The organism is Nostoc sp. JL23 (assembly GCF_017115065.1).
Taxonomy (GTDB): domain Bacteria; phylum Cyanobacteriota; class Cyanobacteriia; order Cyanobacteriales; family Nostocaceae; genus Nostoc; species Nostoc punctiforme_A.
This window is the reverse complement of record NZ_JABXKN010000047.1, coordinates 1-41,120: the sequence shown is the minus strand read 5'-3', so window position 1 is coordinate 41,120 and position 41,120 is coordinate 1. Positions and strand designations below refer to the sequence as shown.

Annotated in this window: 36 protein-coding genes, 1 tRNA gene and 1 CRISPR repeat array; of the genes, 21 read left to right on the top strand and 16 right to left on the bottom strand. The window is 41.0% G+C overall.

Annotated elements, in window-relative coordinates:
- Window positions 1-37 precede the first annotated feature (37 nt).
- The 3 genes from HWQ42_RS09575 to HWQ42_RS09565 form a co-directional block, all read right to left on the bottom strand.
- Window positions 38-310, bottom strand: a complete 273-nt coding sequence (locus tag HWQ42_RS09575) for a hypothetical protein (protein ID WP_292811320.1) — start codon at window positions 308-310, stop codon at window positions 38-40.
- Between the two features lie 738 nt (window positions 311-1,048).
- On the bottom strand, window positions 1,049-1,759 hold the full coding sequence (locus HWQ42_RS09570; protein ID WP_292735503.1) for a GDYXXLXY domain-containing protein: 711 nt from the start codon (window positions 1,757-1,759) through the stop codon (window positions 1,049-1,051).
- Between the two features lie 222 nt (window positions 1,760-1,981).
- Complete coding sequence (locus tag HWQ42_RS09565) at window positions 1,982-3,400, bottom strand: DUF2157 domain-containing protein (protein WP_292811318.1); 1,419 nt, start codon at window positions 3,398-3,400, stop codon at window positions 1,982-1,984.
- 163 nt (window positions 3,401-3,563) lie between these two features.
- Between HWQ42_RS09565 and HWQ42_RS09560 the strand changes: the two genes are divergently transcribed.
- Window positions 3,564-4,529: an RsmB/NOP family class I SAM-dependent RNA methyltransferase gene (locus tag HWQ42_RS09560; protein ID WP_292811316.1), complete on the top strand. Its 966-nt coding sequence runs from the start codon at window positions 3,564-3,566 to the stop codon at window positions 4,527-4,529.
- Between the two features lie 319 nt (window positions 4,530-4,848).
- Here the strand turns inward: HWQ42_RS09560 and HWQ42_RS09555 are convergent, their stop codons facing one another.
- On the bottom strand, window positions 4,849-5,094 hold the full coding sequence (locus HWQ42_RS09555) for a hypothetical protein (RefSeq protein ID WP_094352372.1): 246 nt from the start codon (window positions 5,092-5,094) through the stop codon (window positions 4,849-4,851).
- Window positions 5,095-5,324: 230 nt separating this feature from the next.
- Between HWQ42_RS09555 and HWQ42_RS09550 the strand changes: the two genes are divergently transcribed.
- Together HWQ42_RS09550 and HWQ42_RS09545 are read left to right on the top strand one after the other, a co-directional pair.
- Window positions 5,325-7,301, top strand: a complete 1,977-nt coding sequence (locus HWQ42_RS09550) for a long-chain fatty acid--CoA ligase (RefSeq protein WP_292811312.1) — start codon at window positions 5,325-5,327, stop codon at window positions 7,299-7,301.
- A gap of 42 nt (window positions 7,302-7,343) precedes the next feature.
- Window positions 7,344-7,793: a YlqD family protein gene (locus tag HWQ42_RS09545; RefSeq protein ID WP_012412623.1), complete on the top strand. Its 450-nt coding sequence runs from the start codon at window positions 7,344-7,346 to the stop codon at window positions 7,791-7,793.
- Between the two features lie 48 nt (window positions 7,794-7,841).
- Here HWQ42_RS09545 and HWQ42_RS09540 read toward each other — a convergent pair whose 3' ends face one another.
- Window positions 7,842-8,363, bottom strand: a complete 522-nt coding sequence (locus tag HWQ42_RS09540) for a hypothetical protein (protein ID WP_292811310.1) — start codon at window positions 8,361-8,363, stop codon at window positions 7,842-7,844.
- A 507-nt stretch (window positions 8,364-8,870) separates the two neighbouring features.
- On the opposite strand from HWQ42_RS09540, the gene HWQ42_RS09535 reads away from it, so the two are divergent.
- Window positions 8,871-10,172: a dihydrolipoamide acetyltransferase family protein gene (locus tag HWQ42_RS09535; protein ID WP_292811308.1), complete on the top strand. Its 1,302-nt coding sequence runs from the start codon at window positions 8,871-8,873 to the stop codon at window positions 10,170-10,172.
- 162 nt (window positions 10,173-10,334) lie between these two features.
- Entirely contained in the window at window positions 10,335-11,237 is a 903-nt protein-coding gene (locus HWQ42_RS09530) for an Rpn family recombination-promoting nuclease/putative transposase (RefSeq protein ID WP_292811322.1), read from the top strand.
- Between the two features lie 8 nt (window positions 11,238-11,245).
- On the opposite strand, the gene HWQ42_RS09525 is transcribed toward HWQ42_RS09530, so the two are convergent.
- From HWQ42_RS09525 to HWQ42_RS09515, 3 genes are all read right to left on the bottom strand, one after another.
- Complete coding sequence (locus HWQ42_RS09525; protein ID WP_292811306.1) at window positions 11,246-12,058, bottom strand: class I SAM-dependent methyltransferase; 813 nt, start codon at window positions 12,056-12,058, stop codon at window positions 11,246-11,248.
- 106 nt (window positions 12,059-12,164) lie between these two features.
- Complete coding sequence (locus HWQ42_RS09520; protein WP_292811304.1) at window positions 12,165-13,064, bottom strand: helix-turn-helix domain-containing protein; 900 nt, start codon at window positions 13,062-13,064, stop codon at window positions 12,165-12,167.
- Window positions 13,065-13,283: 219 nt separating this feature from the next.
- Window positions 13,284-14,465, bottom strand: coding sequence for an RtcB family protein (locus HWQ42_RS09515; protein ID WP_292811301.1), 1,182 nt, complete (start codon window positions 14,463-14,465; stop codon window positions 13,284-13,286).
- 311 nt (window positions 14,466-14,776) lie between these two features.
- Between HWQ42_RS09515 and HWQ42_RS09510 the strand changes: the two genes are divergently transcribed.
- The 13 genes from HWQ42_RS09510 to HWQ42_RS09450 all read left to right on the top strand — a co-directional run bounded on the left by HWQ42_RS09510 (window position 14,777) and on the right by HWQ42_RS09450 (window position 26,668).
- A complete protein-coding gene (locus HWQ42_RS09510) occupies window positions 14,777-15,664 on the top strand; it encodes a class I SAM-dependent methyltransferase (protein WP_292811299.1) in 888 nt (295 codons plus the stop codon).
- Window positions 15,661-16,389 carry an HAD family phosphatase gene (locus tag HWQ42_RS09505; protein ID WP_292811297.1) on the top strand — a complete coding sequence of 243 codons (729 nt, stop codon included), beginning with the start codon at window positions 15,661-15,663 and terminating at the stop codon, window positions 16,387-16,389. Before HWQ42_RS09510 ends, HWQ42_RS09505 begins: the two co-directional genes overlap by 4 nt.
- 65 nt (window positions 16,390-16,454) lie before the next feature.
- Window positions 16,455-16,527 (top strand) — tRNA-Ala (locus HWQ42_RS09500).
- 428 nt (window positions 16,528-16,955) lie between these two features.
- Window positions 16,956-17,287: direct repeats of the CRISPR family, unit length 37 nt; unit sequence CTTTCAACCCACCACCTAACGGGAGGGCTGTGGAAAC.
- A 52-nt stretch (window positions 17,288-17,339) separates the two neighbouring features.
- A complete protein-coding gene (locus HWQ42_RS09495) occupies window positions 17,340-17,894 on the top strand; it encodes a hypothetical protein (RefSeq protein ID WP_292811295.1) in 555 nt (184 codons plus the stop codon).
- Window positions 17,888-19,237 (top strand): restriction endonuclease subunit S, encoded by a 1,350-nt coding sequence (locus HWQ42_RS09490; RefSeq protein WP_292811293.1) that lies wholly within the window; start codon window positions 17,888-17,890, stop codon window positions 19,235-19,237. The genes HWQ42_RS09495 and HWQ42_RS09490 overlap by 7 nt, the downstream gene beginning before the upstream one ends.
- A 209-nt stretch (window positions 19,238-19,446) precedes the next feature.
- Window positions 19,447-19,728, top strand: coding sequence for a hypothetical protein (locus HWQ42_RS09485; RefSeq protein WP_292811291.1), 282 nt, complete (start codon window positions 19,447-19,449; stop codon window positions 19,726-19,728).
- Window positions 19,715-19,930 (top strand): hypothetical protein, encoded by a 216-nt coding sequence (locus tag HWQ42_RS09480; protein WP_292811289.1) that lies wholly within the window; start codon window positions 19,715-19,717, stop codon window positions 19,928-19,930. The genes HWQ42_RS09485 and HWQ42_RS09480 overlap by 14 nt, the downstream gene beginning before the upstream one ends.
- On the top strand, window positions 19,930-20,115 hold the full coding sequence (locus HWQ42_RS09475; RefSeq protein ID WP_292811287.1) for a type II toxin-antitoxin system Phd/YefM family antitoxin: 186 nt from the start codon (window positions 19,930-19,932) through the stop codon (window positions 20,113-20,115). Before HWQ42_RS09480 ends, HWQ42_RS09475 begins: the two co-directional genes overlap by 1 nt.
- 140 nt (window positions 20,116-20,255) lie before the next feature.
- On the top strand, window positions 20,256-23,306 hold the full coding sequence (locus tag HWQ42_RS09470; protein ID WP_292811284.1) for a type I restriction endonuclease subunit R: 3,051 nt from the start codon (window positions 20,256-20,258) through the stop codon (window positions 23,304-23,306).
- Window position 23,307: 1 nt separating this feature from the next.
- Window positions 23,308-24,012, top strand: a complete 705-nt coding sequence (locus HWQ42_RS09465; protein ID WP_292811282.1) for a M48 family metallopeptidase — start codon at window positions 23,308-23,310, stop codon at window positions 24,010-24,012.
- Window positions 24,013-24,279: 267 nt separating this feature from the next.
- The gene (locus tag HWQ42_RS09460) at window positions 24,280-24,765 is read left to right on the top strand and encodes a hypothetical protein (RefSeq protein ID WP_292811280.1); all 486 of its coding nucleotides are present in this window, start codon (window positions 24,280-24,282) and stop codon (window positions 24,763-24,765) included.
- A gap of 24 nt (window positions 24,766-24,789) precedes the next feature.
- Complete coding sequence (locus HWQ42_RS09455) at window positions 24,790-25,233, top strand: hypothetical protein (RefSeq protein WP_292811278.1); 444 nt, start codon at window positions 24,790-24,792, stop codon at window positions 25,231-25,233.
- 70 nt (window positions 25,234-25,303) lie between these two features.
- The gene (locus tag HWQ42_RS09450; protein WP_292811277.1) at window positions 25,304-26,668 is read left to right on the top strand and encodes a hypothetical protein; all 1,365 of its coding nucleotides are present in this window, start codon (window positions 25,304-25,306) and stop codon (window positions 26,666-26,668) included.
- A gap of 336 nt (window positions 26,669-27,004) precedes the next feature.
- On the opposite strand, the gene HWQ42_RS09445 is transcribed toward HWQ42_RS09450, so the two are convergent.
- Window positions 27,005-27,517: a TniQ family protein gene (locus HWQ42_RS09445; RefSeq protein WP_292811275.1), complete on the bottom strand. Its 513-nt coding sequence runs from the start codon at window positions 27,515-27,517 to the stop codon at window positions 27,005-27,007.
- A 540-nt stretch (window positions 27,518-28,057) separates the two neighbouring features.
- Between HWQ42_RS09445 and HWQ42_RS09440 the strand changes: the two genes are divergently transcribed.
- The gene (locus HWQ42_RS09440) at window positions 28,058-28,351 is read left to right on the top strand and encodes a helix-turn-helix transcriptional regulator (RefSeq protein ID WP_221706541.1); all 294 of its coding nucleotides are present in this window, start codon (window positions 28,058-28,060) and stop codon (window positions 28,349-28,351) included.
- Window positions 28,352-28,481: 130 nt separating this feature from the next.
- The gene (locus tag HWQ42_RS09435; RefSeq protein WP_292811272.1) at window positions 28,482-28,784 is read left to right on the top strand and encodes a hypothetical protein; all 303 of its coding nucleotides are present in this window, start codon (window positions 28,482-28,484) and stop codon (window positions 28,782-28,784) included.
- A 280-nt stretch (window positions 28,785-29,064) separates the two neighbouring features.
- Here the strand turns inward: HWQ42_RS09435 and HWQ42_RS09430 are convergent, their stop codons facing one another.
- From HWQ42_RS09430 to metH, 7 genes are all read right to left on the bottom strand, one after another.
- Window positions 29,065-29,985: an ATP-binding protein gene (locus HWQ42_RS09430; protein ID WP_292811269.1), complete on the bottom strand. Its 921-nt coding sequence runs from the start codon at window positions 29,983-29,985 to the stop codon at window positions 29,065-29,067.
- Window positions 29,986-29,990: 5 nt separating this feature from the next.
- Complete coding sequence (locus tag HWQ42_RS09425; protein WP_292811267.1) at window positions 29,991-31,892, bottom strand: Mu transposase C-terminal domain-containing protein; 1,902 nt, start codon at window positions 31,890-31,892, stop codon at window positions 29,991-29,993.
- 198 nt (window positions 31,893-32,090) lie between these two features.
- On the bottom strand, window positions 32,091-32,642 hold the full coding sequence (locus tag HWQ42_RS09420) for a hypothetical protein (RefSeq protein WP_292811265.1): 552 nt from the start codon (window positions 32,640-32,642) through the stop codon (window positions 32,091-32,093).
- Between the two features lie 102 nt (window positions 32,643-32,744).
- Window positions 32,745-32,981: a 50S ribosomal protein L28 gene (gene rpmB / locus HWQ42_RS09415; protein WP_094350731.1), complete on the bottom strand. Its 237-nt coding sequence runs from the start codon at window positions 32,979-32,981 to the stop codon at window positions 32,745-32,747.
- 174 nt (window positions 32,982-33,155) lie between these two features.
- A complete protein-coding gene (gene htpG / locus HWQ42_RS09410) occupies window positions 33,156-35,141 on the bottom strand; it encodes a molecular chaperone HtpG (protein WP_292811263.1) in 1,986 nt (661 codons plus the stop codon).
- Window positions 35,142-35,363: 222 nt separating this feature from the next.
- On the bottom strand, window positions 35,364-36,005 hold the full coding sequence (locus HWQ42_RS09405) for a methyltransferase domain-containing protein (RefSeq protein ID WP_094350733.1): 642 nt from the start codon (window positions 36,003-36,005) through the stop codon (window positions 35,364-35,366).
- Window positions 36,006-36,355: 350 nt separating this feature from the next.
- A complete protein-coding gene (gene metH / locus HWQ42_RS09400; RefSeq protein WP_292811260.1) occupies window positions 36,356-39,883 on the bottom strand; it encodes a methionine synthase in 3,528 nt (1,175 codons plus the stop codon).
- Between the two features lie 641 nt (window positions 39,884-40,524).
- Here metH and HWQ42_RS09395 point away from each other — a divergent pair.
- Window positions 40,525-41,082 carry a DUF4126 domain-containing protein gene (locus HWQ42_RS09395; protein WP_292811258.1) on the top strand — a complete coding sequence of 186 codons (558 nt, stop codon included), beginning with the start codon at window positions 40,525-40,527 and terminating at the stop codon, window positions 41,080-41,082.
- Window positions 41,083-41,120: the final 38 nt, after the last annotated feature.

Below are 41,120 nucleotides of genomic sequence, written 5' to 3'. Positions count from 1 at the left end.
CTGGCTTAGTTATGTACGGGCTGATTACCGTGATTCACTAAGCAACGAATCGCACATCTCCTTTCCCTGCATCGATGATGCCACTGTTAGCAATGCCTGTGCCAGTGCCTGCGCCCTCACTGCTGGAGAAATCTTCGTCGCCACCAGTGGCACTACCCTTGATAGTGTCATTACCTCCTCTAGTATCGATGACTCCGTTTTTTAGAACCTCAATTCCAATTGCTGGGAATGCATTATCCTCTTGACCCACCACTAGATCCAAAGCAGAGGTGCCTATGATCGGGGGAAAAGAAACAATTAGTCTGGGCATAATATAACTTTCCTCAATTGAGTGTGATAGAGTTTTAACCCCTGACAGTCTTGCTCTTTCAATAAAAATTCTTTAAGTCAGAATTCACAGACAACTCTGAGATCAAGCTTTCTTCGATCAGAAGTTCATAGAGTCAGAACTAGAAAGTTTCAGACTTGACAAGTATTGATTAACGAATTCTTTGTCGTGATTCCAACAACCTCTATGGATGTTAATGACCGAAGCCGTGAAGCAAAGCGGAACATGGGTACAAGCCCCTCCTTCGGTGGTCGCTTGACTGGGGCAGAGTACAAGCTCCGTCTCAGTCCCTCCCCCTTGCTCCCTGCTAAGAGCTCCCCTGCTTCTTTTGACAAAAAATAATGTGTTATTCGACGCTTGAAAAGAGTAAGCAGCTTATAAGCTGATAGTACTTACATAGCGGAAATTTACTTAGATTTATATAATCTCATACCAATCTTTGCATAATCTTCATGTTTTTTGCTGAAAAATGTATACAAGAGTACTGTTTTTTTATCTATCCTTTATATTTTCATCTCACCGTTCGCGTAATCTAGGAATCCGCACCTTAGTACAATTACCTTAACCTCTCACAAATGGTGCTAGATAATGGCATCAACATTCACTAGTCTGTTTGTCATTTATAAATAAAAATGACAAACAGAAAATTCTGAGCGCCGGAAGTCAGCGCTCAGAACTTTAGAGACAAAGCTTGCATATTTACACGCTTTACCTAACAGCTTAAAAGCGATAGTTGCGATCGCGCACCCACATACTAAGTGGGACTGCCTTTCCTTGTGGATCTACTTTCGCCTTGACCACAATAGGTGGTACTTGTCCTCTGCGGGCGCGTTGGGCTTGTAAGTCGTTCCGAATCTGCTGCCGTTGGTTTTCTGGGATGTAATATGTTTCCAAACCGTAGTTAACGGAACCATCCTGATAAACACCTTTTAAGGCTACTTGGTTAGCTCTTAGAGTTGTGGGGCGATCGCTACTTACTCGTAACGGTCTCCAAGCTCTAGGAACACCGCGACCAGAAGATAATTGCTCTTGCAAAGTCACGTAAATATTGGTTCCTTCAGGCAATCTTCTGCCACTTCCACGACCTCTGCTGACTAATGTTTGCCAGCCAGGTAGTCTGCTCAAATTTGAGGTACGGGATATGTTGTAATCTAAGGCTAAGGTGTTACCTTCAATCGCATTGTTAGGGTCTACAGGTACGGTTTGCAAAATCACCGTCTTACCTGTTACGTCTGTATAAACTGCTTGGGCTGGTACTGCCATAATTAGCCCTGTTTGCAGCGCCAGGGGAGCAAGTAACCGCCAAAAAGGTAAGGACTTATTCGATTTTTGTTCAGTAGCAATCAAGTAATCCCGAAAAGTCACCTTACTGGAAAATTCGGCTTCAGGAGACAAGGGTTTATTCTTAGATTCAGAAGAAGTATTAGTCATGAGCGTAGTCCTAAAAAGCAGAGGTCTTGAGGAGGTTAAAAGTAACGAGATTAGGACTAACGCAGAGAAACTTTAAAAACTTTGACGCACAGAGATTTTTAGTTAGGAGTTAAGAGTTAGGAGTTAGGAATCATTCAATTTTAGATTTAGTGAACTTTTCCTGAATTCTGACCGGAGGCGGAGCGTCTCCGGCTCTGCTCCTGAATTCTTTCATCTTTTGCACTACTTCTTACTTGTAGAGCTACCACCAGGTAGGCGGCGTTCAAACCAGAGTCCAGCGCTAATTAAAGCAGAACCACACAGGACATAGACTAGCGACTTAAAAAGTAAATCGGTGTCGTACTCCTGCACGCGACTGATAATTTGCAGTGTTACTAACAGCATACCGCCCCAAAAGGAACTTCTGTTGCTTAATTTCAATCCTTCTTGAATTAGTCCCCAGGCTAATGTTGCAAGAAGTACATTGAAAATAAAAATGCCAAGTTCATCAATCCGGCTGATAGTTTGATGCCAAAAAGGTACTATTGCAATAAAGACAAGAAATGTACTAATGACAGCAGTTGTGAAAATCACTTCGCGGCGCGGAGGATTATTTCTTTGGCGCAGTAGAAACAACCATTGTAAAACCGCCAAGCCACTGAGAATCCCCAAATCAATGATCGGCAGAGACTCAAATAAGTTTGTCAAATTCGTTGGCTGATTATAACTATAATCTGGAGATTCCCAGACCCAACGAAAAGACAAAACGTAAAAGACGATGCCAAAGCTTAACAACGCTAAATTACGGGCTAGAGATTGAAACAATCTGTAATTTATGGTTGGAAAGAGTAAATCATCATAACTCCAGAATAATGCAGGTGGCAGTGTAAAAGCAAAAGATGCCACCCAAGGGGCTATATCAGCATAATTTAGCAGTGGCAGTGGATTAAGGTTAGCTTGTAAGGAACTAGCAAAAACAAAGGCTGCTAGACCAAAAATCCAACGCGATCGACAGAAGTAGGCTAAGGGTACAAATACCAGCCATGCCAACAAAGGCATATGCTGCACTACTAGCCGCGACCAAGTTAACTCACCTGAAGCGTACCATAAGTCTTCTAGTCCAGTCCAGTAGCCGATTTCCACGAGGACAATTGACAGAATTCCTAAAGAATTTAAGGACAAACTGAAGGCCATGACTACAACACCGAATCCCCAGGCGAGAAACAGTTGGGAAGCCGAACCGATGATATTGAACATCTGGGCCATCAGCAGTAAGTTTGCACCGAAGATGAAGGCGCTTAAAATTAGCAACCCCTCTCCTAGTTGGCGTTTGCTTCGTTCTGGCTTCTTTCCTTCTGGTGGTCTCCAGGTGTAAAATCCAGTGATGGCGATCGCAAAAAACAAACTCATCATCAGAATAATTTTGATTTCTCGCGATCCTCCCTGCCAGTTTCCTGATACAAAGGTAATTATGCCTAAGCATAAAAGTATGCTACCGATAGCGATTGCGATCGCTTTATTGCGATCGCGTGCAGCAGCTTCCAGGTTTTTAAATTGATAACGTTCTGCTATCTGCTCATACTGCGAAGAACTAATTAATCCTTCATCCCTCCATAATTGTGCTTGTTTGCGTAATTTGTCCTGAAAACTATCTAAAAACATGACCTTCTCCGGTGCAGTGGGGTAGCTTGGCCATTGCGTTCCCAATGGCGGTCATTATATTTTGAGTATGAAGCCAAAAGCCTTAATTACATTGTTCTTGTGTAACAGTTTTATTTTGATTCAGATACAACGTACTTCTATTAATTCATAATTCATAATCTTGATGGAAAAACCTTCTAATTTATTACTTAAAGTCTCGCGGCGTTTGTTCGCTAATCTAGATGAGCAAGAAAAATTTATTGAGGCTTTAATGAATCCTCAGCCTTTTTCACCTAGTATTCTTTGGTGTCAAGAGAAGCCAGATATTGCACCTTTAGCAGTGGAAACACCAACCTCTTGGCAACCACAATTTATAGACCGCTTATCTCTGGGAGAAAAACCTGGTAAGCATCCCTTGCATGAAAAAGGATATTTCTATTGTTTAGATTTTTCTTCGGTGTTTGCAGCTACTACTTTGTTAGCTATTCCTGAGTCAGTGCGTTTAGTTTTTGATATGTGTGCCGCACCGGGAGGTAAAAGCATCTTCGCTTGGAGAGCTTTAAAACCTGAATTACTCATCAGTAATGAAGTAATTGGCAAACGTCTGAGAATGCTAATTTCTAATTTTAAGCGTTGTCAGGTTAGCCCTAGCGCAGTGGTTAATCGAGATTCGAGCATATTTGCCGAAATGTTCCCCGGCTCTAGCAATCTAGTCATAGTAGACGCTCCGTGTACTGGACAATCTTTACTTGCCAAAGGTGAAAAAGCACCCGGATGTTTTCACCCAACTGCTATTAACAAGAGTGCAAATCGGCAAAAGCGTATTATAGCTAACTCTGCTAAAATTGTTTCACCGCAAGGCTATCTTGCTTATATGACTTGCACATATTCGCCCGAAGAAAATGAGCAAGTTTGTGAATGGTTTTTGGAACGCTTTCCCCAGTTTAAAGCGATAGAAATTAGTAATTTAGCCAAATATCAATCGCATTTAACTACGATGCCTTGTTATCGGATATTTCCTCAAGATAGATTAGGTGCTGGTGCATTTACAGTCCTATTTAAAAATACTAATGCGGATGAAGATGAGCCTAAAGAAGTAGATTTAAATACAATTTCTTCGCTGTATATCTACCAAAATTTGAAAAATTAAAATTATATGACGTGCGTATAATTAGTTATGACTTAGTTGGGGGACTATATTTGATTAATCGTAACCCTTCGGCTAGTGTTTGATGCTGAAGCAGATCGTCGCTATGAGTTTCCTAAAGAGTATACTACAGAGATAAATTTAACTATGAATCTGGACGAAGTTTAGGAATCCTTTCAGGAGTTACGAACAAAAATATCCCCGACTTTTTCAAGAAGTCGGGGATTTCAAGCTGTCAAAATGAGAATGAATATGTGTTGCAAAATTAATTGAATTGCTGGTTTTCGGAAGTACCGAGGAATTTTTCCTGGCCAATAGTCCATCAATTTGGAGAACAATTGGCACAAAAATCAGGACTAAATTTACAGTATTGGCTACCTGTCAATTGGTAAGCTGTACAATAAGGAAAACTTGTAAGTTCAATTTTGGCTGCTTGTAATTTGGAACCATTCGCCAATGTTTCAGTAAGTTTGGTTTTATCAGCCAAAAGGATAGCTAAAATCTTCGGTAACGCTATGCAAGCAGCAATATTGAGCAACGTTAGCATTATGCCGTCGATAAAATTCATAGGTAATCATCTCCTGTGAAACATAGGCGATTGCTGTTCTTAGATGCAAACACAATCCATTGCTTGCACTCTATGTAAATTAACTTTAACATAAATTTTTGTAAATATAAACGTGGAATTCCTGGAATGATCGTACACAGAAGGGTATGTGGATAATAAGGATGGTTATTGTAGCGGAATAACAAAATAAGCTGGAAAATAATCAGTTTAAAATCTTTAAGTCAGGTGTTATGTCAACAACCCAAACCGCATCTTCTTTTTTATCTAACATCAGCGAGCGAGAACGGCAGGCATTAAAGCGGTTGGTAGATTACACAAATGTGGAATCGCTACCAGAAATTTGGCCTTTGGCAGCTCAACGATTTGGTGATATTGTCGCTCTCCGTAATCCTCATGCTAAACCAGAAGTAGTGATTACTTATACCCAGTTGGCAGAGCAAATGCAACTATTTGCTGCTGGGTTACAAGCGTTGGGAGTAAAAGTAGGCGATCGCATTTCCCTAATTGCTGACAATAGTCCTCGGTGGTTTATTGCCGATCAAGGCATCATGACTGCTGGAGGCGTTGATGCGGTGCGTAGTTCCCAAGCCGAAAAAGAAGAACTGCTGTTTATTATCACTAATAGCGGCAGTACAGCGATCGTCGTTGAAGATTTAAAAACACTTAAAAAACTACAAGACCGTCTCAAAGATTTACCTATTCAAGTAGTCATCTTACTTTCCGATGAAGCACCACCAACAGACGAAACCCTAAAGGTACTCAACTTTTCGCAGTTGCTCGAAATCGGTAAAAATCATAATTTTGTGCCAGTTAAGCAAAATCGCGACGCTCTGGCAACTCTAATTTATACCTCTGGCACTACGGGTAAACCCAAGGGTGTAATGCTGTCTTATAGCAATTTGATGCACCAAGTGATCAGTTTTGGGACAGTATTGCAACCAAACCCCGGCGATATCGTTCTCAGTATCCTACCTTCCTGGCACAGCTATGAACGAACTGTTGAATACTACCTACTATCTCAAGGTTGTACACAAGTTTATACCAACTTGCGCTCTGTAAAAGGGGATTTGAGACAATTTAAACCCAATTACATGGTCGGTGTACCCCGCCTGTGGGAATCGATTTATGAAGGAGTGCAAAAGCAGTTCCGCGAACAACCAGCCAACAAGCAACGCCTAATTAAATTTTTATTGGGCATTAGCGACAAATATATCAAAGCCCAGCGAACTGCTCAAGGATTGGATTTAAATAATCTTCATGCTTCAGCCGTCGAACGATTAGCAGCTAAGATCCAAGCATCAGCTTTATTACCCCTCCATGCCTTGGGAGAACGACTGGTTTACGCCAAAGTTCGGGAAGCTACAGGCGGACAAGTTAAGCAGATGATTAGCGGCGGCGGTGCGCTTCCCAGACACATAGATAATTTCTTTGAAATTATTGGCGTGCAGATTTTGCAAGGCTACGGCTTGACAGAAACTTCTCCTGTCACCCATGTACGGCGTCCTTGGCGGAATTTGATTGGCGCATCAGGGCTACCACTCCCGGCTACAGAAGCTAAAATCGTCGATCCTGAGACAAAAGCGCCTTTACCAATAGAGAAGCGAGGCTTAGTATTGTTGAGAGGCCCGCAGATTATGCAAGGCTATTACCAAAATCCGGAAGCGACAGCGAAAGCAATTGACGCTGAAGGTTGGTTTGATAGCGGCGATTTGGGTTGGCTGACACCACAAGACGACTTAGTGCTGACTGGCAGGGTTAAGGATACGATTGTATTGACTAACGGGGAAAACATCGAGCCACAGCCGATCGAAGATGCGTGCTTGCGATCGCCATACATCGATCAAATTATGCTCATCGGCCAAGATCAGCGCAGCCTGGGAGCCTTAATTGTCCCCAATGTCGAAGCCTTAGAAAAATGGGCAGCAAGTCAGAATCTAACGCTGGATACGCTGGGCGATGGAGTGACTTCCTCAGATAGTCAAAAAATTGACTTCGAGAGTAGAATGATCCAGGATTTATTTCGCCAAGAATTGAATCGGGAAGTCCAAAATCGTCCAGGCTATCGACCGGATGACCGCATCGGAACGTTTAAACTCATCCTGGAACCGTTTTCCATCGAAAATGGCTTGATGACACAAACACTAAAAGTTCGTCGACATGTCGTCACAGAACGCTATCGCGATATTATTGACGGCATGTTTGCCTGATCATTCCACCTGCTAACTGTAAAGAGTGAACGTGAAATATTTATGGATGTCTCCAAATCTAATTTGCTTCTGAAACGCGTCGTTAACGTCAAAGTTATTGTGACTCCCCTCTGGAAAGAGGAAGTACAACAGCAGCTGCAAACCCAAATCAATCAACTCGATCAGCAACTGCAACAGCTAGACGTTGAAGGACAAAGAGCGATCGCGGCAATTCAAAAGCAGAGTCTGCAACCACCTGGCCCCCAGACCCTCCAACAAATTGACAATATCCAACTCCAAGTCAATCAAAAGAAAAGTGAATTTTTAGAGCAGAAAAATCAGTTGCTGCAAAACCTCCAGCAAGTGCAGTTTCTCCAGCAAGATCAGGAAGTCAACCAATTCCAAATGGAAGGCTTTTTCCGGGTAGAAATCGGTGATAACCTGATTAGCAAAATGCAAGTCGAAATCGTTCTGCGCGATGGCGTTGTAGAAGAAATTCGCGGCGACATTTAAATTTGTCATTTGTCATTTGTCCGTTGTCATTTGTTTTGTGACCAATGACTAATGACAGATGTGATTTAACTTAGTTTGAGAGCGGCTCCCAGCCCAACATTCTACCTGGGAGCCAGCCCAAACAATTTGCCACACTGGAGGTGAGCTAATAAAAAGCGATCGCCCAAAGGTTGTCATCTCCGCTCGATATTTAACCGTCCCAACTGAATTATTACCCCGCTTGATTTGCGTAATCGTCACTAATGCCTGATTTGGTTGCGGATAAACTACCTCGATCTTTCGCGATCCTCCCACTGCTATCTCCTCAAAGGCATTCAGGGCAAGGGTAGTAGGATTACTGCCTTGGAGAGATGAGTTAAGTTTTTCTAAAGGTATAGTTTGATAATCGGAACGCTCTGAGAATGCTGCAACTTCCTGAGACTGATGTATTGCTCCCATCTGCTGGGTTTGCTCATCACTAGTCTCAACAATCGGTGCAGATTGCTGGTGCTGAATAATATAAACTCCAGTACCAGCCGTGGCAGAGATACTTAATATCACAATCAAAAAGAATTTCAGCTTTGCCGACATAAAAGTAAACAGGAATTTCAAATAGGTTTATTACCAATTTTGAATTCTAGATTGAACTACATCCCATATCCTCTATCCGTAAGAAGCTCTTGTATCTTAAGTAGTGGTTATGAGAAATATTAAATAGCAATCCCATTTAATCTGTGAGAAACTCGTGGTGGTTTTTGCAAGTCAATGACTAAAACTAGATTGAGATATTGGCTAACCCATAGAGGATAGCTCTGTATTATAGACCTCTAAGCTATATTTAGGTTCCTAGAGCCATTAGTCATTAGTGAATAACTAATGCCAATTCCCAATTCCCAATACTTCGACTTCTCTTCGAGACGCTACGCGTTAGCGGAGCTTTCGCTTTAGCGATACGGTCAGTACAAGTGCCCCATGCTCAATTCTCAATTCCCAATGCCCAACCTAAAATATAAACAGTCTAAAACTCTCCCATCAAGATACAATTCGATCTGATAAAAACTGTTAAAGTCCATAAACCATTGATTTCCAAACCACCCTATGAGCATTCACGAAGTATTTATGCCGGCGCTGAGTTCCACCATGACGGAAGGCAAAATCGTCTCTTGGGTGAAATCGCCTGGGGACAAAGTGGAAAAAGGCGAAACAGTGGTGGTTGTAGAGTCAGATAAGGCAGATATGGATGTAGAAACCTTTTATGAGGGATTTCTTGCCCATATCATAGTTGAAGCTGGTGAAACTGCCCCAGTAGGATCTGCGATCGCCTTCATCGCCGAAACAGAAGCTGAAATTGAACAGGCGAAATCCCTTGCCAATTCTGGCGGTGCGGCTGCTACTCCTACCTCTTCCCCTGAACCAGTTGCCGCCACAGCCTCAGCCGCAACACCTGCCTTAGTGTCTCAAAACGGGTCTAACCACAAAGAAGGAAGGCTTGTAGCTTCACCCCGTGCCCGCAAGTTAGCCAAAGAACTCAAAGTTGATTTAACTACACTCCAAGGTAGTGGCCCCCACGGTCGTATTGTCGCCGAAGATGTAGAAGCATTGTCTAACAAGGGCAAGCAACCTGCACCTACCCCAGTTGCTCCACCCGCACCTGTACCAACCAGCACACCCCCAGCACCCCCAGCACCTCGCACACCAGCACCTACACCCGTGGCAGCGGCTGTTCCTGGTCAAACCGTACCTTTAACTACCTTCCAAAATGCCGTAGTGCGGAACATGGTAGCTACCATATCCGTGCCCGTCTTCCGTGTCGGTTATACAATTACCACCGATGGATTAGACAAACTTTATAAACAAATTAAATCCAAAGGCGTGACAATGACAGCGCTACTGGCGAAAGCTGTAGCAGTGACATTGCAAAAACACCCATTGTTAAATGCTAGCTACTCAGACCAGGGTATTGTTTATCATTCTGATATCAACATTTCCGTAGCAGTAGCGATGGATGATGGCGGATTAATTACACCTGTGCTGCAAAATGCAGACGCAGTAGATATATATTCTCTATCGCGTACTTGGAAGTCTTTGGTAGAACGTGCGAGAGCAAAACAACTACAGCCTCAAGAATACAACAGTGGTACTTTTACCCTGTCCAATTTGGGGATGTTTGGCGTAGATAAATTTGATGCGATTTTACCGCCTGGACAAGGTTCAATTTTAGCGATCGGGGCATCCCGTCCGCAAGTAGTAGCAACACCCGACGGTTTATTTGGCGTGCGTCAACAAATGCAAGTCAATATTACTTCTGACCACCGGATTATTTATGGTGCCCATGCTGCGGCGTTCTTGCAAGATTTAGCAAAATTGATTGAGACAAATCCTCAATCTTTGACACTGTAGTTTTGAAAAAACACCAAATTTAAATGTTAGCGCTATCAGCGAACATTACTTTTTCGTAGAGTAGCGCTAACAACAAATAATACTTAAACTTAAATTTTTGATGGACAAAGTATGTAGCGATATCACGTCTCTACATGAGTTTATGTGCAAACTGATATCAAAGTGACATACGACAACACCCTGAAATATCTGGTTGAGCAGTATCCAGAAGATTTTATCCGCTACTTACTTGCATCTCAGGCAACGGATATCCAGATTCTCAAAACAGAATTAAATCAAGAACCAATCCGTGCCGATTCTGTAACCTTTTTGCAAACTGCTAATCAAATACTGCATTTAGAGTTTCAAACCTTACCAGCATCGACTCCACCCTTACCACTGCGGATGTTGGACTATTGGGTGCGGCTATATCGACAATACAATTGTGATATCGAGCAGGTAGTGATTTTTCTTAAACCGACAACTTCAGAAGCTGTCTTTGTAGATCAATTTACTGCCAGCAATACTACTCACCATTACCGTGTCATCCGAATTTGGGAACAAGATCCAGAATCTTTATTGTTATCTCCTGGTTTATTACCTCTGGCAACTTTGGCGCGAACAGATTCTCCTCAAAACTTACTTCAACAGGTAGCAGTTCAGGTGAGTATGATTGAAGAAGAAGCCACCAAGCAAAGTATCTCGGTATGTACCCAACTTCTCGCAGGGTTGGTATTCGAGCCAGAACTAATTCGTCAGTTTTTGAGGAGAGAAGATATGAGAGAATCTGCCATTTATCAAGAAATTCTTGAAGAAGGACTGCAAGAAGGGAGACAACGAGGTATTGAACAAGGTATTGAACAAGGTATTGAACAAGGTATTGAACAAGGTATTGAACAAGGAAGACAATCAGAACTAAGGCTAGTGATACGTCTATTAACTCGTCGGCTTGGTTCAATTAATTCTCAGTTACAATCTCGGTTGCAAGAGTTGTCCTTGGCTCAGTTAGAGGACTTGGGTGAAGTATTACTAGATTTCGCCAGTGAGGCTGATTTGATGAATTGGCTTAATACAATAGAAAGTTAGAGTTTGCTTTAAACCTTTCGACCACTTACAAAAAAAGTCAGATTTTCATACCAAGCTCCTTGCTCGGTAGTTTCTACTTCAATTTTTTGACGAAATTCTGCTTTTAATTCTGCCATTTGCTCTGATGAAAGTTCTAACAAGGGATTTTCTCTAGGATGAAACCATCCACCATTCCATTCTTTAGCTTGCTCTAGATTGCGGTATAAACCTAGTTGTTGGGTCTTCACTTCAATATTTTGAAACCTAGCTTCTGCAAGCAGATGATGACATTTTTCGGGTGTGCCTGTTGGCTCATTGATACTTGTCAGCGAAATGCCATGTTTGTTACATATTTCGATTATAAGTGGCGCTCCACAAGATTCCTCAGAGCAACAAGAAAAACCGATGACTCCCCCTGGTTTGAGAAAACGATACCATTTACGTAGAGCAGCAGGAATATCTTTAAAATAGACTATTGCTGTAGAGCAAAAAATAACATCAAAACTCTCATCATTAAAGTCGATATACTCAGCATCGGCTTCAATAAGTTCGATATTTTGTAAGCCTAATTCTTCAATTTTCTGTTGTGCTTGAGTTAGCATCCCTGAAGAAAAATCTACTCCAGTGACTTTTCCTTCGGAACCAATAATTTGTGAAACAGCGATGGCAATGATACCTGTGCCAGTTGCCAAATCCAATACTTTTTGTCCCTTTTTTAGTTGAACTAAATCTAGTAGAGGGAGAGCGCGATGAATTGTATAATCGTTGTCATAACTAGTTCTGCTATCGAAGAAATCAAGAACTTTTTTCTTATATTGTTGTTCGTATTGACTATTTTGCATGATATTCTCGATTTCACTGGTCAATTATGAGCATAAATTGTGAGTGAAACTTCTGTCTTCTGAAAACTTGCTTTCAAAATGTTTAAATCTTGCAAAATCCCAAAATTTATATCATCTCTCTATATGCTTTGGGTGTGATTCCTATATGCTTCCGAAAAAGGGTAGTAAAGTTGCTTTGGCTAGAACAGCCAACTTGAAGTGCAATTTCGATAATAGGTAATTGAGTATAAGCAAGTAAAAATTTAGCTCGCTCAATCCGACATTGAATAACGTATTGATGTGGAGAAAGACCCATTAAACGTTTAAACCAACGACAGAATGAATAAGAACTCATATTCACTAGACTAGCCAGTTCTGCCACCGTTAATTCTAGCGCTAAGTTGTCATAAATATAATCAATTACCTGCCGTAATTGACGCTTAGAAAGATGAACCTCAAACTCTGAGTTTAGTTGCCGTGTTCCAGAATAAGTTTTGAGGAGATGGGCTGCTAGAGCGATCGCAACTGATTCACCATATAGTTTACCAGATGGACATCCGGCTTCAAGCTCTGCTTTGAGTGCCATTCCCAGATGAAGAATTTGGCGATCGCAGACTCCGCGCTGTGGGATAATTTCAATAGTGCGATAGCTTCCAATGATTAGTTCATCTGCTACTCTCTTAAATAGACTCGAATCAAAAGAGACTAAGAGAAATTTTATTTCCTGGTGCCAACGCGCTTGAGTCGGAATCCCCTTTGGAGTGACATTAACCAAACCTCTCCTCATCTGCGTACTGTGTAACCTTCCACCTGCTAGCCGCCAGTCTATTTGACATGAATTACCAAGCCAAATATTAATACTGTGCTGCTGTAAACAAAGCTCTGGACATTCAAAGGCGGGTAAATAATGCTGTTCAAGCACAATCCCGTTCCAGTGATTAGTGCTGGATAAAATAGGAGGTTTGCTGCTCATCGGCACAAGATTTCCGCTTACCACATGAATGGCTGAGAGTTGTTCAGATTTCACGTTGCTACTCATTTATGAGCTACTACAAAAAAGATAGTAAGCTAATGCGTGACAAAGTTACACTATTAACTTCTTTTCGCTAGCCCTAGCAGATGGCTCTATTTGTTCAGTCGATTCACTTAAAACAATCATTTCTTCCTCAGCGTACCTCTGCGCTTACCTCAGCGTGCCTCTGCGTTTAAAAAAATAAAAAAGGTGGGCATTACCCACCCTACAAACTTATCCCTTAACACAAAGAACTTGCTTAAGCGCCGCTACAACTTCAACCAAATCCGCTTGATTTGCCATAACTTGTTCTATCGGCTTATAAGCACCAGGAATTTCATCTAACACACCCTCATCTTTGCGGCATTCTACGCCATTTGTTTGCTCTATCAAATCATCAAGCGTATAGACATTTTTTGCCTTATTTCTAGACATCAAACGTCCTGCACCGTGAGAGCAAGAACAAAAGCTATGAGCATTACCTTTACCCTTAACGATGAAAGACTTCGCCCCCATCGAACCAGGAATAATCCCATAATCTTCAGTCTGGGCGCGGACTGCACCCTTACGAGTAACGTACACATCCTCATCAAAATGCACTTCTTTTTCGGCGTAATTGTGATGACAATTAACCTGCAATAAAGGTTTAGTTGCCTTCCCACCTGCCAGATGCTTCTCAACTATGTGCTTAAAACGCGCCATCATCACATCGCGGTTGACACGCGCATAGTTTTGTGACCATTGCAAATCGTGCCAATATGCCTGGAATTCTGGCGTACCAGCGACAAAGTGAGCCAAATCTGGGTCAGGCAATTTATTACCTGTCATTTTTGCTAATTCTCTGGCTGTGTGAATATGACACTGGGCGAGTTTATTGCCAATGTTACGCGAACCAGAATGCAGCATTAGCCAAACTTGATTCTCTGTATCAAGGCACACTTCAATAAAGTGATTTCCTCCACCGAGAGAACCCATCTGTTTCATTGCTTTACTTTGTAAGTCTTGCACACCGCGATGCAAGTCTTTAAAATCATCCCAGTGTTGCCAATTGCTGACGGATTTTTCAACGTCTTTATTTTCGTTGAATCCAGTCGGAATTGCTGCTTCAATATCCAAGCGGATTTTCTTTAGTTTACCTTCTAGTTGTTCGGCGGTAAATGCTGTTTTGATAGCGCTCATACCGCAACCAATATCCACACCGACAGCCGCTGGGATAATTGCCTCTTTGGTTGCAATTACAGAACCCACTAAAGCACCTTTTCCTAAGTGAACATCTGGCATTAATGCCACGTGCTTAAATACAAATGGTAATGATGCCACATTCTTAGCCATCTTGGTTTCTTCTGGGCCCAAAGAGTGATTTGCCCAAGATAAGACGGGTGCTGGTGTGGTAATTTCTAACCTTTCGTAGGGCATAATTTTTTCTATTTTGGATTTTAGATTTTGGATTTGGTATAGGGCAGTGACACTTATCGGTATGACATATAACCCATTACCTAGTTAGTTGTAGCAATTTATATGTTGTACTGTCTTTCATTTGACTCCCTGAATTTTCGTGAAGCTGAAGAACTACTTTTAGGAATTACATTTTTGTATTACAAATGTAACAAAGTTGATTACAAGCGTCAATCTATCACCACAGGGAGAAAGCAAATGTTTTCCCAATGTATTAAAATTTGTAAAGAAAATCACTGTGTTTAAATAGCTCCTTAAAGTTCCGACACAATATGGCAGTGCGTCAAGATACAATCTGGGAACGTTTTTTATCCCCTGTAGTGCGTCTTTTGATTGATGAAGATGGGTTACGGCGTTACGCTGATAGTATTGACTGGGAGAAAGAGAGCGATCTCTATCGGCGAGATGATGTCATAATTCCGTCGTACTACAGTAATCAAAACTTTCACGGTATTGCTGGCGGATATCTCAATTCCGATGCAGCAGTTACTTACGATCCGGTTACTCAATACGTTCTACCGCCTAATGAAAGTATTGTACGTCAAGCTTTAGTTGATGCTGTCCAGGTGAAACCACGACGCATACTCGATTTAGGCTGCGGCACTGGTTCCACTACCTTAATGTTAAAACAAGCTTTCCCGGATGCGGAAGTTATTGGTTTGGACTTATCACCCTATATGTTGGTAAGGGCGGAAGATAAAGCTAGAAATGCTGGCTTGGAGATAGTCTGGCGACACGGAAATGCTGAAAAAACTGGTTTGAGTGACGCAACATTTGACTTAGTAACAGCTTCTTTACTATTCCACGAAACACCAGATGCAGTGTCTCTAGCAATTCTGCGAGAAAGCTTCCGCTTGCTGGTAACTGGAGGACAAGTATTAATTCTCGATGGGAATCAGAAGACTCTGCGTCAGTTAGAATGGCTCAATGATGTTTTTGAGGAGCCATATATTCGTGAGTATGCTGCTAGTAGTACAGAAGCGAATATGCGTGCAGCCGGATTTGAAGCGGTGCGATCGCAGGATGTATGGTGGATAAATCAGGTAACTAGCGGCATTAAACCAATAGCAACCGAAAATGTCCGTCAGTATACTCCCACATCAGTAGATAATAATGATTTGGAGGGACTTGGTTCTCCAGCGTTTGGCATAATGGCATGAGTTTAAAGGCAGTTCTCTTTGATTTTAATGGTGTCATCATTAACGATGAGCCAATCCACCTGCAACTGATCGATGAGATTCTCGTTGAAGAAAATCTCCAACCCCAAAAGGTGAGCGAGCGTCAAGCTTCTTTAGGACGCAGCGATCGCGCTTGTTTTCAGCAACTACTCGCTAATCGTGGTAGAGTAGCCAATGAAAACTATTTAACTCAGTTGCTGTACCGCAAAGCCCAAGCTTATACGGTGGAACTAGAAAAAATAAAGAAACTGCCTTTATATCCAGGTGTAGAAGACTTAATATTTCAGGTGCGATCGCGCAATCTAAAACTAGGATTAGTTAGTGGCGCGATTCGCAAAGAAATAGAATTGGTACTGAATCGCGCTAAACTAACTGAATATTTTAAAATTATCGTCGCGGGTGATGACATCACCACCAGTAAACCAGAACCCGATGGTTATTTACTGGCAGTAAAACGCTTGAATAAAGAATATCCCGAATTCAATCTCCAACCACAAGAGTGTCTGGCAATTGAAGATACTCCAGCAGGTATCGAAGCAGCGAAGCGATCGCAAATGCAAGTTGTTGGTGTAGCGAATACTTACCCATTCCACATGCTTCAGCGCTGCTGTAACTGGACTGTTGATTATCTCAGTGATTTGGAACTCGAACGGGTGCAAAAAGTTTATTCCCAAAAACAGCCTCAACCATCGGTAACTGAATGTTAGAATAATTTATGGTGGTAATGTTTTGAGTTAATGAGTAATAGTACTCTTAACTTAGTACCGATTAAGGGGAATTAGCTCAGTTGGTAGAGTGCTGCGATCGCACCGCAGAGGCCATCGGTTCGAATCCGTTATTCTCCATTAGTACATTAAATAATTATTGTCAGTTTTAAAGAATTAATGTCCATTTTTTCCAAATTCAGGGGCATAAGTTACGTATTTTAGCGGCTTTCAGCAATTAAATCGTTTTAAAGAATTATTGTCCAGAGTTGAAACCAGTTTTAAAGAATTATTGTCCAAAATCCGCCTGTAGAAGTCGGCTAAATATATGTTTTCTGATTTAATTTATTACAGCAAGCCCAAGGCTCTTTAAATTACAAGAATAGCTTTAAAGAACTTTATTTGCAGTCTAATTACAAAAATATATAACCTCTTCTTTTGCTGTTTTCACCCAAGCAGAGGCTCCATTACTATAAAATAGCTGCGTTTCTACGTGCGATCGCAGCACTCCTTTCAAACCACCCTAATACAAAATTATATCGCTAAAGTGGTGTCTTCAATCATAAGAATTTTCAACCCACCACCTAACGGGAGGGCTGTGGAAACAGATAACTTCCAAAACGCCCGAATTACTCATGCTGTTGCTTTCAACCCACCACCTAACGGGAGGGCTGTGGAAACTTGCTCGTGGTCGTTCACGAAAAAATCACCAGGGCACTTTCAACCCACCACCTAACGGGAGGGCTGTGGAAACATTTGGCGTTGTACAAAAATATATTTATCCAGATTTCCTTTCAACCCACCACCTAACGGGAGGGCTGTGGAAACAATTTTGTCCCAGAACCGTTGTTCTATGTCTGATTGCTTTCAACCCACCACCTAACGGGAGGGCTGTGATGAATAAGAAAGGTGCAGTAACAGATTATGTCTGCGAACTGATTCCCAAGGAGTTGATGATTAACCGCTATTTTCAAACTGAACAGGCGGCGATTGAAGAACTGGAAACGAAAAAGGATGAAATTGTTCGCCAGCAGGAGGAACTGCAAGAAGAACATGGCGGTGAGGAAGGTTTGCTGGAAGAAGTCACCAATGACAGTGGCAAAATTACCAAAGCGAATGTCAATGATCGCATTAAGGCAATCAAGAATGATGCCACGTTTGCAGATGAGTTAAAGGTGTTAAAGGCTTATTTAAAGCTGATTGAGCAAGAGGCGGAAATTAGTAAACAAATTAAAGTATTGACTCAATTTTTGGATAATTATGTTTTAACAAAATACGGGGATATAACGGAGGACGAGATTAAAACGCTGGTGGTAGATGATAAATGGATGCCGACATTGCGACAAGCGATCGCTTCTGAGATGGATCGGATTTCGCAACGGTTGGCGCAGCGAATTCAGGAATTGGCTGAACGGTATGATACGCCTTTGCCGCAGTTGACGAGTAAAGTTGAGGGGTTGACGAGTAAGGTTGAGGGGCATCTTCAAAAGATGGGAATGGTGTGGTGATAATAAAGAATATTACTGATAGCTACAAGCAGACAGATTGGGGAATAATTCCTAAAGATTGGAATTACGAAATCCTTCAAGGCAAAATAGTAATAGTACATGGGTTTGGATTTCAAAGCCAATATTTTAATTCTCAAGGTTTATATCGGCTAACTACTCCAGGTCATTTTTATGAAGAAGGTGGTTTTCGAGACGTAGGAGAAAAGCAAAAGTATTACGATGGCCCATTACCTGATGGCTATTTACTACGGAGTAAGGATTTAATTGTGGCTATGACTGAACAAGCTGATGGTTTACTAGGTAGTGCTGCAATTATTCCTGAATCAGGCAATTATCTTCATAACCAACGACTTGGTAAAGTTAAACCTATTTCATCTGATATTGAAATTGACTTTTTATACTACATCTTTAACTCTAAAAAATTTAGGCTTAAGGTGCGTGAAACTGCGGCAGGTACAAAGGTTAAGCATACTTCTCCAAACAAATTATTAGAAATTGCTGTTCCTATCCCCCCTCCTCCCGAACAGAAAGCGATCGCCCAATCCCTCAGCGATGTCGATGCCCTGATTACAGAGTGTGATCGCATCATCACCAAAAAGCGCAACACCAAGCAAGGCATGATGCAGCAACTCCTCACGGGCAAAAAACGCCTGCCCGATTTTAGTAAGGATGGGGATCGTGTGGTGATGGGAAAAAAAACCTCGGAGGGTTACAAACAGACTGAAGTAGGGATGATTCCTAATGATTGGGAAGTAGTTTTACTTGATTCGGTTGCAAAACGCGGAAGTGGTCACACGCCAGATAAAAAGCATCCGGAATACTGGAATGGAGAAATCAAGTGGATATCATTGAAAGATTCTAACCTCCTTGACAATTTATATATTGACAATACCGCCGAAAAAATTACGCCCGCAGGAATTGCAAACTCTTCAGCAGTTTTGCACCCATCAGGGTCTGTCGTTCTATCGCGGGATGCCGGGGTTGGAAAGAGCGCCATTACAAAAGATGTGATGGCGGTGAGTCAGCACTTTATGGCTTGGCACTGTGGTTCACAATTAAATAACCATTTTCTTTACTATTGGTTGCAAACAGAAAAGTCTGAGTTTGAAAGAATTGCAATCGGCAATACTATCAAAACTATAGGTCTTTCGTATTTTAAGCAGCTAAAAATTCCCTTTCCCTCTCTTCCAGAACAGAAAGCGATCGCGCAAATTCTCAAGGACATGGATACAGAAATTGCAGCCTTAGAACAAAAGCGCGACAAATACAAAGCCGTCAAGCAGGGCATGATGCAAGAATTATTAACCGGAACAACTCGCCTAAAATATGATTTAAATAATTAAATTATATGGGTAAAAAATATAAAATATATCTTGATGTTTGTTGTTTAAATCGTTCATTTGACGACCAAACACAGCCGTGAATTCGTTTAGAAACAGAAGCAATTTTAGAAATTATCAGCCGTTGTCGAGATGGAGGATGGGAATTAGTCAGTAGCACAGCCCTAGAATCGGAAATTGCACAAACCCCAGATGTAACCAGAAGAGAACAGGTGCTTGAAGCATTAGCGATCGCTCAACATCAAATTTTAGTCACCGAAGAAATCTCTAGACGAGCTATAGAATTAACAAACTTTAATATTAAAAATTTTGATGCGCTTCATATCGCTTGTGCTGAAGGGAACGCCGACATTTTCTTGACAACAGATAACCGTCTATTGTCAAGAGCATTAAACTATAAGAATAACTTAAACATAATAGTTGCTAACCCAATGCTCTGGTTAGCAGAAGTTACTACTAACCTCATAGAAGGAGGAGAAAATGACCCCGATTGAATTATATAGAAAAGGCTTTCAAGCCTTAGTAGATGCTTTGGGATATCCTGATGCTATCCGGTTTATTCGCCAATTTGAGAAGGGAAATGGAGACTACACCCAAGAACGTCATCAATGGCTCGATCAGCTAACGATGGATGAAATCCTCACAGACATTAAGCAACGCCAAAAAATATCTGACCCCAAGAACCAGGAACAATAATGAGCCAAGAACGCACCAAAACACCCTTAACCGTTACCCATGATGGGGAACCCTTAGTCATTATCTATCCTGCCACCCCTCAACCCCAGCGCCCAGCATTTGGAGCAATGAAGGGTAGCGGCGAAATATTGGGAGATGTGATTGCTCCAGTAATCCCTGCTACCACATGGGAAGCACACCCATGAAGCTGTTATTTGATACCCTCATCTGGCTTTGGTATTTGCTGAAAATTCACGGATGACACAGATAAAGATGACATAGTTTGATTAACAGTGTCATATTTAAAGCTGAGTAAAACCGTGATTATCACAGTAAGAGGGTTGCTATGAGCCAGGTCGGACAACGCGAACGCCAAACCCAAAACCGCATTGTGCAACTATTCCAGCAACAATTAAAGTATCGCTATCTGGGTGATTGGCACGACCGACCTAACAACAGCAACATCGAAACGGAAATCCTCACCGCCTTCCTACGCGACAAACAAGGCTACAGCAACAGCCTCATCACCAAAGCCTTGTATGAACTCAACAAAGTCGCAGGCGACCAAAGCAAAAGCCTTTATGACATCAACAAACAGGTTTATAGCCTCCTGCGCTATGGGGTTAATGTCAAAGAAGAAGTTGGCGAGAACACCCAAACCGTTTGGCTGATCAACTGGGAAAAACCACTAGAAAATGATTTTGCGATCGCCGAAGAAGTCACAGTCAAAGGCGAAAACACCAAACGCCCAGATATCGTACTTTATGTTAATGGTATTGCGATCGGTGTACTCGAACTTAAACGCAGCACCGTTTCCGTCTCTGAAGGCATCCGCCAAAACCTAGATAACCAAAAATCCATATTTATTAAATCCTTCTTCACCACCATGCACTTTGTCATGGCAGGTAACGACACCGAAGGACTCCGTTACGCCACAATTGAAACCCCAGAAAAATACTTCCTCACTTGGAAAGAAGATACTAACAGCGACATCACCGACCCTTTAGATAAACACCTGCGGCAACTTTGCACCAAAGAACGCTTTCTAGAGTTAATTCACGACTTTATTGTTTTTGACCGGGGTATTAAAAAAGTCTGCCGCCATAACCAGTATTTTGGGGTTAATGCTGCCCAATCTTACCTCCGTCGCCGAGAGGGGGGTATTATTTGGCATACTCAAGGCAGTGGTAAAAGCCTGACAATGGTTTGGCTAACTAAATGGATTCGGGAAAACATTACTGATGCTCGTGTTCTGATAATTACTGATCGAGATGAACTAGACAAGCAAATTGAGAGTGTCTTTAAGGGAGTCAACGAAGCCATTTACCGCACTACAAGCGGTCAAGACCTGATTAACAAACTTAACAGCACCACCACCTGGTTACTTTGCTCCCTAATCCACAAATTTGGCAAGAAAGACAAGGCAGACGACGCAGACTATAACAGCTACATCGAAGAACTCAAGCGCAGCCTGTCCAGCGACTTTAGCGCCAAAGGCGATATCTATGTATTTGTGGATGAATGCCATCGCACCCAATCAGGCACGCTGCACGACGCAATGAAAGAAATCCTACCCAATGCTGTATTCATAGGCTTTACTGGCACACCCTTACTCAAAAAAGACAAGCACAACAGCATCAACGTTTTTGGTGATTACATTCACACCTACACATTTAAAAAAGCCGTAGCCGACCAAGTTATCCTTGATTTACGTTACGAAGCTCGCAATGTTGACCAAAACATTACCTCACAAACCAAAATTGACCAGTGGTTTGAAGCCAAAACTAGAGGCTTAACAGAACACGCCAAAACCCAACTCAAGAAATGCTGGGGAAATCTGCAAAAAGTTCTCAGTTCAAAATCCCGACTGGAAAGAATTGTCGGCGATATTCTACTAGATTTTGAAACTAAAGACCGCTTGCAAAGTGGTTATGGTAACGCTATGCTCATCTCCGGTAGCATTTACCAAGCTTGTAAATATTACGAGTTATTCCAAAGTGGTGGTTTTACCAAATGTGCCATTGTCACCTCCTACAAACCTTCCCCGAAAGACATCAAAGGCGAAAGTACGGGAGAAGAGGAACTGACGGAAAAATTACGCCAGTACGAAATTTATCAAAAAATGCTTAACGGAAAAGCGCCAGAAGTATTTGAAGACGAAGTTAAAAAGAAATTTGTCGAACAACCAGCCCAAATGAAGCTGCTGATTGTAGTCGATAAGTTGCTGACGGGATTCGATGCACCTTCTGCCACTTATCTCTACATCGACAAAACCATGCGCGACCACGGACTATTTCAAGCCATTTGTCGCGTCAATTGTTTGGATGGTGAAGATAAAGAATATGGCTACATCATCGACTATAAAGACCTATTTAAAAGCCTGGAAAAATCAATTAATGATTACACCAGCGAAGCATTTGAAGACTACGAACCAGACGACATCGATGGATTATTGAGTGACAGAATCGCAAAAGGCAGAGAACGCCTAGAAAATTCCAGAGAAAGCATTAAAGCCTTGTGCGAACCTGTAGAGCAACCCCAAGATACCCATGCCTATATCCGCTATTTCTGCGGCTCCGATACTGAAAACCCAGACCTTATAAAAGAACATCAACAACAGCGCATTGCCCTTTATAAGTACACATCAGCTTTAATCCGAGCCTATGCTAATCTATCCAATGATATGGCAGAAGCCGGATACACTACAGTAGAAACTGAAGTTATTAAACAAGAAGTTAAGCATTACGAACAGGTACGCGCAGAAGTAAAGCTCGCCAGTGGTGATTATATTGATTTGAAAGCCTACGAACCCGCCATGCGTCACTTGATTGATACCTACATCGGCGCAGAAGAAAGCGAAATTATTTCAGCCTTCGACGATATGACGCTAATTCAGTTGATTGTCGAACGCGGTGCAAATGCAGTTGACGCATTACCCAAAGGCATCAAGCAAAACCAAGAAGCCGTCGCGGAAACCATCGAAAACAACTTACGCAAAGTTATTATCGATCAACAGCCAACCAACCCGAAATATTTTGAAAAAATGTCCACATTGCTGGATGAGTTAATCCAAGCGCGAAAAACAGCCAGTCAAAACTATAAAGCCTACTTGCAGCGAATTGTTGAGTTAAGTAAACAAGTTGCTCAACCGAGTAGATCATCACAGTATCCTCAATCATTGAACTCTGCTGCTAAAAGGGCGTTATACGACAACCTCAATCAAGACGAAGCGTTATCTCTAGCGATAGATGACGCGATTCGCAAAACCAAAAAAGATGGGTGGCGTGGAAACATAATGAAAGAGCGCGAAGTAAAAAATGCCATTAAGAAATATTTAGATTCCCCTGAAGATTGCGATCGCATTTTTGAAATAGTTAAAAGCCAAAGCGAGTATTAGGATGCACCAAATAACTGTCGGTGAACTCGTCATAGACGTTGCCAGAAAAGATATTAAAAACTTGCACTTGGCAGTGTATCCTCCCGATGGTCGAGTACGTATCGCCACACCCTTAAACATTGATGACGAAGCTGTGCGTTTATTCGCCATCTCCAAACTTGCCTGGATTAAAAAGCATCAAGCTAACTTTGAAGCACAAGAACGTCAGTCACCAAAAGAATTTGTGTCTGGTGAAAGCCATTATTTTCAAGGCAAACGCTATTTATTAAACGTCATTTATTGTCTGGGCAATCCCAAAGTAGAAGTTAGAAATAATACTTATATCGACCTTTATGTTAGAGAAGGAAGTAATGAAGCGCAACGCCAACAAGTCATAATGTCCTGGTATCGACAGCAGTTAAAACAAGAAATTCCCCCATTAATCGAAAAGTGGCAAAAGAACATGGGAGTCCAGGTTGAAGACTGGGGCGTAAAGCTGATGAAAACCAAATGGGGTACTTGTAACATCCAAGCAAAACGTATCTGGCTCAACCTCGAACTAGCGAAAAAAGACAAGCACTGCCTAGAATATGTTGTAGTTCACGAAATGGTACATCTGTTAGAACGCAATCATGGCGATCGCTTCGTGGCTTTCATGAATAAATTTATGCCGAATTGGAAATTTTATAAGGATGAGTTGAATCGCTCCCCCCTTGGAAGTTATTGAGTTTGACTTTCAGCCAGATTTTGGAGGAGCAGGCGATCGCTATTTTCTATGACGTGTTATGAAACCAACATAAAGGTTAAGCAAAAACATCCTATTAGCTATCTTTGTTGACTAAACTTCAGTAATTAGCTAATATTTACTAACACCAGCATTTAATAATTAATTTAAAGTAATTAGTTTATAGTATGATATTAATTTGCTTAGATAAAATGTAATTTATTAGGATAGTATTAATTTTAAAAAAATATGTAAAATCTTCAATAAATTATGCAGGGTTCTATAATTGGTAGCTTTCGTAAATATTACAGAGAAATTAGAGGTCTCATAGATTTATTTGAAAGTGCAGGACTTTTTATTCTTTCTCCCACAAAATCACAAGTGATAAACTCGGATGAGGAGTTTGTATTACTTGAAAGTGATGACTCAAACTCCTCTCCTGTAGAAATACAACTCATAGCTTTTCATAGAATCTTAAGATCAAGTTTTGTATATACATTTTGTCCTAACGGTTATATTGGACGTACTACGGCATATGAAATAGGACGAGTTGTAGAACGTAAAATAAAATTATTTTTCAGTGAAACTCCAAAAGATTTGCCTATTTTTTTGCCGCCAAATTCTATCTGGAGTCCAAAAGATTTTAGTAAATATTTCTTAAATCATGGAAAATTACCTGAAACTTTAGAGGTTAGCAGTAAAACAGTTTTAGAAAAGTTACATAATGATTTATTCTTAGGAAAGTATCAAGATTAAAGTACATGATTTATAGGTGTTAGTATGGGAAAAAAACATATTGTAATATGCGGTAGTATGTCTAATTATGAAGAAATGTTAAAATATCAAAATATTTTAATGAGAAATAATATTCCTTGTCTAGTTCCTGAAAATGAAGGAGAATTAATAAAACAACTTTCAAGAGATGAATTTAATGAGTTCAAACGAAAAGTTTCAAAAAGGCATTTTGAAGAAATTATCAATAATAATGTTTTTGCAATTTTAGTAGTAAATTCTACCAAAAATCATATTCCTAATTATATAGGTGGTAATACCTTTGCAGAGATTGCTATAGCATTTTATAAACAAAGGCAAATATTTCTTCTCTATGATATATATGAAGGTTTCAAAGATGAATTGATTGCTTGGGATATAAAACCACTTCAAGGAAATATTAATTCATTGATAGAAGAATATAATTCCTCTATTTACTCTAAAAATAAATAACTTATTTTACCAAAAAATCTGATTATAAAAAGTAAACAAATGAATGATAGGCAAAATACTAGTACACTTTTTGGATAATGAATTAATCACTTTATTTGGTCTCAAAAATTCTAAAAAAATCTATCAAGAACTTCGATTTTCTATTAGATTAGCCTTCCTTCTATGTTCAGACAAGATTGTCATTCCTGCATCAAACTATTTTGAATCTCCTTTTGCTAAAAAAATTTTTGATGAACTACAAGAATTTAGTGAATTTGGTTATCTTGGACTGGTTTCTAGTTCAATGAATGTCTTAGAGTTTGTTGAAAAAAAGAAGGAGCAATATTCAACCGATAGAAATCGTTATCCCATATATTTTAAATCTCTTGAATCACAGTCTAGCCTTTCTATTTCTGCTACATGGATACCCCGCAATCAAAGTGCTACAGAAGACATTACACAAAACTGGATTAGTAATATAGATAATAGTAGTATTTGGAAAAGGTTTTTTTCAAAAACATCTTACTCAACAGTCGAAAATTTTGAACTTGAACTGTCAAAAGTTCCAGAAAAGCTGGAGGATTCTGCATTTATATCTGATTTTGTTGTTCCTCTTTTGCTATGGAGAGATAAAGAATCTTTGTGGATAAAAAATAATATTAACGTTTTAATAACAAAAGCTTATATTGAGAGTTTCTTAAATGAATCTGATGCAATTTGTATGACTGATTTTTCGTTTTTTGATACTTCAATTATTTTACCAGATGATAGAAAACACCTGTCTGTATCTAAAATTAAAAGACTTTTATGGGAGAGAGATTGGCTTCAATTAATCTCTAATATAAATGGTGAAAGTCTATTTAAATTAAAACATAGTAAAGAATGGTCTAGTTTTCTTAATGAAAAGATATACCCTCTTGTTTTTCCCCAAAATAGTCTGCATAACTCTTTAGAAGTATTCGATAGGGATATTCCAGAAAAATATACTATTCCATTGAGCCAGCCAGTAGAGGTTGGAGACCAAAAAAGTATAGATACAAGACCTATTTATAATAATAATATTCAACTTAATGCCCTAACAGAAAGCTATATGTCAAAAAATCAAGGAAATGACCTACGTGGTGCAAAGTTCGGAGGTGGATATGCTGAAGGAAATCAGTACGGTGGTATTCTCAATGATTATTCATCAGAGCAAAAGCAGAGTTTAGCTGAAGTAGCAGCAGAGATTGAAGAACTTTTGGTTCAACTACAGAATAAAGGAGCTAGTTCAGAAGTTGCTCAACAACAGGTTGCACAGGATTTAGCTACTCAAGCTCAGAATAACCCTACAGTTATGGAAAAGCTGGTTAAGTGGGGTCAATCTTTAAGTGATACGGCTGCTAAAACTACTGTAACTGAGGCAGCAAAAGAAGTTTTCAAGTTAGCTCTAAGATTATCTGGAATTCCAATTCCATAACTAATTTAATAAACTTTGTTAATAAACCCAATTAATGGCGATCACACTTCGGTATAGCTGTTAATGGCTTGCTAGTGGCAGATGCAGCGTAAAAGCTTTGATACATAAATTTTTTATTGCCTAGAGACGTGGTTCGTTCCCGTCTATTTTTTATTGCTTCGCCTTCCGAGCTACGAGACTTGAAAAAGATATTTCGCAGTTTCTACATCTGGTTTGCAAACGTAACTGGTAGCGATGTCTACGACGGGCTACGCCTACACATTTTTTGAGAAAGTGTAGATAATAACAATCTCTGGAACACCTAAGTAAAGCAAAAAATTTGCCTGGAAGTATTGCTTAGTAGGCTTTCTGTCTCTTTTTCATACTTTTAAAAAGCGCATGACATTTTTTGCATTCTCCCTCTTCCCACAAAGCAGGGATAGCAAAACGCTCTTTGCAAAAGGGACACTCTGACAACAAACGTAGCTTATGATCATCGCACCCCACCGTTGATTGAAACTGCCACTCTAGGCGGTGATATGATTTCTCAGCATAACAAGCCGCACATAAACGAATTGGCTCAAGCTTCATCTTTTCGCCTTTTGGCGGTAGCATTTGAACTATTTTGTCTGCGTCTAAACCTATTAGTTTTGCGATCGCCTCTAATTCCTTTTGACTGGGAACCGGATTCAATCGAAATTTCTCCCACCTTGCTAATACTGGGCCAATTCCTGCGGCTTTACTTAAACTCCCAGGAGACGAGACGCAAACTGCTTCGTGTCGCCTAAATCGTCCAAAATAGTGACTAATACTCTCCCCTTCGTTGGGTTCTACATACCAAGGCGGACGTTGAACCGCTTCTGGCTCCATAACTTACATCTCAATACCTAAACAGCTTGAACTCAAAGCAAATATGCCACTTTAGCCTTTCCTCGTAAATATAACTTTTGGTTCCTTGCGTCTAGCAAACCTTTTAGTCAAATTATGTTGATTCAGTTCAAAATGCGGCTAATTTATTTTCAGTAGCGCAATCTTGCCAAGGAAATCATATAAAGGTTCAAAAGTCTAGATTTTAGTCGCAAATTTAACACTTCGGCACATAAACTTGCTTAAATAACTGTAATTCTTCATGGCGGGAATTAAAAGTTTGACTTTGCGATGCGATCGCACTGTTTGAGCAATAAATTTTTATTTAGTGCAACACAAAATTGCAAGTTTTGAGTTCTTGCCAATGAGAATTGCCAAGAAACTGTAAAAACTAAGTCACTTCTGGTGCGTTAGCGTTTGCGTTGACGCACTCTCTGCTAAAGAAGCTTCTCCAAAGGAGACTTGCTTTCATCTTAAATCCTCATACTTTGTAAACTGTAATAGCTCAAGAATTTACGTTTTGTTTACTGCTGTAGCTATTATATGGGTCATAAGGGTGATAAAGAAACAAAAATGTATATTTATGTTGCAGATGTTGTATCTGTAGCCTGGAATAAAGACAGAGGAGAAGTTTTAAAGCGATTACGTGGTAAAAAATCCCGTCAGAAGCTAGCTGATGAAATCACTGCCAGAGGCGGAGAATGCTCCCATCAAAACCTGAAAAAGCTAGAATATGGTGAGTCTGAAAGTGTCTCACTGAAAGTATTAGAATCTATTTGCACAGCATTGAATATCTCTATAAGTGATTTTATTAGCACTATTGAAGTTACGATATAAAGTTTTGAATAGCTCTCTTGATTTTAGCTACTAGAGTATCTAATATGAAATCTGAAATCAAAAAGGCGATCGCAGTCTCTTGCCGGAGGGCGATCGCCTTTTGTTAAACCCCATCAATGAGGTTACTCAGATGATTGTACAAGAAGAGTTTGATAACCAAGCTTCTGCTAAATCAGAGCTTGAGGAATATGTTGACCACTTAGCTGACGCAGCAGCACCAGAAATTGAAATTGACTCAGTGCCAGATGATTTGGGAGAACTGTATCGAGTGTGGAACGGTTCGCAACTTCTCGGCACTTTTTACCAAAACTTGGAGGGTAAATGGGTAACGCAACCTTGTAATAGGGATGAAAGACCCTGCTGTAACACACCCTTTGAAGCGCAGCTGATCATAGTAGCTGTCAATGGCTTACTGGTAGCAGATGTAGCTTAGTAATAAATCTTTCTCTCATCACCCAAAGACGTGGTTAAATTCACGTCTTTTTTTGTAGCTTATTTTTGATATTCACCTTTTTACATAAAACGGGAATGGCTAACTCTTCTTTGCCAGCGAGACATTTTGATAATAAACGCAGCCTCTAGCGATGTCTACGATGGTCACTGAGCTTGCCGTACCACTTCGTGGAAGCAAGCTACACGGAGCGTCTTGTAGAGAAGTGCGGGCTTTGCTTACGCACCCCACAAATGGCTGTAAAGCTAGCCACTTAAAAATCTTAGCCTTTTCTTTTAAATTTAACTTTTGGTTCCTTGCGTCTACCAAATTTTCTAGTCAGATTAGCTTGGCTCAATTCAAAGGATGGCTCATCTAGTTTCAGGATTGCAATTTTACGAAGTAAATCATACAAAGGCTCAATCAGCCCTCCAGATTTTAATTTCAAATAAGAAATTACACTATCCATTTGTGCGAGATTTAATCGACTATGCTCAGGAATGAATTTTTGCTCCCAATCATCCACAACTTCAATAATATCTTCTTCAGTTAAGTTGGGAAACTCGTATGGCTCTAAAAATGAGTCATGAACGCGCACGTATGGAAGACTTTTTCGTTCGAGAATATTATCGCTTAAATAGTAAGTCCCAACCAAGATAATAGCTATTCGCCGTTTCGCAAAAATATCAATTAGTTCATTCAATCCTTCCAAAGTTACGTAGTCGGCATTACCAATTATGAGTATTTTTACACCATAGCTTTTAAGAGTTCCCCATGCTCGCGCTCGTAAATCTCGCAGCGCTCCAACATTAGTAAGCGGATGACCGACTTCTTCTAGAATAGAGTAATACAAATCTGTTGGGCCACCATGCTGATCAATTTCAGCATAAATAACAGTCGCAGGAATTTCTAACAATGTCCCTCGCCGTTTTACATATTGCATCCTATAGAGTTGGCAAGCTTTTAGCAAACCAGAACCTGTAGCAGATGTAACGTAACCACAGAGTTTTGCATCACGCTGGTCATCAAGCCAGTCAAATAATTCTGTATCGCGGTCTAATGGTAGGTAAGTGTCAGCTTTACCAATTCGTTCAACCTCAGCCTGGATCTCTGGTGAGCGACGCAGTTCTTCAGCAGACTGTAAACTAGCATCAAACTGCTTCTGAAGTTTTGGTTCTACATGGGCTAAGTTAGTCTCTGACATTTTACTTACCAGTTATCTTTCACAAATTGGTTCCAATTTTGTACCCCTACTCTCGGTCGTCTAGCCTTGGCGGTGCGATTGGTTTCAGATTTATCCTGTTTGTCTATAGAATTTACAGGTTTTTGTGAGGCAATATCAGGTGAAGATGTAAAATTTTCTTGTGATATAGTTGTTTCCTCCAGTATTGCATTTTCAGGAAACATTTCAACAATTTTCGATTTATTAGACTTTTGTTCCTGTTTTAATTGAGCTTTTCTTTGCCGTTTTCTACGACTTTTACGTTCTTGTTCCACGTCCTCAAATATATTTAGTCGTTCATTCAAAATTGAAGAATTATCAACTTCCTTAGCTTCCACGCGAAGCTTCTTCTTAATCCAATTTAATTCCCCAAGAGAAAGCCGCTCTTTTTCTAGATCCCTAGCTTTTACAACACCAATAAACTCTCCTGGTTGACCGTCAAGAGGACGGGTATAAGCAAGCAGAGTTACAATATTGCGCTGGTCATATCTTAAGGAAATTTTCTGACCTTCATACCTTACTAAAGAATCTCCCTGATACACCAAACCTCCAAAGTTGACAGAACCATATTTCTCGACATTCCGATAAGCAACTTTCATTAAACAGATGTCTAGTTCACGCTCATTGAAAACTTCTGGCTCACTCAAGAGCATTGATTTCCAGCGTTTAATACGTTTTTGGTTTTTTACCTTTGGATAATCATGCTGATTGTAGTGGTCTACAAAATATCTCACTAATATTCTTTCTAGCTTATCAAGCGTTAAACATGCAGTTCTCTCTGCCTCTTTAGGGCGTTCCTCAATACTCGATCCGGTATATCCTCCATATAAAGACAAAACTTCCTTATTAATCTTGTCAAATATAGTCTCAATTAAACCGCCTGCCGATGGAAAAGCACGTAGCCGACGTTGGAAACCTAACTGTAGCGAAATTTGCTTCAAATGTGCAGACTTAAATTCCTTGGCGCGGTCTGTAACTAAATATTCTGGAACACCGAAAATATCCCATTTTTCTTGCAGTTTGTACTCTGGTTCATAATGCTTTGGCAACATTGAATGACGAAAGGCAAGTGCAACTTCATGTGATCCAGCAGACTCATATCCCAAATAAAACCCAACCACACAACCAGAATAGCTATCCATCACTAATGTTATGTAAGGGCGACCAATAATTTCTTTGTCTTCATCATCAATCAACAAAATATCTAACTTGGTATGGTCAACCTGCCAAATCTGGTTGCTATGGGTAATTTCTAAAATTCCTTCAGTTGTCTGAATAATTTGTCCTTCTGTTGGTGAACCGGGATGGCGAACTATTCTGCTTGCTTGGTCAATATGAAAATTTATAACTTTATAGACGGTGACATGAGAGGGACACTTTGTCTCTATTAAATCCTTTAATACCTCTGGGTATTGTTTAAATTTTTCAGCATACTTTTTAGAGCGTAGTTCTTCTCCCTTAGATGCCAAAGCTATCAAGTATCCGTGAATTTGATTATGATTTACCCGCGAACCCTCTTTTTGACCCCATTTATGAATTTCAACTATAAATTGAAACCATTGTTTGCTAATACGAAACTGCCCTTTATCCTGACGACCAACTGCAAGGGTAGCAACTCCGTCTTTTTGAACTCTCTCAACCATTCGTTTTATAGTTCGGATGCTTTTGCCAAGTGTTTTAGCTGCCTCTGCGATCGCATCCCTGCGAGCATTTTTATCAGGTGCTTGTAAAATGGCATCAATTACATCAGCCTTTTGCTGAAACTCTGGCGAATCATCGTTAACCAGTAAATAAGACTTTCCCTCTACCTGCTCTCCACCCAGCTCCGTAGCAAGAACTTCCTCATGATCGGAGAGATTAGTGCCTTGACTCAAAGAACGCGTAGACATATACCTGGCCTGTCTTCAAGAAAAATGACATCATTCACTTTAAAAGATTATCAGAAAAATGACATCATTTGCTTTAAAAGTGGCGAGAGAATAAGAAAAGCAGAAATATAGCTCAAAGACCATTGCAGTAAGGCTTTGAGCTTGTTAGAAAGCTATCGTGAAATTGGACAATAATTCTTTAAAATGGACAATAATTATTTAATGGACACCATTTGTACAACCACTAGGTAATCGATTATCTTGAATTTGATTATCTAGACGTTTTATCTCGACTTTTTTCTCATTACGACGCTTTTTTAGTTTTTGAACATCTTCCTCTACTTCACTAATTTTATTATGATTTTTTATCAGGTAAGCTACTGCACACCGGGTTAGAATATCCTGTGTTTGTTTATGGATTTTATATAAAACATTAGTTAATGTTTCTAATTTATTTTCATCTACATTGTTTGGATAACTAGAATCTTCCCTGTGTTCTACATCGGTACTTTTAGTATAAATATTTTTGTTAACTCTTTTTTTGGCTGATTTGGTTGGCTTTACATCCCCATTATTAATGGTAACTTGTTTTAGAAATTCTTCTGGTTGAGTAAGTAATTCTTGCGCTTTAGAACGTATTGTCTGTAAATCACATTTACTTTCACTTTCTTCCCATACTTGGCGAAGTATATCTTCTAAGCTTGCCGCACTATTATTACACAGTTTAAGATTTTTGGCACTAACCAAGCGTATTGGTATAAAGCCTGCCATTCAAGATTTAATAAACATTAGGGGCGCACAGCTAGCCGTGCGCCCCTACGAATCACCTATATTCCAACCTACGAAAGTTTCGGGTTATGAAATCCAGATTACTTAGTAATGATTTAGGTTAATCCCAGCTTCTTTTGCCATTGCTTCTAACCCATTAATTTGTAGGGTTTTAATTGCTTTGGTAGACAACTTTAATCTCACCCACCGATTTCCGGCTTCCCACCAAACACGCTTGTTTTGCAGATTAGCGTGCTGAAGGCGTTTAGTACGGCGGTGGGAGTGCGAAACAGCAAAAGCGTTATTTGCCTTCTTACCAGTTAGTTCACAGCGACGGGACATAGCAAGTATCTCCAGATTGTTATTTTAATACAGCCTTTCCATTTTAGGTCTTAGGCAGCAGAAGTGGGGAGATGAGGGAGCAGAGGGAGCAGGGGGAGCAGGGGAGGCAGGGGAAGAATAACTATTAGTTATTGAACCAATGCCCAATGCCCAATGCCCAATGCCCACTTACCACTATTTACTCGCTTGTTCCGTCAGCTTGGTGAGTACCTCATTTGATCGCTCGACGAAAGATTTCATTCCCTCAGCGTCAAATTCTTTCTGAGACATCAGCGCTAAATCGTAAACGTGTTGGCAAATCAAGTTGACTAACTGATTTGTAGACGATTCACCGTCACCTTGAATGATACTACCTTGGTTCAGATTTGCCAGATTTTGAATCAGCGGGTGAGCAGTATTCACCAGCAAAATGTGATCTTCGGGAAACTCTGCTGTTCCCTGCTGCATCATGGCGTTCATTTCGCGCAGGCGGCGGAGAATCTCTGGTAAAAGCACGATCGCAGGTGGTGTACCTTGAGGATCGTCTGATTTCAAGGCTTCGGTACGGATGTTGAGTTTGGGTTTGTTGAGGGATTTCTCAAATAACTCTTTGATCGTCTCACTCCGAGTTTTGTTCGTCTTGGGATCGACAATTTCCTTATCTTTATCTTGTTCTAGCAGGGTATTGTCTAAATCTGAGTCTACCCGTGTAAACTTGACATCCTGATATTCCCGCTCTAGGAAGTTGATAAAGTGAGTGTCGATGAAGGAGTCCATAAACAGGACTTCCAAACCTTGATTTTTGTGCAGTTCTATGTATGTAGATTGGGTTGCTTCATCGGTGCTGTAGAAAACCCGGTTTTCGTTGCGTTCTTTGTTGCGTTCTAGATACTCTTTCAGCGTAGTATAAGGAGCGCTGGGTGCTGAGTCAGAACTGGGTGAAGGAGTGACATCTTGCCAAGCATCGCTGTCCGAAGATTGGACTTCAACCACTGGAGTTTCAGCAGCAACTTTTTCCGTCAACTTGGCGGTGGTGCGGAAGACAATAATATCTTCGATTTGTTTTTTGAATTTCTCGTCGTTGAGAACGCCGAATTTTACGAAAGTGCCGAGGTCTTTCCAAGCGCTGATGTATTGTTCGCGGTTATCGCGGAAAAGTTCTTTGAGGCGATCGCCTACTTTTTTGGCAATGTAATCACCAATTCTCCGCACGGTGCGATCGCCTTGTAAGGCACTCCGCGATACGTTCAGGGGAATATCGGTACTATCAATCACACCCCGCATCGGCATCAGAAATTGCGGGATAATTTCTTCGCAGTTGTCGCTAACAAAAACTTGATTGCAAAATAGCTTGATCTGGCCTTTGGTAACATCTACATCCGGTCGCATTTTGGGAAAATACAAAATCCCGTTGATGATAAAGGGATAGTCTGTATTTAGATGTACCCATAACAAAGGTTCTTCCTGAAAAGGATACAGGTAGCGGTAAAATTCTAAATAATCTTCTTGAGTCAGATTACTCGGAGACTCTCGCCACGGTGCTTTTTGCTTATTTATTACTTCGCCATCTAGTTTAATCGGGACTGGCAAGAAGTCGCAGTATGTCTTGACAAGATTCTTAATTCGTGCTGATTCGAGAAATTCCTCTTCTTCCCCTTGCAGGCTGAGAATAATAGTAGTACCGCGAGTTGTCCGAGAAGATTCTTCAAGAGTGAAAGCTGGGGAACCATCACAAGACCAGTGAACCGCCTGCGCGCCTTCTTGGTAGGATAAGGTATCAATTTCTACCTTTTGCGCCACCATGAAGGAAGAGTAAAAACCAAGACCGAAGTGACCGATTATCGGTTGATCTGATTTGCTTTCATATTTATGAATAAATTCTTCAGCACTAGAGAAGGCAACCTGATTGATATATTTCTTAACTTCATCTGCGGTCATCCCAATACCGTTATCGGAGATGGATAGAGTTTTCTTATTTTTGTCAATGGCAATTTCAATTTCTGGTTCGCCGATATCTCCAGCATAATCGCCGGCGCGGGATACCATTTTTAGCTTTTGGATGGCGTCTACAGCGTTGGATACCAGTTCCCGCAAGAAGATTTGGTGATCTGAATAGAGCGACTTCTTAATGATCGGGAAAATATTCTCAGTATGAATACTGATAGTGCCTTGTTCTAGCATAATTGGTAGTTTTCGATGTTAGTATCTGAAATGATGATAGTAGGTAATACAACCTAGCCATCTGTTTTCCAGGATAAACCCGGAGAACACAGAAGGGCATGATACCAATTAGGATTTTAAAAGCATAGCTTAGGCGATCGCACCTTTTTTAAGCATTGTTTGCCGCCATTTTCTGATTCGGATTCCCCTACTTCCAAGTCGCCACTCCCCACAGATTGCTGTTTAAGTATTACTAGAATTCTTCTCCAACACCAAAAAATAATGGTATGGATAAGTGGGATCGATAAATTCTTGCTTAACAGTTAACCCAGCTTTGGCAACAGAGTTTAAAATCCGCGTTTTCGGATAACCTTTTAAACCCATTTCCCAGCAGTGTTCGTCACAGACTGGCGTTGTACTCCAGAATTTGGGGACATTGAATAGTAAATGCCTTGGTCTGCCTGAGAAAGAGGTTTTGACCTGAAACGAGAGGTATTGGGTGCAATAGGGAATCGAAATCACCAAAAATTTCTTGGTTGCAATAGCAAGTTTTCTCAATGCTTCTTCTGACTGTTCGTAAGGGAAGTGTTCCAGAACTTGAAACAGGACAATCGCATCAAATTTATCTTTTGGTAAGGAAAAATCTGTAGTCAAATCCAAAATTATTTCTGGTTTGAGGCTGGGGTCAACATCAGCAGTGGAGACGTTGTATCCATTATTCTTCAAGATGTCTGTTAACAGAGAATTAAAAATCCCAATTTCCAGAACGTTTTTTACCTGATTACCCAGCGAAAAAATTAGACGCAACTGATGATGATAACTGATGAGGCGATTTTTTGATAAATATTCTGAATTTCTAATATCTAACGAGCTGATGAGTTGCATAAATAAGCCTACCTAAGCTGAGAGATTAATAAATTTGGTGGGTATACAACTACAGGATTCCCGGAACAATCATCAAAGTAACAGTACCTTGTTTCGTTTGTATACCATACACTCTGTCTCCTAGAAGGCTAAGGTATACAAATGAAAGCCCAAACCCTGGATTTACCCCCCTTAATCCCCCCGATGCATTGGGGGGAAATATCCGGTTCTCCCCCTTTGCAAGGGGGAGTTAGAGGGGGTGAGAAGGACTTGTATACACACCGTAGCCTAGAAGGAGAGAGGCTTTGAAGGGGGATTTTCCAGGGCAAAATATCACTAACACCAAGCGTATTGGGTTAACGAGTAGGATTCTACGCGCTAAAGTATTTGGCTAACGGGTGATAGGTAATAATCGCAGTGGTAGACTGTTCTGGATAAAGTTGTTCGCTTTCATCCATATACAAGTTAATCCTGTCAGTCTGCAATAACTCCAGTTGTTTGTACTGATCCTGAATATTTGGACAAGCTGGATATCCAAAACTATACCGCGAGCCACGATAGCGTTGTGCTAATATATCCCGAATATTGTCGGGTTCCTCAGCAGCAAAACCTAACTCTCGGCGAATTCTGGCGTGTGTCCATTCAGCTACAGCTTCCGCTACCTGTACCGCCATACCGTGGAAATACAGATAATCGGTGTATTGATTGGCAGCAAACAGCTTTTGGGCGAACTCTGTGGCAATTTCCCCTACAGTCACCGCTTGCATTGGGAAGACATCAATAATTCCCGACTCCTTCGGTGCAAAGAAATCTGCTATGCATAGCCGTCTTAACGACTTTTGTCTAGGAAACTCGAAAGTTGCAAGCTGTTGTGATTGACTTTCTGAGTCATATATATGTAGAGAATTCCCCTCGGCTTGACAAGGGAAATACCCGTAAATCACTTGGGGATGCAACAGATTCTCTTCGATGATTCGCTGTTTCCAAGTTTCTAAAACTGGGTAAACTTTCTCGGCTAAGAAAGCCTGATATTCTTCCTTAGATTGTTCCTTTGGTTTGCGGAATTGCCATTGTCCAGCAATTAAAGCTTGTAAATCCAAATGCCAGAATATTTCCTCGATGGGAATATCACTAGGCTGCAATAACTTCGTTCCCCAGAAAGGCGGTGTGGGACGTTCAATATCTACAGCCACAGCTTCGGAACGTCTTGTATCTACTACTTTTGGTTCAGCAGATGTTTCTTCCGTAGTTGTCGCTTTTGGTTCTTTGTGGCCATTTGTCGAAACTTCAGCAGTTTCCACTTCATTCAAAAATCCCTGCAAATCTTCCCAGTTATTAGTTGCCTTTGCTGGCATTAATTTATCCATGAAGTGCAAGTCAGAAAAGGCATCTTTGCCATAAACAACTTTACCTTTGTAAGCTTTTTGGCAATCTTCATAGACAAACTTGGGAGTTAACGCTGCACCACCTAATATCACGGGGACACTAATTCCCTTTTCGTTGAATACCTCCAAGTTCTCTTTCATGAAGGCGGTGGATTTCACCAGCAAACCACTCATGGCAATACAATCAGCTTTGTGCTGTTCATAAGCGTTGATGATGTTTTCTACCGGCTGTTTAATTCCCAGGTTAATCACCTTGTAGCCGTTGTTGGACAAGATGATATCCACCAAGTTTTTACCAATGTCGTGGACATCGCCTTTAACTGTGGCAATGATAAAGGTTCCCTTGGCATTGTTACCCGATTCTGATTTTTCCATGAACGGTTCTAGAAACGCTACCGCCGCTTTCATGGTTTCCGCAGATTGCAGAACGAAGGGTAGCTGCATTTGTCCAGAACCGAATAATTCCCCGACAACTTTCATGCCGTCTAGCAAGAAGGTGTTGATAATTTCTAAGGGGGGATGTTCTTCTAAGGCTTTTTTCAGATGTTCTTCTAAGCCAATGCGTTCGCCGTCGATGATGTGGCGTTTGAGACGTTCTGGAATGGGGAGACTTTCATCTAAGGAGCGATCGCGCTTAGTTGTCACCCCAGCAAACGCTGTGGTAAGCTCTCCCAAGGGATCGTAAACGCAGACGTTACCCTCAAATTTCCGCTCATCATAAATCAACTGCCGACAAATTTCTTGATGACGTGCATCAATCTTCGAGAGCGGTAAAATCTTGTTAGCGCTGACAATGGCTGCATCCATTCCCGCTGTCGTCGCCTCGTGCAAAAACACCGAGTTCAGCACCATCCGCGAGGCTGGATTCAAACCAAAGGAAATATTGGAAACACCCAAAATTACATGACATCCAGGTAATCCTTCACGAATCCGCCGAATGGATTCAATGGTGGCCTTACCGTTTTCTCTGTCTTCTTCAATTCCGGTGGAAATTGGTAACGCTAGGGTATCAAAGAATATTTCTGTGGGTGGTATGCCATATTCTACAGCTTGACGGTATGCGCGTTGGGCGATCGCAAACTTTTTGTCTGCTGTCCGCGCCATTCCATCTTCATCGATAGTACCAATGACTACACCAGCACCGTATTTTTTCGCTAATTCCAGCACCTTTAAAAAGCGCGGTTCCCCATCTTCGTAGTTGGTGGAATTTAGCAAACACTTACCACCAGCAACCTTTAAACCCGCCTCCATTTTTTCCCATTCGGTGGAGTCAAGCATTAACGGCAATGTCACATTATTAACAATGCGCGAAACTAATTCGTGCATATCCCGTACACCGTCACGTCCCACATAATCGACGTTGACATCGAGGATGTGTGCGCCTTCTTTTACTTGCGCCCTCGCCATTGAGACGAGTCCATCCCAATCTTCGGCGTTTAGCAAATCGCGGCACTTCTTGGAACCACTGGCGTTGAGACGTTCACCAACAATCAAGAAGGAATTATCTTGATCGTAAGGCTGAGTGGTGTAAATTGATGCTGCTGCTGGTTCTAAACTAGGATGTCTAACTTTTGGCTTCAGGTCTTTAGCAAGTTCTGCCAATTGTTGAATGTGTTCTGGACGTGTCCCACAGCAACCCCCGATCACTTGGACACCCAAATCTTCAACAAAATGCATTAATGACATCCGTAATTCTAACGGTGTCAGGCGGTAGTGCGCTTGACCGCCGACGTTTTCAGGTAAACCCGCGTTGGGAATACAGGAAACGATGAAAGGTGAATGTTCTGCCAGATACTTGATATGTGGTTTCATCAAGTCTGGGCCTGTGGCGCAGTTTAGACCGAGAATATCTATTGGGTAATGTTCCAGAATTGTCACCACAGCGCTGATTTCTGAACCTACCAACATTGTGCCCATGCTTTCCATTGTCACAGACACCATCAACGGACGGCGATCGCCCTTCTTAGCAAATACCTCTTCAATAGCATTCAGCGCCGCCTTAATTTGCAGCACATCTTGGCAAGTTTCCACTAGAAATAAATCGACACCACCATCCCACAGCGCCTCTGCTTGTTCAGCAAAAGTTGCTTTCATGGTGTCAAAGTCAATATGTCCCAAGGTAGGAAGTTTCGTTGTCGGCCCGATGGAACCTGCCACAAACCGGGGTTTTTCTGGTGTGGAAAATTCCGCAGCTACACGCTTGGCCAATTCTGCGGCTGTCTTGCTGAGGTAATAGGCTTGGTCTGCCAAGTCATATTCTGCCAGCACCAGGGACGTACTGCCAAAGGTATCGGTTTCAATTACGTCTGCACCAGCGGCGAGAAAGTCACGGTGAACCTTAGCGACAGCTTCGGGTTTCGTGTGGACTAAGTATTCGTTACAACCTTCATACTGTGGGCCGCCGAAGTCTTCAGCAGTCAGGTTTTGGGTTTGTAAGTTGGTTCCCATCGCCCCGTCGAAAACGAGGACTGGGCTATCTGGACTACGCAGGCGTTCAAGGAAAGAATGAGTCATATTTTCCTAGAATAAATGAGGATATCAAGTGAGTCATGCGATACTCGACTTACTTTATTATTTTCCAAGATTGTGATATTTTCGGCATCTTTTCATAAAGTCTGTTTTGCTGAAACTCACCATTCGCTCATTTTGACCTGATTTCTCAAGGTTGGCGACGATAGAATTATGCAAAACCTGTCAAGGAATAATTGACGAGTCCATTCTTTGTAGAGACGGCGATTTATCGCGTCTGTCTTACGTGTCAGTTTTTTAGACGCGATAAATCGCGTCTCTACATGAGGGGTTTCTTATCCCAAGCGTATTGGGATAAAACTGGTGACTTGTGTGTACACCGTAGCCAAAGCATCGGGGGGTGGGGTGTAATGACTGTGGTTAGATATGATATCACTCTAGAAGTCGCTGGCTCACAAACAAAGCCCTGAAAATGTTGGCTTGAGGAACGAAACGCAACCTACATTGGAGTTATTTTTTAGGCAAAACCTACACAGTATTGACACAGATGGGGTTTCACTGAATTCTACACATAGTCAGATGAAATATTTCCGCCAAGTTTCTTATCTTGGGATTACAGCTTAGAGTTGTCACTCCGTTCAGCTCAAAGATGGAAAAAACACCAGGAGTATAACTTGAGTCATACTATGGATTTAAATTCTTTGTTCAATCTAAATACATTTATTGAATTATTACTGGGGATTAGTTTGAGCGCGGCGGCTGGCTTCCGAGTATTTGTACCACTGCTAGCATTGAGTGTGGCTTCAGTTTTTGGACATTTAGATTTGCCGACTAACTTCGATTGGCTGGAAACACCTCAAGCTGTAATTGTATTTGCAGCCGCTTGTTCGCTAGAAATTATCGGTTATTACATTCCTTGGTTGGATCATCTGCTGGATATTGTAGCCACTCCTGCGGCATTTATCGCCGGGACAATTGTTACAGCATCTGTTGCTCCAGAGATGAATCCACTGGTGCAGTGGACGTTAGCTTTAGTTGCTGGTGGTGGAACCGCAGGATTAACTCAGGGATTAACGAATATATTGCGGATAAGTTCTACAGGCGTTTCAGGTGGATTAACTAATCCAGTTGTGTCAACCATTGAGTTGCTCATCGCCATCGGACTGTCTGTGCTGGCGCTAGCTTTACCAGTGGTAGCAGGAGTAATTGTGATTGGTTTTCTAATAATAAGTAAGTCGTGGTGAAATTTTACAAGTATGTAACAAAAAATTAAGCAGAAGAA

What these genes read in the sequence shown, in the direction of transcription:
- HWQ42_RS09575 (WP_292811320.1), bottom strand. Translation starts at nt 310, where the DNA reads ATGCCCAGACTAATTGTTTCTTTTCCCCCGATCATAGGCACCTCTGCT.
- HWQ42_RS09570 (WP_292735503.1), bottom strand. Translation starts at nt 1,759, where the DNA reads ATGACTAATACTTCTTCTGAATCTAAGAATAAACCCTTGTCTCCTGAA.
- HWQ42_RS09565 (WP_292811318.1), bottom strand. Translation starts at nt 3,400, where the DNA reads ATGTTTTTAGATAGTTTTCAGGACAAATTACGCAAACAAGCACAATTA.
- HWQ42_RS09560 (WP_292811316.1), top strand. Translation starts at nt 3,564, where the DNA reads ATGGAAAAACCTTCTAATTTATTACTTAAAGTCTCGCGGCGTTTGTTC.
- HWQ42_RS09555 (WP_094352372.1), bottom strand. Translation starts at nt 5,094, where the DNA reads ATGAATTTTATCGACGGCATAATGCTAACGTTGCTCAATATTGCTGCT.
- HWQ42_RS09550 (WP_292811312.1), top strand. Translation starts at nt 5,325, where the DNA reads ATGTCAACAACCCAAACCGCATCTTCTTTTTTATCTAACATCAGCGAG.
- HWQ42_RS09545 (WP_012412623.1), top strand. Translation starts at nt 7,344, where the DNA reads ATGGATGTCTCCAAATCTAATTTGCTTCTGAAACGCGTCGTTAACGTC.
- HWQ42_RS09540 (WP_292811310.1), bottom strand. Translation starts at nt 8,363, where the DNA reads ATGTCGGCAAAGCTGAAATTCTTTTTGATTGTGATATTAAGTATCTCT.
- HWQ42_RS09535 (WP_292811308.1), top strand. Translation starts at nt 8,871, where the DNA reads ATGAGCATTCACGAAGTATTTATGCCGGCGCTGAGTTCCACCATGACG.
- HWQ42_RS09525 (WP_292811306.1), bottom strand. Translation starts at nt 12,058, where the DNA reads ATGCAAAATAGTCAATACGAACAACAATATAAGAAAAAAGTTCTTGAT.
- HWQ42_RS09515 (WP_292811301.1), bottom strand. Translation starts at nt 14,465, where the DNA reads ATGCCCTACGAAAGGTTAGAAATTACCACACCAGCACCCGTCTTATCT.
- HWQ42_RS09510 (WP_292811299.1), top strand. Translation starts at nt 14,777, where the DNA reads ATGGCAGTGCGTCAAGATACAATCTGGGAACGTTTTTTATCCCCTGTA.
- HWQ42_RS09505 (WP_292811297.1), top strand. Translation starts at nt 15,661, where the DNA reads ATGAGTTTAAAGGCAGTTCTCTTTGATTTTAATGGTGTCATCATTAAC.
- HWQ42_RS09495 (WP_292811295.1), top strand. Translation starts at nt 17,340, where the DNA reads ATGATTAACCGCTATTTTCAAACTGAACAGGCGGCGATTGAAGAACTG.
- HWQ42_RS09480 (WP_292811289.1), top strand. Translation starts at nt 19,715, where the DNA reads ATGACCCCGATTGAATTATATAGAAAAGGCTTTCAAGCCTTAGTAGAT.
- HWQ42_RS09475 (WP_292811287.1), top strand. Translation starts at nt 19,930, where the DNA reads ATGAGCCAAGAACGCACCAAAACACCCTTAACCGTTACCCATGATGGG.
- HWQ42_RS09470 (WP_292811284.1), top strand. Translation starts at nt 20,256, where the DNA reads ATGAGCCAGGTCGGACAACGCGAACGCCAAACCCAAAACCGCATTGTG.
- HWQ42_RS09465 (WP_292811282.1), top strand. Translation starts at nt 23,308, where the DNA reads ATGCACCAAATAACTGTCGGTGAACTCGTCATAGACGTTGCCAGAAAA.
- HWQ42_RS09460 (WP_292811280.1), top strand. Translation starts at nt 24,280, where the DNA reads ATGCAGGGTTCTATAATTGGTAGCTTTCGTAAATATTACAGAGAAATT.
- HWQ42_RS09455 (WP_292811278.1), top strand. Translation starts at nt 24,790, where the DNA reads ATGGGAAAAAAACATATTGTAATATGCGGTAGTATGTCTAATTATGAA.
- HWQ42_RS09445 (WP_292811275.1), bottom strand. Translation starts at nt 27,517, where the DNA reads ATGGAGCCAGAAGCGGTTCAACGTCCGCCTTGGTATGTAGAACCCAAC.
- HWQ42_RS09440 (WP_221706541.1), top strand. Translation starts at nt 28,058, where the DNA reads ATGGGTCATAAGGGTGATAAAGAAACAAAAATGTATATTTATGTTGCA.
- HWQ42_RS09435 (WP_292811272.1), top strand. Translation starts at nt 28,482, where the DNA reads ATGATTGTACAAGAAGAGTTTGATAACCAAGCTTCTGCTAAATCAGAG.
- HWQ42_RS09430 (WP_292811269.1), bottom strand. Translation starts at nt 29,985, where the DNA reads ATGTCAGAGACTAACTTAGCCCATGTAGAACCAAAACTTCAGAAGCAG.
- HWQ42_RS09425 (WP_292811267.1), bottom strand. Translation starts at nt 31,892, where the DNA reads ATGTCTACGCGTTCTTTGAGTCAAGGCACTAATCTCTCCGATCATGAG.
- HWQ42_RS09420 (WP_292811265.1), bottom strand. Translation starts at nt 32,642, where the DNA reads ATGGCAGGCTTTATACCAATACGCTTGGTTAGTGCCAAAAATCTTAAA.
- rpmB (WP_094350731.1), bottom strand. Translation starts at nt 32,981, where the DNA reads ATGTCCCGTCGCTGTGAACTAACTGGTAAGAAGGCAAATAACGCTTTT.
- htpG (WP_292811263.1), bottom strand. Translation starts at nt 35,141, where the DNA reads ATGCTAGAACAAGGCACTATCAGTATTCATACTGAGAATATTTTCCCG.
- HWQ42_RS09405 (WP_094350733.1), bottom strand. Translation starts at nt 36,005, where the DNA reads ATGCAACTCATCAGCTCGTTAGATATTAGAAATTCAGAATATTTATCA.
- metH (WP_292811260.1), bottom strand. Translation starts at nt 39,883, where the DNA reads ATGACTCATTCTTTCCTTGAACGCCTGCGTAGTCCAGATAGCCCAGTC.
- HWQ42_RS09395 (WP_292811258.1), top strand. Translation starts at nt 40,525, where the DNA reads ATGGATTTAAATTCTTTGTTCAATCTAAATACATTTATTGAATTATTA.